The sequence below is a fragment of the Citrobacter sp. Cy070 genome, assembly GCF_030332245.1.
Lineage (GTDB): Bacteria > Pseudomonadota > Gammaproteobacteria > Enterobacterales > Enterobacteriaceae > Citrobacter > Citrobacter youngae.
Window position 1 is genome coordinate 57,672 of the sequence record NZ_JAOWIG010000006.1, and the last position, 41,134, is coordinate 98,805.

General features: G+C 45.5%; 32 protein-coding genes and 4 pseudogenes (1 of these 36 running past the window's edge). 14 read left to right on the plus strand and 22 right to left on the minus strand.

What is annotated here, in order from left to right; all coding sequences use genetic code 11:
• Both OGY19_RS00345 and OGY19_RS00350 read left to right on the plus strand, forming a co-directional pair.
• Positions 1-435, plus strand: partial view of a helix-turn-helix domain-containing protein gene (locus OGY19_RS00345; RefSeq protein ID WP_032298277.1) — the 3' portion only. Its footprint begins 129 nt before the window's first position; 435 of the gene's 564 nt are visible here — the last part of the coding sequence; its start codon lies off the left edge, out of view; its stop codon occupies positions 433-435.
• Positions 436-505: 70 nt separating this feature from the next.
• Complete coding sequence (locus OGY19_RS00350; protein WP_112016340.1) at positions 506-811, plus strand: hypothetical protein; 306 nt, start codon at positions 506-508, stop codon at positions 809-811.
• 173 nt (positions 812-984) lie between these two features.
• Here the strand turns inward: OGY19_RS00350 and OGY19_RS00355 are convergent, their stop codons facing one another.
• From OGY19_RS00355 to OGY19_RS00365, 3 genes are all read right to left on the minus strand, one after another.
• A complete protein-coding gene (locus tag OGY19_RS00355; RefSeq protein ID WP_001065761.1) occupies positions 985-1,260 on the minus strand; it encodes a hypothetical protein in 276 nt (91 codons plus the stop codon).
• A gap of 204 nt (positions 1,261-1,464) precedes the next feature.
• Positions 1,465-1,671: a helix-turn-helix transcriptional regulator gene (locus OGY19_RS00360; protein ID WP_032298274.1), complete on the minus strand. Its 207-nt coding sequence runs from the start codon at positions 1,669-1,671 to the stop codon at positions 1,465-1,467.
• 122 nt (positions 1,672-1,793) lie between these two features.
• Complete coding sequence (locus tag OGY19_RS00365) at positions 1,794-2,648, minus strand: DUF6387 family protein (protein WP_016246264.1); 855 nt, start codon at positions 2,646-2,648, stop codon at positions 1,794-1,796.
• 240 nt (positions 2,649-2,888) lie between these two features.
• Between OGY19_RS00365 and OGY19_RS00370 the strand changes: the two are divergent.
• Positions 2,889-3,015 (plus strand): annotated as a pseudogene (locus OGY19_RS00370) (IS3 family transposase); the annotation flags it as partial.
• Positions 3,016-3,081: 66 nt separating this feature from the next.
• Here the strand turns inward: OGY19_RS00370 and OGY19_RS00375 are convergent.
• Positions 3,082-3,229: pseudogene (locus OGY19_RS00375) on the minus strand (ATP-binding protein); the annotation flags it as partial.
• Positions 3,230-3,415: 186 nt separating this feature from the next.
• On the opposite strand from OGY19_RS00375, the gene OGY19_RS00380 reads away from it, so the two are divergent.
• Positions 3,416-4,396, plus strand: a complete 981-nt coding sequence (locus OGY19_RS00380; RefSeq protein ID WP_232101137.1) for an ankyrin repeat domain-containing protein — start codon at positions 3,416-3,418, stop codon at positions 4,394-4,396.
• Positions 4,397-5,130: 734 nt separating this feature from the next.
• Here the strand turns inward: OGY19_RS00380 and OGY19_RS00385 are convergent.
• Positions 5,131-6,900, minus strand: a complete 1,770-nt coding sequence (locus OGY19_RS00385) for an ATP-dependent nuclease (RefSeq protein ID WP_016808123.1) — start codon at positions 6,898-6,900, stop codon at positions 5,131-5,133.
• A 315-nt stretch (positions 6,901-7,215) separates the two neighbouring features.
• Complete coding sequence (locus tag OGY19_RS00390) at positions 7,216-9,480, minus strand: nSTAND3 domain-containing NTPase (RefSeq protein ID WP_182944990.1); 2,265 nt, start codon at positions 9,478-9,480, stop codon at positions 7,216-7,218.
• A 329-nt stretch (positions 9,481-9,809) separates the two neighbouring features.
• Here OGY19_RS00390 and OGY19_RS00395 point away from each other — a divergent pair.
• Positions 9,810-9,951 (plus strand): annotated as a pseudogene (locus OGY19_RS00395) (arsenate reductase); the annotation flags it as partial.
• Between the two features lie 149 nt (positions 9,952-10,100).
• On the opposite strand, the gene OGY19_RS00400 reads toward OGY19_RS00395, so the two are convergent.
• On the minus strand, positions 10,101-10,757 hold the full coding sequence (locus OGY19_RS00400) for an alpha/beta fold hydrolase (protein ID WP_229837704.1): 657 nt from the start codon (positions 10,755-10,757) through the stop codon (positions 10,101-10,103).
• A 297-nt stretch (positions 10,758-11,054) separates the two neighbouring features.
• Between OGY19_RS00400 and leuE the strand changes: the two genes are divergently transcribed.
• Positions 11,055-11,699 (plus strand): leucine efflux protein LeuE, encoded by a 645-nt coding sequence (gene leuE / locus OGY19_RS00405; RefSeq protein WP_181631215.1) that lies wholly within the window; start codon positions 11,055-11,057, stop codon positions 11,697-11,699.
• 538 nt (positions 11,700-12,237) lie between these two features.
• On the opposite strand, the gene OGY19_RS00410 is transcribed toward leuE, so the two are convergent.
• Together OGY19_RS00410 and pdxR are read right to left on the minus strand one after the other, a co-directional pair.
• A complete protein-coding gene (locus tag OGY19_RS00410) occupies positions 12,238-12,963 on the minus strand; it encodes a GNAT family N-acetyltransferase (RefSeq protein WP_115601619.1) in 726 nt (241 codons plus the stop codon).
• Between the two features lie 228 nt (positions 12,964-13,191).
• Positions 13,192-14,661: a MocR-like pyridoxine biosynthesis transcription factor PdxR gene (gene pdxR, locus OGY19_RS00415; protein ID WP_115601618.1), complete on the minus strand. Its 1,470-nt coding sequence runs from the start codon at positions 14,659-14,661 to the stop codon at positions 13,192-13,194.
• Between the two features lie 126 nt (positions 14,662-14,787).
• Here pdxR and OGY19_RS00420 point away from each other — a divergent pair, with 126 nt between their 5' ends.
• Entirely contained in the window at positions 14,788-15,246 is a 459-nt protein-coding gene (locus OGY19_RS00420) for a GNAT family N-acetyltransferase (protein ID WP_048212960.1), read from the plus strand.
• A gap of 868 nt (positions 15,247-16,114) precedes the next feature.
• Here OGY19_RS00420 and OGY19_RS00425 read toward each other — a convergent pair.
• The 4 genes from OGY19_RS00425 to dpaL form a co-directional block, all read right to left on the minus strand.
• Positions 16,115-17,401 carry an MFS transporter gene (locus OGY19_RS00425; RefSeq protein ID WP_048212961.1) on the minus strand — a complete coding sequence of 429 codons (1,287 nt, stop codon included), beginning with the start codon at positions 17,399-17,401 and terminating at the stop codon, positions 16,115-16,117.
• 78 nt (positions 17,402-17,479) lie between these two features.
• Positions 17,480-19,072: an N-acyl-D-amino-acid deacylase family protein gene (locus OGY19_RS00430; RefSeq protein ID WP_061068407.1), complete on the minus strand. Its 1,593-nt coding sequence runs from the start codon at positions 19,070-19,072 to the stop codon at positions 17,480-17,482.
• Positions 19,073-19,140: 68 nt separating this feature from the next.
• Positions 19,141-20,325 (minus strand): YgeY family selenium metabolism-linked hydrolase, encoded by a 1,185-nt coding sequence (locus OGY19_RS00435; RefSeq protein WP_048212963.1) that lies wholly within the window; start codon positions 20,323-20,325, stop codon positions 19,141-19,143.
• Positions 20,326-20,358: 33 nt separating this feature from the next.
• Positions 20,359-21,573 (minus strand): diaminopropionate ammonia-lyase, encoded by a 1,215-nt coding sequence (gene dpaL / locus OGY19_RS00440; protein WP_048213489.1) that lies wholly within the window; start codon positions 21,571-21,573, stop codon positions 20,359-20,361.
• Positions 21,574-21,953: 380 nt separating this feature from the next.
• Here dpaL and OGY19_RS00445 point away from each other — a divergent pair, with 380 nt between their 5' ends.
• The 7 genes from OGY19_RS00445 to galE all read left to right on the plus strand — a co-directional run bounded on the left by OGY19_RS00445 (position 21,954) and on the right by galE (position 30,909).
• A complete protein-coding gene (locus tag OGY19_RS00445; RefSeq protein WP_137346407.1) occupies positions 21,954-23,702 on the plus strand; it encodes a sigma-54 interaction domain-containing protein in 1,749 nt (582 codons plus the stop codon).
• 334 nt (positions 23,703-24,036) lie between these two features.
• A complete protein-coding gene (gene melR, locus OGY19_RS00450) occupies positions 24,037-24,975 on the plus strand; it encodes a transcriptional regulator MelR (RefSeq protein WP_048212965.1) in 939 nt (312 codons plus the stop codon).
• Positions 24,976-25,169: 194 nt separating this feature from the next.
• Positions 25,170-26,630 carry a Na+/H+ antiporter NhaC gene (nhaC, locus tag OGY19_RS00455; RefSeq protein WP_115601616.1) on the plus strand — a complete coding sequence of 487 codons (1,461 nt, stop codon included), beginning with the start codon at positions 25,170-25,172 and terminating at the stop codon, positions 26,628-26,630.
• Positions 26,631-26,771: 141 nt separating this feature from the next.
• Positions 26,772-27,944: a MalY/PatB family protein gene (locus OGY19_RS00460; RefSeq protein ID WP_101742959.1), complete on the plus strand. Its 1,173-nt coding sequence runs from the start codon at positions 26,772-26,774 to the stop codon at positions 27,942-27,944.
• A gap of 155 nt (positions 27,945-28,099) precedes the next feature.
• Complete coding sequence (locus OGY19_RS00465) at positions 28,100-28,735, plus strand: carbonic anhydrase (RefSeq protein ID WP_005122990.1); 636 nt, start codon at positions 28,100-28,102, stop codon at positions 28,733-28,735.
• Between the two features lie 153 nt (positions 28,736-28,888).
• Positions 28,889-29,827, plus strand: a complete 939-nt coding sequence (locus tag OGY19_RS00470) for a glucosamine inositolphosphorylceramide transferase family protein (protein WP_115601615.1) — start codon at positions 28,889-28,891, stop codon at positions 29,825-29,827.
• A gap of 65 nt (positions 29,828-29,892) precedes the next feature.
• The gene (gene galE / locus OGY19_RS00475) at positions 29,893-30,909 is read left to right on the plus strand and encodes a UDP-glucose 4-epimerase GalE (RefSeq protein WP_061068412.1); all 1,017 of its coding nucleotides are present in this window, start codon (positions 29,893-29,895) and stop codon (positions 30,907-30,909) included.
• 47 nt (positions 30,910-30,956) lie between these two features.
• Here galE and OGY19_RS00480 read toward each other — a convergent pair whose 3' ends face one another.
• The 9 genes and pseudogenes from OGY19_RS00480 to OGY19_RS00520 form a co-directional block, all read right to left on the minus strand.
• Positions 30,957-32,348 carry a DUF4832 domain-containing protein gene (locus OGY19_RS00480; RefSeq protein WP_115601614.1) on the minus strand — a complete coding sequence of 464 codons (1,392 nt, stop codon included), beginning with the start codon at positions 32,346-32,348 and terminating at the stop codon, positions 30,957-30,959.
• A gap of 31 nt (positions 32,349-32,379) precedes the next feature.
• Complete coding sequence (locus tag OGY19_RS00485; RefSeq protein ID WP_101742956.1) at positions 32,380-32,787, minus strand: hypothetical protein; 408 nt, start codon at positions 32,785-32,787, stop codon at positions 32,380-32,382.
• 2 nt (positions 32,788-32,789) lie between these two features.
• On the minus strand, positions 32,790-33,902 hold the full coding sequence (locus tag OGY19_RS00490; protein ID WP_048212972.1) for a glycosyltransferase family 4 protein: 1,113 nt from the start codon (positions 33,900-33,902) through the stop codon (positions 32,790-32,792).
• A 1-nt stretch (position 33,903) separates the two neighbouring features.
• A complete protein-coding gene (locus OGY19_RS00495; protein ID WP_048212973.1) occupies positions 33,904-35,115 on the minus strand; it encodes a glycosyltransferase family 4 protein in 1,212 nt (403 codons plus the stop codon).
• A 14-nt stretch (positions 35,116-35,129) separates the two neighbouring features.
• Positions 35,130-36,119 (minus strand): glycosyltransferase family 2 protein, encoded by a 990-nt coding sequence (locus OGY19_RS00500; protein ID WP_048212974.1) that lies wholly within the window; start codon positions 36,117-36,119, stop codon positions 35,130-35,132.
• Complete coding sequence (locus OGY19_RS00505; protein ID WP_061068415.1) at positions 36,109-37,494, minus strand: hypothetical protein; 1,386 nt, start codon at positions 37,492-37,494, stop codon at positions 36,109-36,111. Before OGY19_RS00505 ends, OGY19_RS00500 begins: the two co-directional genes overlap by 11 nt.
• Entirely contained in the window at positions 37,491-38,702 is a 1,212-nt protein-coding gene (locus OGY19_RS00510; RefSeq protein WP_048212976.1) for a lipopolysaccharide biosynthesis protein, read from the minus strand. Before OGY19_RS00510 ends, OGY19_RS00505 begins: the two co-directional genes overlap by 4 nt.
• Positions 38,699-40,816: a GumC family protein gene (locus tag OGY19_RS00515; RefSeq protein WP_115601612.1), complete on the minus strand. Its 2,118-nt coding sequence runs from the start codon at positions 40,814-40,816 to the stop codon at positions 38,699-38,701. The genes OGY19_RS00510 and OGY19_RS00515 overlap by 4 nt, the downstream gene beginning before the upstream one ends.
• A gap of 2 nt (positions 40,817-40,818) precedes the next feature.
• A pseudogene (locus OGY19_RS00520) lies at positions 40,819-41,055 on the minus strand (polysaccharide biosynthesis/export family protein); the annotation flags it as partial.
• Positions 41,056-41,134: the final 79 nt, after the last annotated feature.

The window sequence follows — 41,134 nt, forward strand, 5'->3', positions numbered from 1 at the left end:
GACGATTTTTCGATGGTCTTTAAAGATAATACGGCCACACTCGCCCGAATGGATCTGACACCAACGGCATTCAGAATTGTTCTTTATCTTTTCTCAGCCATTGATTATGGAAATATTATCCCTGGCTTTTCACAGTCACGTACCGCCAGAGAGTTAGGACTGAATAAATCGAATGTTTCACGTGCATTCAGAGAATTATTTGAGAGGAAAATACTGATCCGTAATGCTGAAGATGGTCAGGTTTACCTGAATTCTAATTTATGCGTGAAAGGTATTCCTCATCGTTTCAATGAAGATCTGATGGATAAATTCAGTAAATCAAGACTTGAGACTGAAGACTTTGCCACTTCATTCAACTTTTATCGCGCAGGGCGAAAAACAAAGCCTGTAAAAAAATCCAGAAACAGATATCCAACTGACGGCATTCCATTTTAAAAGACATAACAGCGCTGGTGATTTTACTCCTGACACCAGCGAAAAATTTAACAAAATAAAGGATATCTTTATGAAACAAAGACTCCCTGCTTACCTTCACCAGAATAAATTATCAGATGAACAACGCAATCTGAACAATACTGTTCACAATGTGTTTTGGCTTCTCACATTAATCGCTTCATACACACCAGATAAAAGCACTGTTTACCTGAGTTTTCACCGTGCAACATCCATCGCACAGCAGGAAGAGATACATATCACACCAGCCCGATTTTATCAGGCCATCGATAAACTGATTGATACAAATGTTATTATGTGTACTGAGTTTAAATACCAGTATCGTTTAAACCCTGTATTTTTCAGTTATCTTAAATAAAACAAAGGGCAGAGAATGAAAGTTCAGGATATTCCTATCCTGCCATGCTTGCTATAGCAAAACCACATGACCACTATCAAAAGCACATAATTTTTATATATCATTGCCAGTAGGATTAAAATAAGAAGGTACAGACTTGTGCTGTCTGTACCCATGATAATTTATTACAGACTTTACACCTTTTTACCTGCGTTATTCTTTCTGATAATATTTTTTTCATTGACAAGGTGCTCAATACACATTCGTACTTCATCATTAATGGTAACATCTGTAGCACCCTCGACCAGTATAGAACACAACAAATAAAGAAGGACGTGCTCAAACTCTATCTCTTCGACTGGATCTACATAATTACGATAGGTTTCAATAGCCTCATACAAGCTATCCGGTGAAGTCACAAATGCACATACAAAATCTTTATCTTCCGGTACTCTGATTGAATTATTCATTTTAAATCTCCTGTACTTATTAATCTATAATGTCACGGTAAAAATGCCATCATAATTTTCACCAATGACTATTGTTATTACTTCTTAATACCAAAGCCTGACCTAATACTACTTATAAAATATCAGGCGGCCCTCTACTCATTGTTGAATAGCACCATTTATTTTTACACACCAAATTTAATACACTCATCATTAACCCCGTAATCAGGCTGCATTTTTACGTGAACGCTCAATTGCAGATGCGATCCATTCATCAACTTCGCTTTCGACAAATGCAATTGCACGCGAACCAATTTTTATTGGTTGTGGAAATAAACCTTCGTTGATTAGACGATAAATCCAGGCCTTGCCATAGCCGGTTCTGTTCATAACTTCTGGGAAGCGAATTAGGCGAGTATTTTGATTGTTCATTTTGTTTTCCCTTTGTCGTTGTGATGGGATCACTATACGAACAGTTGGGAAAAGATAGGAGCGAGCTTCCTAACTGCAGGGTTACGGTCTGCCCTGCAGTAGTAGACTTCGGGAATTCGAGATCAGTTAGAATCAGAGAGTTTCATCACATCTGAAACTCTCATGTTTTTCAGGTGGGGATTTCGGTTCATGAAAAAATTGAACTGCCTAATGAAGTCTATCGTTGCAGCTTTCATCGCAAGCGGACGATCTGAGTCTTTAATGTGATACCCTAAACGGGTAGTTGTTTCTTCATCTTCATCAGTATAAAGAAGCCGGGAGAGGCGATCATCTGAGATTCTTAGTTCTTTCCTTTTTGCCCAAAGTAAGATGTCCAGCATCGCAACCAACCTGTAATTTATGATTTTTTTAATGGTTCCGTAGCCGAAACGAACGATACCGGTTTCATTAACTTCCACTCCTTTTACCGATCTCCATTGTGGCAGGGCCGCTTTTATCGATTCGGCTATTTCATCGTCAGTACCACTACCAAGATCGATTTCAAGCAACACCGTTTTCTCACATAAGGGGGACAAGAGTTGTGACACATAAGCTTCGTGATGAGGCGCATTAACACAATATTCATCGTTTCCTTCCTCCCAAGTGAAAAGATTCACACTAAGGGCCATCACACTAAGTTCAGCAAGCCTGGTGATATCCGTGATAAAAATGTGTGGAGGACTGTAGAGAGTATCGTTAACTGTTGGATAATCGAGTTGTTTCCCTTTGAAAAGATGGGGGTTCCCACTGAAAATTTCAGTCATGTACACCCATAGCCCTTTCTTTTCTTCGTCAGTAGGCCCTGGCTTGTACAGAAGCGCTCTTGCCCAAAGTTCGTGATACAAGGCATTTAAACTGATGTCTTCGAGCTTGCGATAGTTATCTATGTCAAGCCAAGCTTTGATTTCTTTAGTATGCTCTGGTGACCAGTTTTTCAAAATTCAAATCTCCTGCCTTCTTAAAGATTTAAGTCATACGAATAGAGTTCAGTTAGTTTGAAAAAACTACCGTATTCACTAATCGATGAAAAGCAGTTCCTGCTTGCACGTTAACCTAGCCAGAAGGAAGTTGAACTGAGAAATTTGTTATCTTTTGATGCAACTTGCCAGGGTCTACGTCCTGTCAGGAGAGAAGAGGCAGGGATATGACCCGACTACGCCCTGCCTCTTACTTTACTCTGGGCGTATCTTGTCGTTGTTCTCGACCTGTTTGCCAGAAAACCCGGTGGGTGGCAATGAAATTCAATTCTCACCTGACAGCAAACTTACCATCAGAGCACTGGAAATGGCTTGGGAGCGCCGGGGGTCAACAACGGGTAAAAAGTGATCCACATACCGCCACCACCGAAGGTCTAATGTTGATCCACCTTGTTTACTCAGGATTAGCTTCAGCGACAACCCCGGCTTTCCGTTTTTGCTTCAGTCGATAGCCTTCTCCTTTTATTTGTACGACGTGTGTGATGTAAAATCCGGTTCAACATTGCCGATATAATGGTAGCATCTCCCACGAAGGTTTGGTCCTATAGTCCGGACGGTAGGTTACAGGCGTAAATTTACTGCAGGTGTTTCTGATGTATCCACGGGTGGTTTGTTGAAATTTTTATTCCGCACATCATGAACACCTTTCCCCAGTTGTTGCATTTCACAGAATTTCTGATATTTAATGACTTAAACATTTTTTCATGGGGGTGTTTATGGACTTAGTCATGTCCTTATTACAAAAGGGATTATTAGAAAAGGCATTAGACCTTGCCATTTCTGAATCATTCTTCAATGCAACGTCGCCTGATGGTATAAAGAATGCTTTAAAAGCTGGCTATGATATTAATGCTGTTAATAATAACGGTGACAATGCCCTTTTTAGCTGCAGAACCCTGGAAGCCATGGATTGCCTGCTAAGTTATGGAATTAATATACATCATATCAACGGACATGGGCAAAATGCGCTCTTTCATCAAAAAAATCCAGAAATACTGAAGAAACTGATTGGACTGGGTTTAGACACCTCGCATACGGATACTAATGGCTACACATGCATTTTTGAACATTACAGGAATGCTGAAGGACTGACAGAATTAATTAATGCTGGTTGTGATATAAATCACATCGATAAAAAAGGAAGAAATATTCTCTTCCTGCCCCTCTCCCCGGAAGTTTTATCCGTAGCAATAGATGCTGGATGCAATGTCAATCAAATTGATCATTCAGGGAAAGGGTTTATTGACAATGTATATGATTATGAATTACATGATATCATTCTTTCGCATATTGATAGATTTGACAGAAGAACGCTGCATGTAGATTTTTGTAATCTCGACTCAGCCTTTTTCTTGTATTACCTTTCTGAACATGGATTCAAAATAGAACTTAATAAAGACCATTTCACCATTAACAGTTACATTGGTGATTATAAAGAAATCTTATCCATACTTGATTTCATCAGTGAAATTCATGATATTCACTTCTATAAATACAAAGGCGGCCCTCTCTATAAAGATATCGACAAGCAAATTGTAAAGTGGATGATAAGAAATAAGCTCTTGGTTGATTTATCAAAAATAAATAAACACAAGGATTACGAAGAAATTAATTCATACAAAATCCGTCGCGAACAGAAAGAAATCTCCAAGCATTTAAAACCTGCTAAAAGTATATCTGTAACAGTTAAAAATGGCGGAAGATTGTGAGAGCTTATATGTGTGATTTATTCGAATTGTTTCAATATACTGCCTCAACATGAACAAAGAAATTCAGCATTAACTATATTGGGAATTACTCTATGAAACGTATGGTGCTAAGGGTCTGACGCCTCTGCCTGATGATGTGGAAGCAGCAGGCAATTTGAAAATATCTGCTCGTTGTTTAGTAAACTTGTCAATCATTACCCAAGTGATATTGGTTATCAGCACTCGTGCTGGATCACGGCACTTCTGAAAATAAAAACTAATGAGGTAAAGAATTGTCAGACGTATTCAGGAACTGCCCGTCGCTGATAGCCAGTATCAATGTCAAATCAGGTTCTGATCTCCTAATCGTGCTCTCGCGATCAGTTTTCATAGAAACAGTATCCTTTATGCTCAGAAAGGCATATACCCCTAAAGTAGCTCAGGTTTATCTGGTTGAGGCTAGGACGCGAAGCCATTGGGGAATCTGAAAAAAGTAAAGACTGTGTGATTTGTGAGCTTGATTGAATGCACTGTGAGCTCCCGCCGCTGGCGATATTGCTTAAACACCACCTGCAAATAGATCGATAGTCCCCACGAAGGAACGAGGGCATATGCCAGCTTACGTTGTTCGGGAACTTCTGCTTAGTGCCAGGAGCGGACGTTACACGTTGTTTCACACTAATCATAGTACTCAATTGAGATAATACATTTTTTATCTTATCCCCTGACTACGTATTATTTAGTCAGGGGAAGAGTCAAATCCATAAGATAAAATCTTCCATTTCATCATAGTTCTTAATAATGGCACGGACCTCTTTTTCATCATCGCTTAAGCAATCTAATAAATTATCCCATTCGCTTTGTTTTTTTCCAAATCCGTATACTTGCTCAATATCCCCTGACTTCCAAATATATATTCCATCACTCTTTAATTTATCATGAATTTTTTTGATTGAGGCTTTTACTTCATGATGATTACAGATTTTTATAAAGTCTTTGCTTGAACTGCTTTTTAGTGAGTCTATAGAAATAATGGGGTTAGTAAGTTGCAAGCTTTGTGGATCAGACAAATTGGTTAAAGATGAGAGTAATTCATCGCATTCACTACTTAATACTTCATTATGAGAGGTTGTCAGTAGTATTGATAGAAAATCGCAATCGGCAAGGATTCGCGTTCTTATACCTATTGAATTGATAACATTGGCCATTTTCAAAAGACTGCCTTTGCCATCTACAGCTACAATACTTGTCTTGGTAGGGTTGAGTTCATTGTTTCTAATTTTTTTATAAAGTGCGCATAAAACATTCGTTTCTGTTTTGCCCTCGACTAATAAAACTTCTTCTGAAAATAAGAAAAATGATGAATTAGATAAGGTAAATGCAGAGTGAAGTTGTGGTGAGGATGCCTCATATAATTCTTGTATTTTTTCCGAAATGGTTTTCCGGGCTATAGTACCTTCGGAACTTTTAAAGACCTGTATAGCATTGCAGGCATGTTTTGCTGAGAGCATGCTGGCCGAGTGAGTTGAGATGATGACTTGGAATCCAAGATCGCTTAAAGCAACCAGAGATTCTCTCACAGAGTTTATGGCAGATGGATGTAAGTATAACTCTGGTTCATCAATGAAAATAAGAGTGTTTGATTTTTTTGTATCATCGCTTCTTTTCTTAATATCAGCTAAATATTGAATCAAAGCCATCTGTATTGAACGCTGCGTACCATGGCCGAATCGGCTGATGTCTTGCATTATTGAGGAACCAGCTCGTTCTTCAAATACTTTCAAGGTTCCTGATTTGAATATTTCATCCAGAGTGGGGGTAGGAAAGTGTAGTTTCACACTCACATCGGGGAAAAACTGATTTACTTTCTGACTAACGCCACTGTCTATTTTGTTCAAACCATCTAACCTAGTAGAACCATCATGAGCAAGATATTTACCGATTTCCGAGATGTTTTCAGAGAATTTTACTTCATATTCTTTTTTTATTTCGCTAACAATTGCAGCTAATATTTTCGCGATTGTTGTACCGGCTTTATTTTTGGTTGCATCTTCTACAGCATCAGACATCGCAGGAATATGAATTGGTTCAGGGAAAAGATTCGAGATAGCGCCATCGATTCCACCAGGATTTTTTTTCCATGTGGTACCATCAAAAACCTCAAGTGTTTTTTTGACTTTTAACTTATCACCATCAACAACTTCTCTGTCCTGCTTTCTTGCAAACCTCAAAGTTTTATCTATGATGAATGGTGCAATTTTTTGCTGATTTTCTTCGCTAAGTAACGTCAGGGTATCATCAGTAATCCCTTCAATGACTCCCTCTACTCGCACTGGATTTTGTGGGTCGTACATATCAGCATCGCTTAGTAGGGAGCCATCTAAGAGCCATTTTATAGCCAATATAATATTTGATTTACCTGCGTTATTATAGCCGACCAATGCTGTATATGGCCTTAGAAAAGCTTCGGTGTATTTGCAAGACCTGAAGTTAGTTATTGATACTTTATTCAATCGAACTGTCATTATATTATCCTTGTTCTAATCTCATTTGGGTCTAACCAACAGTTGTTTCATCATAGTTTCTGCTTGAACTTTATCGATAATCTAACTTCGCGACCAAGGATACAATGAGCTGAATCACAGCCCGGTTAAAACGTCTGTTTTTCGCTCACTGAGGACCTTCAGCTCAGTCAGAACGTCCGCTTCGTGCCAGGAGCGGACATTGCTAAGTTCGGAACGTACTAAGCGTAGGGGCAGGTCAGGCTGGCCTCCGGTGGTCTGCGCATTTGTGCAATAATATTTTTCATGTGTGGCCAAAAGGGTGAGTTATGAAATTAGTTAATGTTTTTGAAATAAATCGTTTATATAGCTTTCGCTATGTTCTTTTTCATCTCTGTGGCTATGGAAGCGATCTCTTTCATCCTCATCATAATCGTAAGAGTCATAGAGGTGTGTAGACGCATCAACTTTACTATACATATATTCAATTTCATTGTCCTCAAAGGGCAAATCGTATTCATTAATTAAATCATGTAGCATGTCATATGCAATGTCATCAGCTTTAGATCTTTCGTCATAATCTAATGATTGAATTTTCCCTGTTCCAGATAAATGTTCGTCATAATTTTCATGCCAATATTCTTTGATATGTTCCATTAGTTCATGAGTAACTTCCTCTCCTTTTATTGCAGGTCGAAGATTGATTAAGTGTGCTAAGGGGAGGTAATCGTCATGGTTGAGGGTATATCTCCAACTAGACCTCATGGCATAATTTATAAAGTCAGAGATGAATTGATCTGAAAATAGACTTGGAGCATTTTTTACAGCCCATAACACGCACTCCCCAACTTCGTAATCGTAAGTGAGATATTCTTCTTCAATGTTTAAAAATAAGCTTGGGTACACCATTCTATTTTTATTGGTGGAGATTAGATTGGAATGTATGATCGAATGAAGGAGATGAATTGAGTAATCATTTAAGCATTTAAGATCAACAGCATTGAGTACTGACTCAAGCACTGAAATAAATACATCAGCACTGATTTTCCTATTGCTGTGCAAAGAGAATAAAGTGTTAATTGATTGATTTGTCTTAAGGGCTGAAAAGTAAAGTGCAAGAGAGGTTTCATCAGTAGCATAGCGATTGATGATATAGTCAGACACCGATGGGTTGAATGGTGTCAATCTTATCATTACATTTTTATTTAGCTGTGTCAGACTTCTATTAAGTGTTGATTTTATTGACTCTTTTATGTATTCATCTATTTTATTTACTTTGGAGTGAAAGTTATTTTTATATTTGATATTGAAAACACGCTTTAATGAATTTTTACACTCCCGTTCTTCCATGTTATTAGCATTAAAAACAACCAAGCAAACTAGATCAATGACTTCCTCACGTGTTTGATTATTGAAACAGTGCGACCAGATCATTTCTGGATTGTCTAATGAATTTTCGATATACGACCAAAAATTCGAACTGTCGATTCCTGATATTCTGTCGCTATCTGTAATAAACGATATAAGTCGTGGGTTAAAGTTTGGATGATGTATTATTTTCCAATAATTACGATTATCATAAAAAGTGTCAATGTACTCCTGTGGTAATGAACTATGCCAAACATGATTGTAAAGTATATCAGCCTTTTCTATATCAGTAAGATCTGATACATTTATCTCAATTTCTTTTTTTCCAATTTTTTCTATATTAAATATCTCACTGAGATTTTTAGCTCTGTTTAATATGTTGGTTCTTGACGTCAAAATCATCTTTTTGTTTTTGTCGGTAATGATTTTTTTAATAAACTGAACGATTTTAGAATCAGAGTTTCTAGTGAAAATTTCTAAAAGAGTAGCGCCGAGAAAATCATCAAAATAGAAAAATTGCTTTCTCTCTTTTAAATATATAGATTCTATTTCTGAAATTGATCCTTCAATGTGGTAAATTTCATAGTCGCGATTACAATGCATGAGCATCACTTGTTTTGCAAGAGTGGTTTTACCAACGCCAGGCAAACCAGTGATGATTACAACTTTGTTTTCATCTAAAATCTCTAAAGCTTTTTGTAATTGCTTGGTTTCGATGAATTTGTATGATTCTTTTCTCGCATCTTCAATCAGAAAGTTACTATTTTGAATTGCAGCATTATTTAGCAGACTCATTAAAAAATTTGTACTGGAAAGCCAAAGTTTGTAATGGTTCCGTTCTGTTTCGGGGTAAAGTGCTAAAAGATCATTGAGATGCTCAGGACCAATGATGTCATTATTGCTTAGAATGTAAGGGTTAAATAAATCGAAGATTTCTTTTTTATTAGCAGGGGATAAACCAACGCTTGTGATGAAAATGTATCGATTAGGTTTTAAGTTTTTAACTTTTGCAACTTCTTCGCTTTTAAGTTTACTTAATAATCCACTATAACCAGTTTTAACATAGTGTTTAACTTGGATTATTACTTCGCCAGAGTGATAAAAACGACCATCAATCCCACCATCTTTTCCTGATTTAAAACGCTCAATAAGCAGATTTTCTCTCTTGCTTAAGAGGTCCGTAGCTAGTCTTTCAAACTCTTCATTATTGAGTGCTCTAAAATCATAGTTTGTCATTGGAGTTCTTAATAAGTGGCTGAAAATGAAAGCAATGTTACATGGTGGAAAAATCAAAAAAAAGTGGAATGATGATAGATTGTTATATTCATAGAGTTCATAAGGATTAAATTGTGATTTAGTGCATGATTTTGCGCAAAATTGCACAATTTTTCAAGGTAACTAAAAGTTGTGCCGCGTCGTATATGGCGCAGCTTTGCTGCCTTTCAGAAAGAGCACAAAAATGGGGTCGTAATGTGCGCAGGCGAGGCGGGGGAGCAAGCGCGCGCAAAGGTGGACAGGTCACTGGTTCACTGCATTGAATGACTCTGTACCTCCGCAGACCTGCATTAGTCGTTACGCCGCTTGGCACTCGTCTTTGCCGCCCTTCAGAATATAGTACTGGATATTCTAACGGAAGGTCAGAAAGGAGCGTTTACCAAAGAGGATGGCGAGAAGGTCATTGACGAAACGGGGAAGCGGGTTAAGTAATCTGCCCACTTCAGAATATCGGACGCCTGTTTACACTATGTGGGCGTCCGGTTTTCGCTCACAGCAGACATTCAGTTGCATTCGTTCGTTCGCTCCATGCCAGGAGCGGACATTTAAAAAAAACGCGACCAGGTGCTTAGTTCGCAGTTTCAAAGGTCTTTTTTATTGAGCCATACGTACATGAGTTGGGCCAATTCATACGGTTTCTCCAGAGGAATAAGATGCCCACAGCCGTCAATATAAACAGCACAGGTGCCGGTTAGCTTGGCCAGTTCTTCTGCCTCCTCTTTTGAACGCAGCCGGTCATGTTCAGCTGCAATGACATAGGTCGGGCATGAAACTGGTTTTAACGTTATTCGCTCACGGTTTAGCCCTGACTGGACACTGAATGCATGTGCTCCCAGCCTTTTTCCCATGTCACGGATTTTATCAATAAGGGGCGTATTATCGGCAAGATCAGCGTGAAGCGACTTTCTAATTGCCATGGTGCTCAGTCCACTGAATGCTCTGGAGGAATGAGTAACCGCAGTCGCTATGCGTGTTTTTTTCTGCTCTGGTGAATCTTCTCTGAGAGAGGTAGCAATGAGAATCATAGCCGCTGTCCGTTCCGGAAAAGCTTCATAAATAGCTCTGGCTACGTAGCCACCCAACGAAAAACCTGCCAGAACAAAACGCTCAGGTAGTTTCTGGGCTATGTTGGCGGCAATATCCTGGATTGTTGTTCCCCCATTCAGGCTCACAGGAATAAAGCGTCTACTATCGGGAAATGCAGCGATAAAATCGTCCCATAATGTTTCATCAAGCATAAATCCTGGAATGAGTACAACAGGGAGGTTCTCTAGGTTATCCGGCAAGCTCATTTCTTGACTGCGGCTCCATTGCTATGGTTTCAGAATTGATAAACATAGCCTATTGCGGAGCATGAATACATTGCCACCTCGTTGAAGTCCGCTTCTCGCTCGTAGCAGACATGATGGTCACGCATCTTGTCCTCTGCGTGCCAGAAGCCGACGTTGGTTGAATAGAAAGTAGCTGCGATGTGTTTTCATTAACGCTGGCTACGTTAGAATAGCCTCGTTGAAAACGAATGAACTGGAGTGAAAATGTTTGCTGATTTTGGTGTCGTGAATTTCTGGACGTACCTGCTTGGTGCGACGCTGATAGTCCTTGTGCCTGGTCCTGAAAGAATGTTCGTGATTAAAACGAGCATTACCAGCGGCATAAAGCGGGGCTTCGCTGCAATATTTTCGATTCTGCTGAGCGACGTTATTCTGGTTCTGTTGGCATGGTGTGGGCTGGCGGCGGTCATAAGTTCAACCCCAGCCTTGTTTAACGCCATCAAGTACGCAGGCGCTGCTTATCTTTTCTATCTCGGTGTCCAGACATTACGCGCTATCTTTAAGCCGGCTGTCGAAACGAGTGAGGAAAAGAAATCTTCAGCTGATGCCGGGGGGATCATCGGACGCGGAATGTTGGTTACGCTATTGAATCCGAAGACGCTGCTGTTCTATATCTCTTTCTTCGCCCAGTTCATCAATGTTCAGGCTGAACACTCCTGGATGGCGTTCATCATTCTGGCAGCAGTAATGTTCGCAATTACTCTCGTTTATTTCGGCTTTCTCGTTTTCTGTGGCTCTTATCTGCTTAGCCGTCTTAAAGGCAACCGACGTCTTTCTGCAATCGGAAACGCGCTGGTAGGGATGTTCTTCATTGGATTTGCAGCAAGACTCGCAAGCGCAACTTCCTGAATGGATAGTTAAACCGCCGTGAGGCGGTTTTTTTACGTTCTTCCTGGGACGGGACGTCAGCTCCTCGCTCATAGCAGACATGAATACTCTGCTGATTGGCCGCTCCGTGCCTGAACGGGCGAGGTACACCATCTACTCAAACGGACAAGTTTATGGATCACTACAGTATTTGAGATAGAGCAGTTTTTATTGACCCCCTCAGTAATCAGACGCTAAATATCCCGCCACACTTACATTTAGTATGCCTATAGAGGGTGTTATTTTGAAGTCGCTAGGCATGTTGGAACCATGCGAGGTACTGTGGTTCTACTTTATGGTTCCTTTTTGGAACCCATAAAGAAATTAATTTAAACAAAAACATTAAATATCAATACACTATGATTAAAAGTACAGGGACGCCAGCCCACCAAAATCCTTCGAAGATGATTCCAGAGTCATCCGTAGAAGTCCTGAAAGCCCGCGCGGCACAAGCCCTGCGGGCTTTTTTGTGCCCGTTACAGACCGAGAACATCCAGCCAAATCCAGAGAAAATTGGCACCTATGCCGTCGTGCTTTCATTGTTTATCAGCGTTGCCAGGCGCTTAATCTGTTGTCCTTTGCTATCAAAATTACCCTCATCAAGCCACAGAGTGAACGCTTCGCGTAGCGCTGGGTATTCACTATCAATGATCGAATACCACGCGGTGTCCCGATTACGCTGGTGCACAACAACGGCCTGCCGGAATATGCCTTCAAAGGTAAAACCAAAGCGTGTTGCTGCCGCACGAGAAGGCGCATTAAGCGTATCGCATTTCCATTCAACGCGGCGATACCCCAGCCCCTCAAAAACATAGTCTAACAGCAGCGACATGACCTCCGTTGAAACCCGCGAACGTTTCATGCGTGATGAATAGGTCACCCAACCCACTTCTATTACACCATTCGATGCATCAATGCGCATAAGTGCCAGCGTGCCGACAGCCTGCATGCTGGCCAAATCGATTACGGCAAAATGCATGGGGTCGGTCTGCGCCGCAATCTTCGTTAAATAGCTTAAGAAAGAATCAAAGGTCGTGAATGGCCCTGTCGCGAGATAGGTCCAGTCGCGAGAGTCAGGCGTATCGCAATAGGCGTCATAAAGCGTCTTTGCGTGGCGTTCGACGTTAATACGCTCAAGTTTGCAATAACGACCGGTGATCTGCTGAGCCGTAGGAAATCGCGCACCTTGCCAGTCAGGTAACGCTAAACCAACGGGTTGCTGGAATTCATTAAACATGGATGACATGCTATTTACCTCTCATAATAGAGTGTCAAATGACTGCAGAGTAAGAGACAACTGACAGGGTAAAAAGAACCACAATGGATGTTTTTAACAGATCCACATGACGATGCTATACCGAACATCAGCACCGTATTGCTTATCCGCAATTAAAAAATGCCGGTCATGCCACTGTTGTGGAAATAAGAAATACTGACATTATTACGTGCCATCGCTATCAGCATCAAAGCGACGCTACATGGCATGGGCAAGACGACGAATACCCTCAACAATAACCTCTGGCGGGTGATTCGCAAAACCGATCATAATCCCCTGCCGGGAGATATCACCATGATAATAATGACTCAACGATTGAATCCCCAACCCCAGCATTCTGGCTTTCAGTTCGACCTCATCTCCGGTCAACCCGGCATGCAACCAGCAGACAATATGCACCCCAGAATCAGAAGGCTGAACGGTCATTTTATCGGCAAGATAGCATTGAATAGCATTGACCAACGCCGTTCGCCTCTCGTAGCATGCCTTGCGAACCCGTCGTACATGGCTGGCGTAATGTCCTTCTTCAATAAAACTCGCCAGTACCGCCTGCTCAAGATAACTGGAGCCAATATCGGAAAAATATTTTGTCACGATAAACTGTTCTTTTAATCCTGGCGGAACAACTAAAAAACCTAAACGAAATTCTGGGTACATCATTTTTGAAAATGTCCCTGAATATATTACCCGCTGATGCTGATCTAATCCCTGCAAGGCTTGCAAAGAGCGTGCGGCATAACGAAACTCACTATTGTAATCATCTTCAAATATCCATGCCCGGTTAACCCGAGCCCATTCCAGTAGCTCAAGTCGTCGGGATAAACTGAGTGTCCCGCTAAGCGGGTACTGATCGGAAGGAACAACATAGGCCAGTTTCGCATGAGAGAAATGATCAATGCCGTATTGAACATTCATTCCTTCGCTATCCACCGGCACAGGTCTCACAATTGCCCCTGTTGACATAAATACCCCGCGCGCACCTTTATAACCAGGGTCGTCCAGCCAAACGTCATTTCCTTTTGTAAGCAACGCCCGGGCAGTAATATTTAACGCCTGCTGAATACCGTTTACGATAATTATCTGATCTTCACTACAGTTAACCCCTCGCGTTGTTTTCACGTAGTGACAAATTGCTTTCCGTAAGGGATAAAAACCGCAGGGGCTGGTATGAGAGCCGAGTTGATGCCGGGATTGTCTCCAGACTCGTCCCAGTAACTTGCCCCATAATGAATGAGGAAAGAGATCGGTACAGCCCACACCGACGGCAAACAGACGGTTCATTTCACGCCCTTCAACATCGCCAGACCATAAACCACGAACGGATACGATATCCGCATTTAGCTGCCCATCAACAGGCAGTTCATCCCCTTGCTGTAATTCAGGATAGAGACCGCTGATGCTGCGGTCAGGAAGACTTGGCGTGACAAAGGTTCCAGCGCCTTTGCGCGTCTGAATATACCCTTCGTCTAACAGCCGGTCATAACCCGCAATTACCGAGTTCCGTGAAATTGACATCATCTCGGACAGTCCCCGGGTTGAGGGTATCTTTGTCCCTGGCGGCAAACGGCCTTCTACGATTGCGTTGCGTAGCGCATGGTACACCTGTTCCTTAATAACGCCTTGCTCTAAAAAAAGCTCCTGAAATAAAGGTGCACTATTTTTTTTCATTGCACTCACTCTTACGTTAAAAGTGGATCCTGGAAATATTTGCAAAGTGTCTCTTTGCGGTGGCTTACGCAATATTTAGGATAACCGCCATAGAAAACCACTCTGACTAAAATTATCAGGAGACCTATGAGTAACCAAAACACAACTGCGCCGATTACTATCGAACCCGTCACCCAGCAAGACTACGCGGGCTGGCTACCGCTTTGGATAAATTACCAGATTTTTTACCGTACTGAAATTTCAGACAAGGTCACACAATTAACCTGGGGGCGTTTTCTCAATCCTGTGGAGCCTGTTTTCTGTGCTGTCGCAAAATCTGACGGTAAAATTGTCGGTCTGGTACATTATCTCTTTCACCGCTCAACCTGGGCGGAGTCTGATTATTGCTATCTGGAGGACTTATTTGTTAGTGAAGAAACCCGGGGCAAACACATCGGCAAGCAGCTTATCGAGTATGTTCAAAAACACGCCCGCAAGCGCCATGCGGCAAGATTATACTGGCACACACATGAAACAAACCTCCGCGGTCAGCGCCTTTATGACTGGGTTGCCAGCAAGAGTGGGATGATCGAGTACCGTATGTAAAATAAATAATACCCATTTAATCGGGTAGTTCTATGTAAACATCCCCCCGTACTGTACCTTCATTTTTCAACACATCGTCTGCGGCTCTGTTTCGCAAAGCCGCAGAATCCGAAATCATCAGATTTCTGAGACCAAATACCCGCTACGCTAAAAAGTGATATATTCATATATTTTAAACTTCCCATCAATAAACAAACATTAATTTTCAAAACGTTGCACATATCCTACTGCTCATGAGTTTTATTTTCACATAAAATGTCCCTACACTTGTTTTGCATCTCTATATTGCCGGAGCGACCTCTAAACAAGCCGCCGGGTTGCATCGGTGCGGCATGAGATAATATATCAGTAAATATACTTTCGCATACTTTTGGGTGATATCAATTTGGCTAACTGGCGATCTGGAGATGTTTGAGGCGCTGGGTAGTAAAATAATAGTGTAACCAGGCGGGATGTTTTCCCAACATTAACGCGTTACTTTCACACATAAAGGAGAAAAACAGGGTGCCGGAATAGCAACTTACGCAGCCCTGGCTTTGTCATAGTCTCCTGTTTTATTATTAATAATTAACCCTGAAAATATCGAGTGACAATGCAATTGTTCTAAATGTAGTTCATCCACCAAAGAGATATATAAAATAGCCAGAGTTTTAAATCACCTTGACGCCTATACAAATTGTTACCCTAATAACAATGTTATACGCACCTATCCCGACCCGGGAGAAATAAAAAGTAAGACATCTTATTTTTGCAGTTTAAAAAAACTACTATTGTTTTTCTTAGAGAGAGCGATTAAAGGTTTAATTTAACAGCATAACTGTAAATCCTGTGGCTCTGGAACAGCAGAACCACAGGCGTTTGACACTAATCAGGCTTTACTGGGTATTGCACCTACGGCATGCGAACCTTTTACGGTCAACGTCACCACGGCGGAACATAACAGTGCGGCGATCATAAAGATAAATGCACTGTTGTAACTTCCGCCGCTGCTTTGGATAAGCCAGCCAATAATCGGCGCAGAAACCACCCCCGCCATCTGACCGCCAAAGTTAACAATACCGGAAGCCCGCCCCATGATATTGCTGGGGATGGTATCCATTAAAATGCCCCAAAATGTCGCCATGGCAAAAAACATAAACAGCGCAGAGATACACTGATAAACCACCGCCATATCCGCGCTGCTGACGCTGAAGGTCAGATACAGGAAGCCCGCCGCAATAACCGACGTCACGACATACAACGTCTTGCGCATCGGTTTGAATTTATCTGAGCAATATCCGCCGATTAATGTCCCACCCGCGCCAAACAGGAACGGAATTGCCGCCATCACCCCTGTCTTCGCCAGTGAGAATTCACGCACGGTAATCAGGTAGCTTGGCAACCAGGTTGAAAACCCCCAGAAGGTGATATCAAACAAGAACCAGATACTGGCCATCTGCCAGAGCACCGGCATCTTGAGCACGTCTTTAAACGCGATAGCGCTCGTATTTTGCAGGCCGCCCTGATCGTCAGCGGCTAAATCGGCCAGATCCTGTTGCGTAATCGCAGGATGATCTTTCGGGTTGTCACGTGTGAATAAGTAGATACCCGCAGCAATAAACAGGCCCGGGATCCCCAGCACAATAAAGACCATGTGCCAGCCAAACGCCCCGATAATACTTGCAGCGACCACCACCGCCAGTGCGGGGCCTAAGGTATTTACCGTTGACTGAATTGCTGTAGCTCGACCGCGTTCTTTCGAAGGGAAATAGGTGGAAATCATTTTCCAGGAAGCTGATGGGAAGCACCCTTCGCCAATACCGAAGAAGAAGCGAACAGCCAGCATCAACGGCAGCGTTAATACCGCACCGGTTAAGCTGGTGAAAACTGACCACCAGGCAATACCAATAGCCATAATTTTACGTGAGCCAAACTTATCCGCCAGTAAACCACCGGGGATTTGGAACGCGGCATAACCAATGAAAAAGGCGCTAATAATTAAACCTTGTTGAGTTGTATCAAGATTTAAATCTTTGCCGATATAAGGCAACGAAACGCTCATGACCATTCTGTCGAGGAACGAGAGTAGCCATGCCAGCCAGATTAATGTCAGGACGGTATATCTTGCTTTCCAGGTCTTGGGTTTACCTGAAGGTAAAGATGTTTGTAGGTTCATTGTGATGTCCTTGGGGTGTAGTGATCTACCGCGGCCATAAATGGTCGCGATAGATCCATGCGTGTTTAGCGTTATTTATTAATATTGTTTTCTGATAACAGTACCGCTACAGGCATAACTTTCCGTGCCATTAATTAAGGCTATGCGTCCATTAACCATCACGATTTCAATCCCTTCCGGATACTGATTAGGTTCAACAAATGTCCCCTTATCCGCAATAGTCTTGGGATCGAACATCACAATATCCGCCGCATACCCTACCTTCAGCAGTCCGCGATCCTGCAGACCCAACACCTCAGCGGGTTTGCCTGTCATCTTGCGGATTGCCGCTTCCCAGCTCAGGCATCCTTCTTCACGCACGTATTTACCCAGCACGCGCGGGAAGGCGCCAAACACACGTGGGTGTGGTTTACCCGCGCCCATCAGTCCGTCAGTGCACACGTTCTGTTCCGGCCGGCAGAGAAACTTAATGACGTGTTCTTCAGTGCCGTAAAAGTCGACCATGCCAACGGCGTTTTCTTCTTCAAACAACAGATCGAAGGTAGCGTTGTACGGATCTTTACCGCGCAATTCCCCCAGTTGAACAAGGTTCAGACCAACAGCATCCTGATTTTTCTCTGTCTTGACGCTGGTGACAAAAATCTGATCCAGGCCTGCAAAATCAATGAAGTTATCCCAACCAGGAATGCCCTGCTGGATATCCTCTATCATTTTGGCGCGCAATTCAGGCGAGGCCAGACGCTCAAGTAATTTGTCCGTCCCGCCAGAGTGGACCCACGGAGGCAGGATCACGCCGAGCATGGTGCTTCCCGCCACGTACGGATACTGGTCGTAAGAGATACGGATCCCCTCTTCCTGGGCCTGCTCCAGCATGCCCAACATCTGGTCAATCAGCCCCCAGTTTTTCTTCCCACAGACTTTCATATGTGAAATATGCAACCAGACACCGGTGGCTTTAGCGATATCGATCAGTTCCTGCGTTGAACTGATGATATCGTCAGCCTCACTGCGCTGGTGTACCACAAAGATCCCGTCATATTTCGCTGTGACCTTGCACAACTCAATCATTTCAGCGGTATCACCAAAAGCACACGGCATATAGATAAGCCCAGTTGAAAGACCAAACGCGCCGGCTTTTAGCTCACGTTCAAGGACTTCACACATCTTCGCCACATCTTCACGCGTGGAAGGGCGTCCATCCAGGCCCATCGCTTCCATGCGTACGTTACCGTGTGGCACCAGATATGCCAGGTTTGTCGCCGGATGTCGGGATGCCAACAGGTTGAGATAACCGTCCGTGTTTTTATATTTCCAGTCAATTTTGTCGGTGTCGCCGTCCAGTCCGGCAATATTTTTACGCCATGCCGGAATATATTCCTCCGGCAATGGTGCCAGCGCTACGCCATCCTGCCCCAGCAACTCGGTAGTAATCCCCTGGCGGATTTTCGCTGACAGCGCAGGATTAATAATGGCTGACAGATCAGAGTGTGTGTGAGTATCAATAAAGCCCGGACAAATAATTTTCCCTGTTGCATCAATAACCTGTTCATTGACGCCAACATCAATTTGACCAATTTCGACAATATGCCCTTCATCAACCATTACATCGGCAATTCGGCCTGGATTACCCGTTCCATCAATCACATTTCCGTTTTTAAAAATGGTTTTCATCGTTATTCTCCATTGCGGTGCCGCGTAGCAGCACCACCTGTAAGGTAAGAGGTATTTATCTTTATTTTTTAACGGCGATAGAGTGTCTGGATGATGCTGTAATAGCCGCGGGCCGATCCGGTCAACTGATCAATCTCGATATACTCGTCGATGGTATGCGCCAGGTTTTCACGCGACGGCCCAAACCCGATGGTTTTGATTCCCGCTTCGCCCGCATAGTGGCTACCATTAGTGCAAAATGAGTACTGAGTAATCGTTGGCGAGAAACCCGCTTCGCGAACGCCTGCCAGAGCGGCCTGCACGAACTCGTCAGACTCGTCGTACACCCAGCCAGGGAAGAACCGCTCTCCCTCAATGGTGGCGCCGGTATAGCAAGACTCCTTGCCAACCGCGTAAGAGACGCGGGCTTTGAACTGCGGGTCCTGGGCGGTTAGCTCCGCAAGTGCATTTTCCAGTGGCGCAATAACACTTTCTTTGGTTTCGCCCACCAGCAAGCGGCGATCGTAAGTGGCGCGGCAGTAATCCGGCACCACTGATGCGCCAGGATACGGCGACGATTTAATGTCTGTCAGTTCCAGGATACCGGGGCCAAGAACCGGGTGGGTTGGCGGAGTAATGGTGCGAATTTTGTCGATCAACTGCGCCATTTTGTACACCGCGTTAATTCCTGCCTGCGGGTTGGCGGAGTGGGCAGGTTTACCAAAGGTTTCAACCACAATTTCAGCACGACCACGCTGGCCGATTTTCAGATTCAGTTCAGAAGCTTCGCCAATAATGACGTAATCAGGCTGATAACGCTCACTGACCAGACGAGCGGCAATGCCTTCAAAACACTCTTCATGAACGATACAGGCGACGTAAATTTTCCCGGCGAAATTACGCTGAGTATCCTGGCCGAAAAAACCTACGGCAGAGATCATCGCAGCAACAGCACCTTTCATATCGGTGGTGCCACGGCCATAAATTTTGCCATCGTCAATATCACCGCCGTACGGGTTGCGGGTCCACTTCTCTTCGTTCACCGGCACAGTATCGATATGACCATCCAGAACCAGCGTTTTCCCCGGCTGATTTCCCACAATACCGCCGACGATATTGCCGTATTTATCAACATGGATGTCGTCGAACTGGTAATGCTGCATCATTATTTTTATGGCATTTACCACGTCCCCTTCCTGACCTGAATAACTTTTTTGCTGGATCAGCGCCTGGCAATTTTTAATAACTTCTTCAATACGGGTTGCAGATAACATGGGGTTTCTCCGTTAATACTCTCAATCAGGAAATTATTTATTGATGCGCGGGTACTGACCGCCCCAGACAATATCCAAATATTGTTGCGGGTCGGTATCACCTTCAGTACTTATCAGCAACACGCGGGAATGCTCATCCAGACCCAGTTGCTCACGGGTTTGGGCCAAATCCGGGGAGGTCATCAACAGCGCCAGAAGACCTGTCGTGACGGCCCCAGACTCACCTGAAATAATTTGTGGGTCGCCCGCCAGCGGGTTGCCCAACATACGCATGCCCAGCGCCGCGACTTCATCAGGGCAGGAAGCAAATGCGGTGGCATAATCACGCAGTAACTTCCAGCCAATGCTGTTTGCCTCGCCACAGGCCAGACCCGCCATCACGGTCTGTAAATCGCCGCCTACCGCAACAGCATCCCCCTCTTTTGCACGGGCTGAACGGTAGAGACAGTCGGCAATTAACGCTTCGGCGACGATCACTTTCGGACGATTTTCGCCCCATGCGGCCGTCACCATACCCTGCACCATTCCCGCAAATGAACCCACACCGGCCTGAACGAAAACATGCGTCGGGGCGACCTGATGGAGTTGATCAATCGCTTCCAGCATCAGCGTGCCGTAGCCCTGCATAATCCACTGCGGGATCTTTTCGTACCCTTCCCAGGCCGTGTCCTGCACAACGATCCAGCCATACTTTTGCGCCTGATCTGCGGTCATACGCACGGCATCGTCATAGTTCATATCCACGATTTCAGCGGTAGCGCCTTCATTGCGGATAGATGCCAGCCGCTGCTGTGAAGATCCTTTCGGCATGTAAACCACCGCATTTTGCTTTAGCTGGCGCGCCATCCACGCCACTCCGCGCCCGTGGTTACCATCGGTGGTGGTGGCAAACGTCACGGTCTTCAGGTCATGGCGTACTGCTTCACTGGTCATGACATCAAACGGCAATTCACTGATATCCTTCCCCACTAATTCCGCGATATGGCATGCCATCGCGTAGGCGCCGCCCAGCGCTTTGAACGCTTTCAGGCCAAAACGTTGAGACTCATCTTTGAGGTAAATATTTTTTACGCCCAGTTTTTGTGAAAGTGCCGGCAACGTATACAGCGGTGTTGGAGCGTATCCCGGAATAGACCGATGAAAATTCAACGCTTTTACCAGTTCCTGGCGACTAAAGGGGGCCAGCGGTGCGTTAGGGTGCTCGGTAAACGGCGTCTGGTTGATAAAAAATGATAAGTTTTGCTGCATCATAAAACCTCATTATCCTGGTAATTCATTCCCTGTAATCGGTGTAATACAGAGTTATTTACGCTATCGGTAATCCATAAAAGCAAAATGCTTACCAGTTTTTTAGAAAATGAGGGAAAAACTAGAAATAATTTAATAAATTCTTTTATTTCAATACATTAATCAATTTTTAATGATAGCAAGGTAAAAACAGCCGTCGTTAGTTTATCGCCTGGTTTTGATAAATTCTCATAAATGATAAATAGTGTGATCACGAAGGATAAAATTAAAAAAACATCCAAAAACAATACGCTAGATTGATTTTTCGCAAATCAATTTTGCAATGGTTCGCCTATTTATCATTTTCCTTGAGAAATGAGACACCTTACCGGAGAAGTATCATGATTTCAGTACTGAGCAATATCCAGGATGATATATGCAATTATGCCGACGCTATTTCCGGCATTACCGGGACTGATGTAGAAATCATTGATGAATCTTTAATGCGCATTGCTGGCACCGGTAAATACCGACATATGCTCAATGAGAACGTGGCAAAAAATGGTTATATCTATCGGCATGTTTTGCAGGTCCGTGAGACGGTTTTGATCAAAAACCCCGGTGAACATCCTCTATGTCAACTGTGTGAAAAACACCATTACTGCTCTGAAATGCTGGATTTGAACGCCCCTATTTTTCTCAATAACCGCGTCATTGGGGTGATCGGCATTATTTGCTCAACGCAAACACAGCGTGACACTTTGCTTAGCCAGATCGATAAATTTGTCACGTTTATAGAGCAAATTGCCGTCATGATCTCCAGTAAGGTCTTTGAATGCCTGGAACGCTTACGCGCGCAGGAGACGCTCGGTGCCTTTCGCCGTCTGATTGATGCAATGGATCGCGGCGTTGTGGCCATCGATGGCAAGGGCCGCATCTGGCATGCCAACCATTCAGCAGATCGCATACTTAACCGTGAAGTTCAGGGATTACCTCTGACCATTGAAACGACCGGAGACAGTTTGTATGGCGATGAGGAAGCATGGCTGACACTTGAAGGGCAAAAACACCATGTGCTGTGTAAACAAATCTCGCTCTCGTCACTGGATAACGACCGATTAACTATGGTTATCTTTCGCGATGCGCACGACTACCTGAGCACGATTGCTCCCTCGCCCTATGAGTCTGACACACAGGTACGTCTTATTGGCCATTCCCCCTCAATGGAACAACTCAGAAGTACCATTAGCAAAATCGCCAACAGCTATGCCAGTGTACTGATCACCGGGGAAAGTGGTTCAGGTAAAGAAGTTGTGGCATTTGCTATTCATCAGAGCAGCCCGCGTAAAGCCGCCCCTTTCGTAACCATCAACTGCGCCGCTATCCCTGAACAACTCCTGGAAAGCGAACTGTTTGGCTACGTACGCGGCGCATTCAGCGGTGCCGATCCCAAAGGCCGTGTGGGGAAATTTGAGCTGGCCAATGGGGGTAGCCTGTTCCTCGACGAGATTGGCGATATGCCACTGCATTTGCAGGCCAAGCTGCTCAGGGTACTGCAGGAAAAAGCCATCACCCGTGTGGGGTCTAACAACACCATCAATATTGACGTGCGGATTATTGCCGCAACCAACAAAAACATCAGCGCGATGGTCGAGAATAATCAGTTTCGTGAAGATCTTTTCTATCGCCTGAACGTGGTCCCTCTGGTACTTCCTTCCCTGCGTGAACGCCGGGCGGATATCGCCGTCCTGGCACAATATTTTGCCGATGAATTCTCGCTAAGCTACCAGCGACCGCCGCAAAAACTTCCCGATGATGTTATTAACCGCCTTTATGCCTGGCACTGGCCGGGCAACATCCGTGAACTGCGCAACGTCATCGAGTACATTTTTGTCATGCGCGGAGAAGCCGCCGGGATCAACGCCAGCCATCTGCCCCCTTACCTGCTTACCGCAGCCGATGGCAGAAAAAGCACAATGATGGCGCAACCTCGCCAGCTTGCCCACCAGGGCAAACAAGCAGAGAGAGATGCCATTGAAAACGTCATACAGCGATTTGGTTCAAGCGTTGAAGGTAAGAAACAAGCCGCGACAGAACTGGGGATCAGCATTGCGACGCTGTACCGAAAACTAAAACTCTATGGCTTATGAGCCTCGCCTTCTCAACGACAAAATCCGCATTATCCAATACTGCCGATCATCAATGCTCGCTTATCGGCCTACGGTTTACAGGCTTTAGTAGGCCGGATAGGGCGTCAGAGCCGCCATCCCACAGATACAGCAAAGTCCCTTATGGTTGAGCGCTTTTAAAATTAAAACTCGCCATTCCCGCTATCTCAGATCGGCAATCAACAGGCACAGGATCTGAGTTTTTGGGAATAATTTCGCGAAAATGGAGAGAAAACGGTGATTTTTTTCGGTTAAGCTATGTGCATGCTTTGGCGCTACCACAAGGTCAAATTCACTCTTCAGGAACCAACCCGTAATGGCTAAAAGTATTCCGCAGCTGCCGCATGATCCCCATATGTGTCGTAGCTATGAAAAAAAGACTCGTAGCCCACTGGCACTCTATTCAGAGTATCAGCGTATGGATGTCGAGTTGCGGGAGCCGCTGGCCATGACTTACAGTCACTGGCATGGCCAGGTTGAAGTGAATGTGCCATTTGATGGTGATGTTGAGTACCTGTTCAATGACGAAGTGGTACAGAGCAAACAAGGCTTTATCACACTGTTCTGGGCGTGTACTCCCCATCAGCTCACGAATGCCGGGCACTGTAAGCAAATGGCTATCTTCAACTTGCCCATGCATTTATTTTTGTCCTGGCCGCTGGATAGAGAGCTGATTAATCACGTAACGCACGGCAGGGTGATTACCTCATCGGCATCCCAGCAGCTTAGCGTTTTTGAGGTTCAACGTTGGCAAAATGAACTCAACAGCGATAACGAACAGATTCGTCAGTTAGCCATTGATGAAATCGCCCTGATGCTCAAGCGGTTTAGCCTCTCAGGCTGGCGGACAGTATTGGGAAACCAAACTGCACGAACCCAGAAGAATAGCATTTCGCGGCATTCACAATTTTACGTCAGCCAGATGCTGGAATTTATTGCCGCCAACTGTGACAAATTGCTGACCGTCGAGGCCATTGCCGATCACGTCAAACTTAATCCTAATTATGCGATGGGTATCTTTCATCGCGTAATGCAACTGACGATGAAACAATATATTACGGCGATGCGCATCAACCATGTACGGGCATTACTCAGCGACACCGATAAAACCATTCTGGATATCGCGATGATTGCGGGTTTTCGCTCCAGCAGTCGATTTTATAGCTCATTTCATAAATACGTCGGTATGCCGCCTCAGCAGTATCGCAAGCTCAGCCAGCAACGCCGAAATCATCCACCTTATGCGGAGGGATAATTGACTATCAAATCTATCTCTTATTTTACTGCTGAAATATGAACATCATAACAGCAGGCCAGAAAAGATCGCCTGAAACAGTTAATAAAATAGAGTTCGTTCAACAACTCACGTAACTACGCCACTCCATTATTGATTGGCCTGTAGCAGGTATTTCTTTGGCTTGTTCAACCGTTAACGATTGGGATGGAATTATGGAACAAAATAGCTGTACTTCACACTACAGAAAAAAACTCTCTTTCTTTTGGTCAGTATTACCTATGGTGATCATGCTGGGCGGGATTAGCATAGGATATTTTATATTCAATATTCGTGCCGAACCTATGATCCTGATGGGAACGGCAGCCGCTTCATTTATCGCCATTGCTCATAGTTATACATGGGATGATATTCTGCAATCGATTTGCAATAAAATATCAGAAGCACTGCCAGTCATTCTAATTGTCGCCAGTATCGGGTTTTTGATTGGCTCCTGGATGGTATCAGGTACCATCCCGATGATGATCTATTATGGTTTGAAGTGGATTAACCCTCAGTATTTTTATATTTCAGCATTTATGCTGGGGGCATTGATCTCAGTGTGTACCGGCACCTCATGGGGTTCCATTGGTACCGTCGGAATTGCCATGATTGGTGTCGCCATTGGCCTTAATGTCTCTCTGCCCATCGCCGCCGGAGCCATTGTTTCAGGTTGCTGGTTTGGCGATAAACTCTCGCCGGTCTCTGATTCAACCAATATGGCGGCACTGGCTGCCGGTGTAAATCTGTACTCCCATATTGGCCATTTGCTGTGGACTACCGGTCCGGGATTCATTATTTGCTGCGTGGTTTATAGCTATATGGGAATGGGCATTGATGCCGCTGTCAGTGCACCAGAAAATATCACCCAGTTAATGAACGCTATCGGCCAGATTTATCAGTTCAACCTTCTGTTGTTGCTACCACCGATTATAGTTTTGTACGGCTCACTGTCGAAAAAACCGCCTATCCCGATGTTGTTTTTGTCCACCATCGTATCAATGATTCTGGCTCTGGTTTTTCAACAATTCAGCGCATCTTCGGTCGGTGAATCCGTGGTCAGCGGCTTTAAGCTCGCGATGCTTACCGGAGACCCTGTTCCTGCACTGTCATCTGATGTCTCGCGCTTATTAGAGCGAGGCGGCGCAATCTCTATGTTCAGCAGTTTTGTGACCGTCTTCAGCGCCTTTAGTTTTGCTGGCGCCATGAGTGCGACTGGCTCCCTGTACACGGTTATTAACGCGCTGACAAAAGGGGTTAAATCAACATTCCGCCTGGTCGCTACCACCATTGTTACGACGTTCACCATCTGCGCCTGTACCGCCAATGGAACCTTACCGTTGTTATTGTGCGGCGATGCCTTTAAAGATGAATACAAAAAACGTGGACTGGCCGCGAAGAACCTTTCGCGAACCACCGAAGATGCCGGAACCGTTGTCGAACCTATTATTCCATGGTCTGCTTCTGGTGTTTATTGCGCCACGATGCTGGGCGTGACAACTCTTGATTACCTGCCATGGGCAATTCTATGTTACAGCGGCGTCATCTTTGCATTGCTGTGGGCAGCAACCGGTATTGGCATTGCTAAATATGAGTCTAATGAACTGACTACCAATAGAGTTGAACAAGAATCATAAAGTGATAAATAGCTAAAGACAGCTATCACCAGGGGTATTTTACTATATCAACCAGATATGTACATGACGTGTGCATAAAAATCTCTGGTTTATTTCACGCGGCTTAAATTATTTATTTCAGAGACTATCCAGGAGTTAGCAATGTCTTTGTTTGATGATATTGTCACAAGGGATGTTAATTGTCGTAAATACGGACAATTACAACAAATGTACGGTACCAGCGATGTATTACCACTATGGATTGCGGATATGGATTTTGTGACGCCAGAACCCATCATGAATACATTACGCACAGTAGTAGAGCAGCCTGTTCAGGGCTATAACCTGGATTATCCGCAATGGAAAGAATCCGTTGTCCAGTGGTACGCAAAACAATATGATGCCGAGATTAAATCGCACTGGCTGCATTTTGTTCCCGGTGTCATAAAAACCATTGTCATGTCCTTGCTGGCACTCACTCGTACGGGAGACAATATATTAACCTGTACCCCAATATATGACCCCTACCCTAACCTGGTGAAAACCAGCGGCAGACATTTACTCCAGACCCGCCTCATTGAAAAAGACGGTTGCTATGAATTTGACTGGCAAGATTTCAGCGAGAAACTTAAACAGTGCAAAATGTTTCTTTTTCCCTCGCCACATAATCCTGGTGGAATGGTGTGGTCACGGGAAACGCTTGAAAAGATCAGTCACTATTGCCAGCAGGCCGGCGTCATCATTCTCTCCGATGAAGTGCATAGCGATTTAACCCTGCCAGGTAAGCAACACCGGCCCTTTTTTACCCTTGATGACGCAGCAGGGTGTCAGTCAATCGTACTGACCTCTGTCAGCAAGACCTTCAACACGGCGGCGATACAGGGAGGGATAGCCATTATAAAGAATGATGAACTGCGTCACCGGTTCTATCATTTTCTCGATAACTGTTATCTTGCAGAGACTCACTCACTGCAACAGGCAACGATTTATAGCGCCTATACCCATTGCGGTGACTGGCACCGGGAATTATTGGCTTATCTGGCTGATAACGTGGCATTTGTTAGAAATGAAATCGAAATGCACTGTCCGTTGATTTCAATTGTCTATGGTGGCGCATCCTATCTGCTCTTTCTGAATGCCGAAAAAATGGCGCTTAGCGAGACGCAGCTAAGCGATTTTTTTGTCCATGAAGCCAGACTTGGCCTGTCACCAGGGTCACAATATGGTCCAGGCGGAGAGGGGCACATGCGTCTGAACGTTGGCTGTCCGCGCGCCGTACTGGTAGAGGCGATGAACAGGCTAAAAGCGGCATACCAGAAACGGCTGAACGCATAACGCAGGCCGCTACGCTTGCCCTGCTTCGTCAGGGCAAAATTGCCCAAAGATATTGACCGAACTGCTATAAAGTCTTTCCCTTCTGTCGGCTGGTGTTAAACTGGAAAGTGTGATCTTCATCATAACCTGCTTAAACAGAGAAAAGAGACACTGCTATGCAACATATCATTGAGGGCTTCCTCAACTTCCAAAAAGAGATTTTCCCTCAACGTAAGGAACTCTTCCGCAGCCTGGCATCCAGCCAGAATCCTAAAGCGCTTTTCATCTCCTGTTCTGACAGCCGTCTGGTGCCAGAGTTAGTGACGCAGCAAGAGCCAGGACAGCTTTTCGTTATCCGTAACGCCGGTAATATCGTACCGTCTTTTGGCCCGGAGCCTGGTGGCGTGTCTGCTACCATTGAGTACGCGGTCGTTGCTCTAGGCGTGACTGATATCGTTATCTGTGGTCACTCCAACTGCGGCGCGATGAAAGCCATCGCAGAAAGCCAACCCCTGGATCCGATGCCTGCTGTCGCCCACTGGTTGCACTATGCCGATGCCGCGAAAGCCGTGGTTGAAAAGAAAACCTGGGCTAACGAAATCGATAAAGTGAATGCCATGGTAGAAGAAAACGTAATTGCCCAGTTGAACAACATTAAAACGCATCCTTGCGTGGCTGTTGGCCTGCGCAACAACGCGATTCGTCTGCACGGCTGGGTCTACGACATCGAAAGCGGAGAAATTCGTACTCTGGATAAGAACAGCAAGACTTACGTTTCGCTGGCCGATAATCCACACGTCCATTTCGAGTAAATCTGCACTGGAGCACGGATGCTCTGGCAATCCTCCCACTACGATTTCTGTTAGTAGACAAACACCCCTCATGCGACTAGCTTTTACACTAGCCATCGGTGTGGCTGTCGTGGAACCCGCAATAGATTAAGCGATAAAAAGGAGCAGGTACGCATGCGAACGAAAAATAACAGACTGATTAATATGTTATTTTTTCATGAGTCGTGGGATATTATGATCCTGAAAAATAATGGTTCGCATACCTTTCCCACTAACACGCTGGACATTCTAAACCGCACCCGAGCCCAACAGCTCAAAAAGAAATATACCTTTCAGGCCGATCCTTTCATTATTGAAAAAGACAATAAAGTTTATGTGTTTTATGAAGCATTAAGCTTTCGTAATTCGCAAGGTATCCTGCGCTGCCGTATCCTTGATGCTAACCTGGTTGAGCTTGAGGATGTGAAACTCGACGGTTTTGATAACCTAAAATGCCATCTATCATTTCCTTTTTTATTTTACAACAACGATCAGCTTTTCATGATCCCGGAGTCTTCAGAAAGGAAAGAGGTTATCTTATTCCAGTCGATAGATTTCCCTACGCGCTGGAAACAGGTAAAAGTATTAGTACCTGATCAGGCGCTCACCGATAACGTCGTCGTTTCGTTGCATGAAAATCTTTATCTTTTATCCACCACGATGGAAGATAAGTTAGTTATCCATACAGCCAATGATGTAACCGGGCCATGGCAAAAAATAGTGCCAACGCTTAACCTGTCGAATCAACACCCCCGAGGCGCTGGCGCACCACATTGCGTTGAGAATAGACTCTATTTCCTCACCCAGGAATGCACACCAGAGACGTACGGAAAGTCGGTTTATATCAAAGAGTTAATCACGATTAACGCATCCAGCTTTGATGAGCGTTTGATTGTGCAGATCAATGCCAGCATCAACCAAAGCGAGGGCGTCCACACGCTGAACTTCACCGATAACTATATCGTGTATGATAGTAAGATAAGCAAATTCAGCCTGTTTTCTATACTTAAAAAAATATCTTATAAATGCAGGGTGAAATACCGGAATTATTATCTTAACCGACGCCGCCAATAACATTTATTTATGCCGGTGGCATTAATGAATTAATGATTGTTTGCAAAAAAATATCTGGAGACTGTATGGCAATTTTAGTCACTGGTGGTGCTGGTTATATTGGTTCACATACCGTGCTGACGCTTCTGGAAAGAGGTGATGATGTTGTGGTCATCGATAACCTTTCCAACTCCTCACAAACATCCCTGGACCGGGTTGCGGAACTGACCGGCAAAGCGCCCATTGTTTATATTGCTGATGTGCTGAACAACGATATTCTGAAAACGATTTTCTCTAACCATAACATCACCGATGTCATTCATTTTGCTGGATTAAAATCAGTTTCAGAATCAATAAAAGAGCCGCTTGCCTATTATGACAATAATGTCACCGGCACGCTGGTTTTACTGCGTGAGATGTTAGCTGCGGGGGTGAAGCACTTTATTTTCAGCTCTTCTGCCACGGTATACGGCAACCCGGAAAGCGTTCCATTAAGTGAACAATCGCCAACCGGTGGTACCACCAATCCGTATGGCACATCAAAATTCATGGTCGAGCAAATTCTGGCAGACTTTTCCCGCGCACAGCCCGATTTCCGAATCACCTGCCTACGCTACTTTAACCCAGTTGGCGCGCATCCATCGGGCAGGATTGGCGAAGATCCGAATGGTATCCCCAACAATCTGGTACCGTATATTTCTCAGGTGGCGATTGGCAAACTGGAAAGCGTGTCGGTCTATGGAAATGACTATCCAACCCCTGACGGCACCGGTGTGCGTGATTACATCCATGTGATGGATCTGGCAACTGGCCATTTAGCGGCACTGGATTGCCAGGAAAAAGGTGCGGCATACAAAGTCATCAACCTCGGTACCGGTATCGGGTATTCCGTACTTAACCTGATTGCAGCCTTCGAGAAAGCGGCGCAAACCCGCATTAATTATAAGATTGTGGCCAGAAGGCCCGGGGATATTGCCGAGTGTTGGTCAGACCCGTCGTTAGCACGAAAAGAGTTGGGATGGCAGGCCATCTATACCCTGGATGAAATGATACGCGACACCTGGAACTGGCAAAAAAACAATCCAGATGGCTATCACGTTTAATTTTTAACGATAAGGAGCCTGGTTGCCAGGCTCCTTACTATGGCAGGCTATTTCACCGTTACCGCAGAGACGCGATACCAACCGTTGCTCTGCTTCCCTTCATTGGCAAAGTGAATTCTTGCCGCACCGGTTTTATCCACTATCGCCGTCTCAATAGCATATTTCCCTTTCGGCAGCGTCCCGGGCATCGGCATCGGGTAACTCAGTGAGTACTTTCCGGGCAGCCAGTGACGTATATCTTCCGGGGCATTCCCTTGTGCCACCACCTTATTGGCCTCATCGACCAGACGAAATGCCAGCGTGTAGGGCAAGTAAATCGGCGCGTTACCCTCATTATACCAGGTGCTTGTCAGGGTGAATTCTTGTCCACCTTCCCAGACGGACTCGTGGCTCAGAGATGCTAAGCGAAACCGATAGCCCAGTTTTGTCAGTGCCTCGTCGACAATCGGACGATACTCACGGGGCACTGTTCTTGATTTCAGGTTAATCGTACTGGTATGTTGCTTCACCGCCCAGTCAAAAATCCCCTGCACTTCCGCTCGCGTATAGTGAAACGTATTTTTCCAGTCCTGCATGTACGAGCAGATCTCAAAGCTCACTGGCGCATGTTTCCAGGCATCATTAAATCCTGAATAGCTTTTCTGTGCGGCCTGCAGCCGTTGCGGATAATCATCCGCCATATGGTTCCAGGAAGCAGAAAACACGCGGAGATCGCCCAGGCAGTCCGCACGCCAGCCTGCCCCGCGCGCGACCGCATTCGCCAGACTTTGCCCACCACTCATCAGCATGATTTTTGGCGTACTGGGGAAAGCCGTAAAATGCATCGTCACATAGCGGTCCAACTGCGCCGTAGTATAGCGCTCCAGCAATGGCTTCAGCATCGGGAAGTTGCTGTTATGCCACTCTCCCCACGACCCCACCATGCCGATATCCACGAAAGCCAGGTTCTCGTTACCATCATAGCGTTTACCCATCGCGTTCAGCAGGCGCTGGCTATATTCAATAAATAGGGGATCGTCTAAATCAGGGATAAAGGTTTTTTTGTCAGGCGTCCAGGTTCCCTTTACGCCTTTGTTAATCAACCAGTCAGGAATTTGTGAACCGGTTTCCGGCTCAGCAAGCGCCATAAACCGCAGTCCGACGTTCATCGCCGGTCGATGCGCCGCGGCATACTTAAAAGCGTCATCAACCAGTGCAAAATTGTACTGGCCTTCGACAGGCTCAAGGTCACGCCAGTAAAAGCGCTCATATTCAAAGCCGGTGTCGGGATAATCCGCCAGTCCAAGCGTTTCACCATATCCTTGATGAAAACTGGCGACCCCGATACCTGGGTTTGTCAGTGGGCCCGTCAATGCTTTGGGGGTTACGGTCGTTAATGCGGCCAATACCGTCAGCGGACAGAACAGACACAACAGCGCAGAAAACCATTTACACTTCATCGCAGTGACGCCCTCCACAGGTTTGATAACACTAGCGGTCTTTCAGGCTTAACCACCAGTCCCAGATACCAACGTGAAAATGTTGGAATACATCAATACCCAATGCGGATTTGATCATATATAGCGTCAGCAATACGCAGCAGGTGACAAACAGCGTGCCTAGCAGCAGCAAAAAAGTGAGCAACATGGTCGATAAGGTCGACTCCTGACGATGCCGCTGACGTAAGTCTCTGCCGAATAAAAAAACCAGATAAAAGCGTTTACCAAAAAATGGAAAACTTCTGCGAATATCGATCCGATGTCTTGATGCCAGAGTGCTGGCGACGATCGCTTTCTCGATCCCGTCTTTTTGTTCCGGAGTCAGTCCCTCCGATATATGCTCATCAAGTTGCGCATAAAATCGTTCGATGACGGGGGGGCGATTCTGAGGACTGGTCAAAATTAACCTATATCTTTATCAATTGAGTGATAGACATTGACTGTTTTTCTGGCAATTTCCTGCCAGTCATAATTTTGCAAATAGACACGATAGTCCACGCTATTTGCGCTGGCCCAGGCGGTTAATTTCTCAGCAAGGCTGGACAATGAGCCGACCCGAAAATAGGCCTCAGACGGCAACTGCACTTCCAAATTTGCGGGAATGTCGCTCACCACCGCCGGAAGGGAATACGACATCGCCTCCAGAAGTGCAATCGGTAGCCCTTCATGGTAGGAAGGCATAACGAACAGCCTGGCCTGCGAAAACACCGCCTGAAGTTCATCTCCCCTTAAAAACCCGGTCATCACCACACCAGGGGTATCAGCGGCAAGTTGCTTGAGTCGAATACTGTATTCCGTTGGGTGATCTGCATCGCCAATGAGCACTAGCGGCTGTTGCAAACCACTTAGTTTGTACGCAGAGATGGCATCATGCATCCCCTTTTCTTCCACAAACCGTCCGACCACCACGAAATAGTTTTTCGCCTCGAGTCCAAAGCGGGAAAGCGTGGCATGAAGGGTTTGATCTGACAACGGACGGGGCTTATTGACGCCGTTGAAAATCAAATGCGCATCATAGCGAGCATGTTTTTTCTGAATTAGTTGGTTAATAACCTCAGAAATCACTATCACCTCATTGGCATATCTCACCGCCCAGCGTTCACCCAGCAGCAATATTTTTTTGGCGACGAATCCCCATTTTTGACGATCGTAATCAGGTCCGTGGTGGGTAAAAACCACCTTCTTACCTAACACGCGTAATAATGGGATCACCAAACCCGGTCCTATCGCATGGACATGCACAATATCAGAACGGTCGACACAGGTTCTAAACGCCGCTAAAACGGAATGCACAATCGCTTCCAGTGACCGTTTTTTGGGAGCCCACAGCGCATAGGTCTCAACTTTCTTATAAGAAGATCGTTTGTAGCTAACATACGGCGAGCGGGCGATAACACAAATATCAACGTCAAACTGTTGTTTAATCGCCGGATAAAGATTCTGGCAGTGGGTTTCCACACCGCCCAATACATCCGGAATACCGCGGGTACCAAAAACCGTTATTTTTTTACTCATTCTATGGCCTGCCCAGAAGTTCTTTATATAACGCCTGTAAGGTATCCATATGTTTGCTAAGCGCATATTTTTCACTCAGGCGTGCGCGCCCCCGTAAGCCCATGACACGAGCTTTATCCGGGTCATCAACCAGAGTATCCATCGCCTTCGCCAGTTCCTGCGCATTACCCGGCTCAAATAAAACCCCTTCAATACCGTCACGTATTTGTTCGGGGATCCCGCCAATGCGCGCCCCGATCACCGGTTTCGCGAAAGACATCGCCTCCAGCACCGCCATTGAGCAGTTTTCATAACATTCAGAGGGGAGGATCACCACACGGGCATGCTTAATGAGCTGATTGAGGGCATCCCCTTGTTGTACATAACCTAAAAACTCAGCTTCCGGGTATTTCGCCACTAACTCGTCATGCAACGGACCGTGCCCCACTATTTTCAGCGGAGCCGGGTTACGCATTTTCTGATGAGCGGCCAGCAACGTTGCCACACCCTTTTCACGGCTCAGGCGGCCGAAGTACAGTATATAACCGTCATCGACGACCTCATCGATGGGCTGGCTATCATCAACACCATTGACGATCACATCGATTCGTGATTTCGGCAACGTGCGGAGTAACACGCCGCGTAGAAAGACGCTCGGTGAAACAATGACATCCAGAGCCTGATAATTTTGGGCAATGTATTGCCAGGTCGCTTCTAACGAGAGCAGCAAGCTTTTAGAGGCAGAGCCTTCCTGGCAGCGATAGCGGAAGGCATTGAAAACGGTACCGGTGATACAGGCATCACACACCTTCCCATCGCGTAACATAGAGTATGCAGGACAGACAATCTTATAGTCGTGCGCCGTCAGCACCGTTTTACAGCCAAAATTGCGCGCCACTTTAATCAACGCCGGCGTCAACTGATGGTAAATATTATGAAAGTGAACGATATCAGGGCGTTCTTTTTGTAAAAGCGCCAGCATTTTTTTGCAGGCCTGGGTGTTATGAATAAAGTTAACCGCGGTTTTGATGCCCCCCAACAGATTACTCTCTTTATGGTAATCGACATTGCTGACGAAATAATCCGCATAATCAGAGGGGAAATTTTTCTCATGCTGCATGGAAAAATCAATGACCTGCACACCAGCCTGTTTCAGCATGTCGCGTTCTTGAAAATAAACCGTTTCCGCGCCGCCTTTGATGAAAAAAAACTTGTTAACTAATAATACTTTCATGGCGCCTGCCCCGGTTATTCATGAATGATTTTATTGCTGGGCGGAGTCAGCGGATCGCGTACCGGATAAAAAATACCTTTGATCAACCCCGCTGAACGTACGATTAAATTAATAACGCTTTGCAGCCCATCTGTTAACGAGCGGTTTTGCACAATCTTCAACAAGGCAAATGCCAGTAAGGGTAGAAGCGCAACGGCAAACACGTTGATATTAAAGGTGAGCAGCGCAACAAATAAGAGAATAAGGTAGAGCGCAAATACCGCCTCATTCCTCACGATGTTGAATGACTGGGAAAACCAGGGTTTCCCCCAACTACAACGCAAAAGCTCACCCGGAGCCTGGTAATAACCGCTGGTCCAGCGGCGCGCCAGCATCTTAAACGTCGACAGCGTGTGTGACGTATGGCTGAAGTAAGGAATATCCAAACGCCGCAGTTTATAACCCGCTTCGATTAAACGCAGACCCAGCTCAGCTTCTTCATAAGCGTGCAAATTACGGTTGGTCAGATAACCAATTTTTTCAATTGCCGACCGACGATACAGTCCACCGCCTCCCAGATGATCGCTATCGCCAAGAGGATAGATTTTATTGATCCGCTGCTTACGAGACTTAAACTCATAGTTAACGGCATCATCCATTTCGACGGTACCGGCCACCCCGGCATAGTCCGGTTCCGCCTGCAAAAAGGCAACAGCCTGGTCAATGAAGCCATCTTCCAGCTCCATATCTCCATCCATCAGTAATAAATATTCCCCTTCGCTGTACAGATAGCCCAACTGATGGCCCACCCCACAACAGCGATCGCCTGGATCGGTGAGTGACACTACCGTGACGCCTTTATTGGCTGCCAACTGCTGGGTGTTATCTGTCGACAGACTGTCAGCCACAATAATTTTATGCGGATACCCGACCAACTGACGCCGAATGCTGTCGATCGTTTTCTCAATGCCTTTAGATTCGTTGAGCGTCTTAATACTCACTGAAATAAATGGCTTATTGTCCATACCATCCCCCTGCACTGCGAAGTACGGTTCGACGAATCACTAAGCTCGCCCCCAGCGATAAATAGAACAGGAACTGTAACATCGGCGTAATCATCAATATCTGGCTGTAAGGTAAGCTGATTAAACAACTGATAGCGAAAGCGTTAAACGCGGGCGCAAAGCTCAGTAACTGCAGATCCTGTTTATCCAGCTGTTCAAGCATCAATACTGGTTTTGGCTGACATACTTTCAGAATATAAATAAACAAGCCAATAAACAGCAGCGTGCCAATAATGCCAACTTCCCACAGCAGCATACTCAGCGCAGTCGAGTCTAAAATCAGGTTATAGATAATGTTCAAAAACCCAGGGGAGACCGTACTACCACTGTTTGTGGCATTAAGCCCATAGCCAAATAATGTGCCCGACAGTCCCCATAGATCGTTATTTTTTAACCAGAACAGAAACGTTGTGAAACGCCCCAACTCTCCGGTCGACATGATGTAGTTCGGATCAAAGATATAGCTCAATGAATCAATAAAAATGCTTAATGAGCCTTTTGTCGGATCGCTGCCAAAAGCGGAAGAGTAGTACCAGGCCAGTATCATAATCGACAGGCCGATGAGCACCAGCATTCCTGCCACAATGATAAATAACGTCTTCAGGTTTACCTTACTGACATCTTTAACATAGCTCGGCGATATCCACACCCATGCAAGAAATATCGGTGACAGCAGGATGACAAACTTGACCTCGCCAATGATGCATAACCCTATTCCAAGGATGATATGCAGCGCTGCGGATTTAAACGTCGTAAGCCCATGCTTATATTCAGAGAGTTTCAGCAACATAATTAACAGGCAAAATAACCCCATCGCCGCCGTATTGCCGCCACCCATTGGATCTCCGCCGAATGTTCCGACCACGGAGTCCCATTTTTCATCTTCCCCGCGTACGGCCACGCGCTGAGGAACAACCAGCAAAACCTGATAAATCATCACCGGGATTTGCGCATAGAACACCCAGTACAGATAGCGCGTCGCCCGATATATCTGCGATTCACGGCAAAAACCTAACAGCAAACAAACCATCACCAGTGATAACGCGATTTCGTTTTTGAAGGCCACAATTGCCACGGTGACCCCGCCCTGAATCAGGGTCGATGTTCCCGCCAGCACCAGAAAGGAAAAATACAGCGCAAGGATAATGGTTTCCTGTGCATCCAGACGCAGCGCCCCATCTCGCGTCTGCATCACCAGTAATCCCACCATCAGCAATGTCAGGAAAAACGGGATCCACAACACGGACTGCATGCCGGTGAAATACTGCACCAGACCACACAGGATCAGCGTTATAAAGGTGTAGACCTGTAAATAATTTCCGGTATTCAGTGTCATGGCGTCACCGGCTTGTTTTTCAGGAGATTGGCCCGCTTGTTCATTTTCAGGTAAATGAACGCATAGCGAATAAATGTCAGTGAAGAGAACAATATTACTGACGCCGCATAATCATGGTAAAAATAGGGAACGACCACAAACGCCAGTAGCACAATCGCCAACTGTTCAAGTTGGATACGCAGAAAATAGCGGTGCGAGCCAAAAATAAGCTCAATCACCGTTAAAGGACTTATCGCCAGCGCCGGGAACAAATAGGGCAGCATGTAGCGCGACGTCTCAATGGAGTTAATCCAGTCTTCGCTAAAACCCAGGCGCATCACAATGGGATAGAAAATAAAGACGCCTAAGGTACAGACAACCCCCAGCACTAGCAGCAGCATACGCACCTTCGTATACTCCTGATAATTGAAGGTGTTATTTCTAAAGTCGATGGACCATTTAGAAAAAATGGTATTGCGTACCGCGTTGCCGATAATCACTACCGGTGCCAGACAGAACCGGCTTACAACGGAAAAATACCCCGCCGTCAGCGCCGAAAACCAGAAGTTAATCAGCATAATAGGCAAGTTACTGCTCGCCATTGCCAGCACCTCAGCACTACCAACTTTAGTGATATGATGAATATTCTGTTTAAAAAATCGTAAATTACTTGCCGGGCGCAAATGCTGCGACGTCACCGAACGAATATCAAACGAATGAAAAATACAGCTAGTGGTCAGCAAAATCATGGCGCAGGCCCACGACCAGTAAAATGTCTGTACCTGGTGCGTGAGCAGTACCGAGAGCACCACCACCACGGAGACAGAAATACGCTGAAAGATTAGAAAATAAAAGTTGGCTGTCCGCAGCGATAAGTTTTCCGATATTAACGCCCACGCCGTTGAAAGCGTCAGCAAATAGAGAAACAGTATGTTCTGGTGAAACAACCACGCGGTCAGGACGGCATACGGTAACGCAATGAGCGCGCTTTGCAGCAAACAGAACACCACATTTTGCGCCAGCTCGTCATCCTGCTGTTTGGGAATCAACAACTGGGAGGCAAAGGTACACACCTGAGCCCCCACCACCGCGATACTGTAGTTGAGCGCATACAGCCCAACCTCTGCCATATCGTACTTATGTGAGATCAACCAGATAGACAGCGCACCAATCAGCTGCGAAACGACTGATGAACTGGCTATCGTAGAAGCGCTCTTCAGTAAACTCATACACGACCTGGCGTAGTCATCAGTTGGTCAGTATTGAAGTTCAATGAGCGCAACCCTTCCTGCGTTTCAAGGTTTTTTTCTTCGACCGCATTCAACACTGCGCCAATCACCACGCCCTGATTATCCTCAATCTTATCCAGTGCGCTGGCGATATTCTCCGCAGAACCGGTCCCGGCTTTCACGATAAAGATAACCCCATCAACGGCTCGTTTGATCAGTTGGATATCCTGACTTTGATTCACCGCTGCAACGTCAATAATAATGCGTTGATACTGCGACTTCAGTTCGCGCATCACGGGTTCAACGCGCTCTGACGACAGCATCAGTAAAGAGGAAATGGTCGTCTTACCGTGGGGAATGAAATCAAGATTTTCAGTGATCTTAACCCGTACTTTTTCTAGCGGAGCCTCACCGCGCAACAGCTCCGCCACACCCGCAGAAGTCGCTGATGCCAGTTCAGAAGACAGGCCGTTGGTATTGAAGAAATCAGCATCAATAAGCAACGTTTTCTGATCGAAGCTGAATGAACTGGCCAACAGATTCGCCAACAGGGAGCGCCCTTCACCCTGCTCCGCCGAAGCAATAGCGACCGTCTGCAGCGGCCGATTATCCAGCATAATTCGGGTGCGAATACCGTGGATGATATCGGCATTCAGCGGGTTCTTCAGTATCATATCCCGAACCTGTGCGCGTCCCGAAGTGCCGGTAAACCGACGAATTTCGCCCAATGGCTCGACATTGAGACGTTTCTTCAGACGGCTCAGGGTGCTAATTGAATTATCCATTGCCGCTTTGACGATGAAATACATGATGCTGAATACCACAACCAACATCACCACCATCACGAGCAGCAACGATTTATTCGGCTTAGACGGCTTTAACGGGGGAACGGCTGGATCATACAGCACCGCATCCGCATTAACCCCGGACAGCGACAATTCCTGAGTCCGCTGATAAAGCGTCTTATACAGATCTTCCATTTTATCTAACGCCAATTTTTGGCTGTTCCAGGCATCCCGTTTTGATGCCATCTTCTGGAAGATCTCTTTTTGCTCAGCAACCTGCTGCTGGTAATTCTTTTCATCGGCCAGCGCAGCCAAATACTGCTGACGTAAGCCAAGTTTTAACTCACCCAGTACCCGACCCGTTTGATTTTGGATTGATTGCACATCGGCTTCTGCTTTTAAAATATTGGCACTTTTAGGCCCATACACTTTGCGCAGTTCCGACAACGTGCGCTGCGCCTGAATCAGCGCAATGCGTAAATCCTGAATTTGCGCATGATCAGAAACTGATGGCAGCGAAATGATATCGCCTGAAGATTTCCCTCGGCTATTTACTTCATTATAAACAGACTCCGCGGCGACACGGCGTTGGGTCGCATCGGCAAGACGGTTGGTCACAATGCTTAACTGCTCTGTTTCAAAACCATCAATACCACGGAAGGTCAGCAGCCCAGAGTTTTTCAGGTAGCTATCCATTTCCTCTTTTTGTTTCGCTATCGATTTCTGAATCTCTTCCATTTTTTCAAAGTTGAGATTGCGAGCCTGCTCTGCTTTCAGACGCTTTTGTTCTACCGTGTAGTTGATAAAGGCCTGAGCGACGCCATTGGCTATCTCAGCTGAAAGTTGAGGCGAGGAAGATTCATAAGAAATAGAGGCCAGATTAGTGGTACGGATACCGATGACCTTCAGATCTTTCGACAATGTTTTCAGCGCCTGATCAACCCTCAGTTGCTGATCTTCACTACCAGAGCCAGGCTTCACCCCGGTAAAATCCGGGTTTTCATCCAGCTTCAGATCGCGGACCGCCTGCTCGAGGATAATGCGTGACTGCATCAGCGCATATTGCGTTTCGTAATATCCACTACGCGTTGAATCAAAACCATCCACCTGTGGAAACGGCGAAACGTTATCAGCTTGTGCCTTAATCAGCACCGTCGCCGTCGAGACATATTTTGATGACATCATGCTGATCAAGGGATACGCCACTACCCCGGCAATAATGCCGGCCAGCGCGATTTTCCAGGCATTCTTTTTCAGTTCTTTGGCAAAGCGGGAGAAATCGACGGAGTTTTCTCGTTGCTTGCCGTTTTCCACTATAGATAGTTTCATCGTTAGAAGAACCCCATGCCAATAATCACGACATCCCCAGGACGAACAGAGTGCGTTAAATCAACATTCTCAAGTAGCTGATTACTACCGGAGAGGCGAATGTTGATATCTTTGCGATCTGCACGGTCAGTAAATCCCCCCGCCTGAGCAATAGCTTTCTCTACGGTAAGTCCCGGCTCCCAGGCGAATCCATTCGGGCTTTTTACTTCCCCTGACACGTAGAATTTGCGGAACTCGGCGGTGATGCTGCCAACTTACTGATTTAGTGTATGATGGTGTTTTTGAGGTGCTCCAGTGGCTTCTGTTTCTATCAGCTGT

What these genes read in the sequence shown, in the direction of transcription:
- pdxR (WP_115601618.1), bottom strand. Translation starts at nt 14,661, where the DNA reads ATGAAAAAAAATAGTGCACCTTTATTTCAGGAGCTTTTTTTAGAGCAA.
- OGY19_RS00380 (WP_232101137.1), top strand. Translation starts at nt 3,416, where the DNA reads ATGTCCTTATTACAAAAGGGATTATTAGAAAAGGCATTAGACCTTGCC.
- OGY19_RS00350 (WP_112016340.1), top strand. Translation starts at nt 506, where the DNA reads ATGAAACAAAGACTCCCTGCTTACCTTCACCAGAATAAATTATCAGAT.
- OGY19_RS00465 (WP_005122990.1), top strand. Translation starts at nt 28,100, where the DNA reads ATGCAACATATCATTGAGGGCTTCCTCAACTTCCAAAAAGAGATTTTC.
- OGY19_RS00510 (WP_048212976.1), bottom strand. Translation starts at nt 38,702, where the DNA reads ATGAGTTTACTGAAGAGCGCTTCTACGATAGCCAGTTCATCAGTCGTT.
- galE (WP_061068412.1), top strand. Translation starts at nt 29,893, where the DNA reads ATGGCAATTTTAGTCACTGGTGGTGCTGGTTATATTGGTTCACATACC.
- OGY19_RS00400 (WP_229837704.1), bottom strand. Translation starts at nt 10,757, where the DNA reads ATGCTTGATGAAACATTATGGGACGATTTTATCGCTGCATTTCCCGAT.
- melR (WP_048212965.1), top strand. Translation starts at nt 24,037, where the DNA reads ATGGCTAAAAGTATTCCGCAGCTGCCGCATGATCCCCATATGTGTCGT.
- OGY19_RS00505 (WP_061068415.1), bottom strand. Translation starts at nt 37,494, where the DNA reads ATGACACTGAATACCGGAAATTATTTACAGGTCTACACCTTTATAACG.
- OGY19_RS00390 (WP_182944990.1), bottom strand. Translation starts at nt 9,480, where the DNA reads ATGACAAACTATGATTTTAGAGCACTCAATAATGAAGAGTTTGAAAGA.
- OGY19_RS00430 (WP_061068407.1), bottom strand. Translation starts at nt 19,072, where the DNA reads ATGAAAACCATTTTTAAAAACGGAAATGTGATTGATGGAACGGGTAAT.
- OGY19_RS00425 (WP_048212961.1), bottom strand. Translation starts at nt 17,401, where the DNA reads ATGAACCTACAAACATCTTTACCTTCAGGTAAACCCAAGACCTGGAAA.
- OGY19_RS00385 (WP_016808123.1), bottom strand. Translation starts at nt 6,900, where the DNA reads ATGACAGTTCGATTGAATAAAGTATCAATAACTAACTTCAGGTCTTGC.
- OGY19_RS00500 (WP_048212974.1), bottom strand. Translation starts at nt 36,119, where the DNA reads ATGGACAATAAGCCATTTATTTCAGTGAGTATTAAGACGCTCAACGAA.
- OGY19_RS00435 (WP_048212963.1), bottom strand. Translation starts at nt 20,325, where the DNA reads ATGTTATCTGCAACCCGTATTGAAGAAGTTATTAAAAATTGCCAGGCG.
- leuE (WP_181631215.1), top strand. Translation starts at nt 11,055, where the DNA reads ATGTTTGCTGATTTTGGTGTCGTGAATTTCTGGACGTACCTGCTTGGT.
- OGY19_RS00470 (WP_115601615.1), top strand. Translation starts at nt 28,889, where the DNA reads ATGCGAACGAAAAATAACAGACTGATTAATATGTTATTTTTTCATGAG.
- OGY19_RS00460 (WP_101742959.1), top strand. Translation starts at nt 26,772, where the DNA reads ATGTCTTTGTTTGATGATATTGTCACAAGGGATGTTAATTGTCGTAAA.
- OGY19_RS00495 (WP_048212973.1), bottom strand. Translation starts at nt 35,115, where the DNA reads ATGAAAGTATTATTAGTTAACAAGTTTTTTTTCATCAAAGGCGGCGCG.
- OGY19_RS00515 (WP_115601612.1), bottom strand. Translation starts at nt 40,816, where the DNA reads ATGAAACTATCTATAGTGGAAAACGGCAAGCAACGAGAAAACTCCGTC.
- OGY19_RS00445 (WP_137346407.1), top strand. Translation starts at nt 21,954, where the DNA reads ATGATTTCAGTACTGAGCAATATCCAGGATGATATATGCAATTATGCC.
- OGY19_RS00410 (WP_115601619.1), bottom strand. Translation starts at nt 12,963, where the DNA reads ATGTCATCCATGTTTAATGAATTCCAGCAACCCGTTGGTTTAGCGTTA.
- dpaL (WP_048213489.1), bottom strand. Translation starts at nt 21,573, where the DNA reads ATGCAGCAAAACTTATCATTTTTTATCAACCAGACGCCGTTTACCGAG.
- OGY19_RS00355 (WP_001065761.1), bottom strand. Translation starts at nt 1,260, where the DNA reads ATGAATAATTCAATCAGAGTACCGGAAGATAAAGATTTTGTATGTGCA.
- OGY19_RS00480 (WP_115601614.1), bottom strand. Translation starts at nt 32,348, where the DNA reads ATGAAGTGTAAATGGTTTTCTGCGCTGTTGTGTCTGTTCTGTCCGCTG.
- OGY19_RS00420 (WP_048212960.1), top strand. Translation starts at nt 14,788, where the DNA reads ATGAGTAACCAAAACACAACTGCGCCGATTACTATCGAACCCGTCACC.
- nhaC (WP_115601616.1), top strand. Translation starts at nt 25,170, where the DNA reads ATGGAACAAAATAGCTGTACTTCACACTACAGAAAAAAACTCTCTTTC.
- OGY19_RS00490 (WP_048212972.1), bottom strand. Translation starts at nt 33,902, where the DNA reads ATGAGTAAAAAAATAACGGTTTTTGGTACCCGCGGTATTCCGGATGTA.
- OGY19_RS00360 (WP_032298274.1), bottom strand. Translation starts at nt 1,671, where the DNA reads ATGAACAATCAAAATACTCGCCTAATTCGCTTCCCAGAAGTTATGAAC.